The sequence below is a fragment of the Corynebacterium sp. genome, assembly GCF_030152825.1.
GTDB lineage: Bacteria > Actinomycetota > Actinomycetes > Mycobacteriales > Mycobacteriaceae > Corynebacterium.
Map to the genome: position 1 here is coordinate 1 of NZ_JASLIP010000051.1, position 51,344 is coordinate 51,344.

Here is a 51,344-nt window from a genome sequence, read left to right on the forward strand (position 1 = left end):
GGACTGACCGCTTATGTGGGGCTTACCCGCATCGCGGAGATCAAGGAGGGGGACGTGGTCTTCGTGTCCGGGGCTGCCGGTGCCGTGGGTTCGGCGGTGGGCCAGTTCGCCCGCCACCTGGGTGCGTCTCGCGTGATCGGATCGGCAGGCAGCGAGGAAAAGGTTGCTCGGCTCAAGGAGCTGGGCTTCGACGCTGCCATCAACTACCGCGAGGGTGACCTGGTTGGGCAGCTGCGGCAGGCCGCGCCCGAGGGGATCGACGTCTACTTCGATAACGTCGGCGGCGATCACCTGGAGGCAGCCATTGGTCGCATGAATACCTTCGGTCGCGTCGCGCTCTGTGGCGCGATTGCCCAGTACAACGACACACAGCAGCCGGCCGCGCCGCGCAACCTTGCGCTCGCGATCGGCAAGTGCCTGACCCTGCGCGGCTTCGTGCTGGGGCAGTACCTCGACGTAGCGGGCGAGTTCCGGGAGCGGATGGCCCCGCTGATCGCCAGCGGTGAGGTTCAGTATGACGTCACGACCCGTCACGGCATCGAGGCCATGCCTCAGGCTTTTCTCGAGCTCTTCACCGGCGGCAATACCGGGAAGATGGTCGTCGAAATGTAGAAAACCCGCTGCGGGCCGGAGTTTCACCAGGCCACAGCGGGGGTAAAAGTGCCCCCGGTGAGACTCGAACTCACACTGGACGGGTTTTGAATCCGTTGCCTCTGCCAATTGGGCTACGGGGGCGCAATAGGTCAAAGCATACGGTAGCTCCCAGGTGGGCACAAAACAGCGCGTGGGTAGCCGTTCAGTAGGATGGCGGGCATGACAACCGGTGGTAAATCTGAAGAAACCCTGCTCCTGCTCGACGGGCATTCCCTGGCCTTCCGGGCCTTTTACGCCCTCCCGGCGGCCAACTTCTCGACGACTGGCGGGCAGCACACCAACGCCGTCTACGGATTCCTGGGGATGTTCCTGGGGCTGGTGGAACAGGAAAAGCCCACCCATATCGCCGCCGCCTTCGACCTTTCGGGCCCGACCTTCCGCGAGGCGGAGTTCCCCGAGTACAAGGCCCAGCGTCCGTCCACCCCGCCGGAGTTCAAGGGCCAGATCGAGCTGATCCGCGAGACGCTGAAGGCCCTCGGCATCACCACCTTGGATAAGGAGAGCTACGAGGCGGATGACATCATCGCCTCACTGGCCACCCAGGGCCACGACGCGGGCATGAACACCCTCATCTGCACCGGTGACCGCGACTCCCTGCAGCTCGTGGAGGACGACATCACCGTCCTCTACACCCTGCGCGGGGTCTCCGAGCTCCACCGCTTCACCCCGGAAGCCGTGGAAGAGAAGTACGGCGTGACCCCGAAGCAGTACCCGGACCTCGCAGCACTCCGCGGCGATACCTCGGACAACATGCCGGGCGTGCCGGGCGTGGGACCAAAGACCGCCCAGAAGTGGATCCAGAAGTACGGTTCCCTGGACGGCGTCATCGAGAACATGGACGACATCCGCGGCAAGGTAGGCGAGAACCTGCGCGCCTATGTCGCAGACATCCAGCTGGCCCGGAAGATCACCGAGATGGTCCGGGACCTGGACATGGTGGACAGCCTGGATTCGCTGAAGCCGGCGGACATCGACCCGAACGACGCGCTGTCGATCTTCGAGAAGCTGCAGTTCGGCACCACGCTGCGCAACCGCACCTTCCGCACCCTCGGGGTGGAGTTCGAGGACACCGCGAGCATCCCCATCACCGAGGAAGAGCTGGCACCCGGCAAGCTGGCCAACTGGCTGAAGAAAAACGCTGCCTATCAGGAGGGCCGCGACGCGGTCGCCGAGGCGCTCGCCGTGGATATCGAGGGCGAGACGCTCGGCCTGCTCAGTGCGGAAAATAAAGGCTTAAAGCTTGACCTCGCAGCCCTGCACGAGAAGGACGAACAGGTGCTGCGAACCTGGCTCGCTGACCGCGGGGCACCGAAGTGGTTCCACGATTCCAAGCAGAGCTTCCACGCGTTGCGCCAGCAGGGTTTCGCCCTCGACGGGGTGGAACACGACACTTCCGTGGCTGCTTACCTTGTTCGCCCGGACCTGCGCAGCTGGTCGCTGGGGGACGTACTGCAGCGCCATGCGGGCCGCGACCTGCCCGAGAACTCGGGCAGCCTGGAGCGCGCCCAGGCCGTTCGCGAACTCGTGGGGATCATGAACCAGGAGCTCGCGGAGGCCGGCCAGGCCGAGCTCTACTTCTCCATGGAAGTGCCCCTGACCCACATCCTCGCGGAGATGGAGGCCCGTGGCATCGAGGTGGATAAGGCCGCCCTCGAGGAGCTCGCCGCCGATTACGAAGCCCAGATCGCCGACGAGGTCACCGCCGCCCGCGAACTCGCCGAGGACGATCAGCTCAACCTCTCCAGCCCCAAGCAGCTGCAGAAGGTGCTCTTCGAGGACTTCGGCCTGCCGAAAACCAAGAAGACCAAGACCGGGTACTCGACTGCCGCCGCGGAGCTGGAGAAGCTTCAGCAGCAGACCGAGCACCCCTTCCTTAATCACCTCATGGCGCACCGCGAGTACCAGAAGATGAAAAGCACCATCGACGGTCTCATCAATGCCATCGACGGCGACGGCCGCATCCGTACCACCTTCAACCAGAAGGGCGCGGCAACCGGCCGACTGTCGTCCTCGGAACCGAACCTGCAGAACATCCCCGTGCGCACGGAAGCGGGCCGCAAGATCCGCTCCGCCTTCCGCGTTGGCGAGAGCTACGAGACGCTGCTGACCGCCGACTACTCGCAGATCGAGATGCGCGTCATGGCGCACCTTTCCGAGGACGCCGGCCTCATCGAGGCCTACCGGGCGGGCGAGGACCTGCACAACTACGTCGGTTCCCGAGTCTTCGACGTCCCGGTGGACGAGGTGACTCCGGAGCTGCGCCGTCGCGTCAAGGCTCTCAGCTATGGCCTGGTTTACGGCCTCTCCGCCTTTGGTCTCAGCCAGCAGCTGGGCATTAGCCCGGGTGAGGCCAAGGGGATCATGGAGAACTACTTTGACCGCTTCGGTGGCGTGAAGCGCTACCTGGACAAGGTCGTCGAGGCGGCTAAGGAGACCGGCTACACGGAGACGCTTTACGGTCGCCGTCGCTATCTGCCGGAGCTAGCCAGCTCGAACCGTGTCGCCCGGGAGAACGCGGAACGCGCCGCGCTCAATGCGCCGATCCAGGGTACGGCCGCGGACATCATCAAGCTCGCGATGCTGCGGGTTGATCGCGCGCTGCGCAACGCGAATCTGAAGTCCCGGGTTTTGCTGCAGGTCCACGATGAGCTCGTCCTGGAGATCGCACCTGGTGAGCTTGAGCAGATTCAGCAGTTGTTGGAGGAGAACATGGATTCGGCCGCCAGCCTGCGGGTTCCCCTGGATGTCTCCGCCGGGCACGGCGAGAACTGGGATCTCGCCGGGCACTAGCCTTCGCCGCAGCGCTCTCGCTGCATGATCGCAGCGTGCGTGCAAGGTCACGCTCACAGCAATGCGAAACCCCACGCTGTTCGGTCACCGTGGGGATGTTTCGTCTTATTGCAGGAGCCCTTAGGCCTTCGCGGTCGCCTCGGCCTTGTCGCTCCCGAAGCGCCGCTCCGCGACCACCATCGCGGCCACCACCGCGGCGCCCAGCACAAACAGCCCGATCGCGCCACCGACGTTCTCGTCCGGTGCGAGCAGGCCCGCGGAGTCATCCTGCCACGGCCACAGCGCGCGCAGGCTTCCCAACAGCAGACCAGCCATCGCGGCCAGCGTGACGGTGCGGTGCTCGCTGAGCATCTTCTCTAGCAGGCGCACGAAGAGCACGATGCCTGTCAGCGCGCCGAGGGCGAAGATGCCCAGGTAGGTGAAGTTCCGCTCGTCCACAGCACCCAAGGTGGCCTCGTAGAGGCCGACCGCCAGCAGGAAGAAGGAGCCAGACACTCCCGGCAGCACCAGCGCACAGATCGCGACCGCCGCGGCGAGGAAGACGATGAGCAGGTTCGGGTCACGCTGCGTGGTGCTGGTGAACCCCGTGGCCCAGAACGTCAGCACCGCGACGATGCCCATGATCGGCAGCACCTTTGCCCAGCTGGCCGAGGAGCTCTTCCAGTCGATCATCAGCAGCGGCACGGCAATGGAGACCACCACCATGCCGAGGAACAGCGAGCGCGCCGCGATCGGCTGATTGGCCACGAAGTCCTTCATCGGGCCCGCCATGAGCACCACGATCAGTCCCATGCCGATGAGCATCGGGATCAGTAGCCACCAGTCCACGTCGCGGAAACGCTGGCCCGCCTTCGCCCGGTCCTTCGGCAGGGTTTTCACCCCGTCGAGGAAGACATTGGCGTTGTAGAGCACTCGCTCGTACACGCCGGTCACCAGAGCGATCGTGCCGCCGGACACGCCCGGCACGAGCTCGGCGAGGCCGATCAGGCCGCCGCGAATCGCGTTGAGGATGATCGTGAGCGCGGAGGGCTTGGTCTTGTCAAAGCTCACGCCGCTGGAGCTGCCGGCCGTGCTGGCCGGGGCCTGCTCCGATGCTGCGGAGTGCGAAGAGTAATCAGTCACCCGAGGTACTTTACGGCCGTTTCCCTGCAAAAGACACCAGGCACGCTGGGTTTATTTCAGGACGTCAGGTTCGGGCAACGCGCAAGAATAATGCAAAGACCCTGTGCTCGCCTGGTCTGCGAGTCCTAGGGTGGAGGGCATGGCTAATACAGAAAATTGTCGTCTCGGAGTCTGGCAGGGCGAGGGTATCGGCCCTGAGATCGTCGCCCCAACGGTGCGGGCGGTGGAGCTTGCGCTGCAGGCCAGTGGGGAAGCGGTGCCGCAGTTTGTGCCGCTGCTGCTGGGCCGCGAGGCGATCGACGCCACCGGCCGGGTCGTGCCGGAGGAGACGTGGGAGACCATCACCGGCCTGGACGGCTGGGTCTTGGGGCCTCACGATAATGTGTCCTATCCGGCGAGTGCGGCGGGCCAGCTCAACCCCTCGGCTCATCTGCGCACAAAGGGGGACCTGTGGGCGAATATCCGCCCGGTGCGCGGCGTGCCGGGGGCGGTGCATCCGGACCTGGATGTGGTCATCGTCCGGGAGAACACCGAGGGGATGTACGCTGACCGCAACATGCTGGTGGGTAGCGGCGATATCACGGTCAACGGGGAGGTCTCCCTGGCGATCGGCGTTTTCACGCAGACCAAGATTCGCCGCATCGTCCGTCGCGCTGCCGCCATCGCCGCCGCCCGCGACGGGGTGCTGACGGTGGCGCACAAGTCCAACGTCCTACCCGAGACCTCGGGCCGCTACGTCAGCGAGGCGCAGGCCTGCGCGGAAGAGTTCGGGGTCGAGGTCCAGCCGGTGCACATTGACGCCCTGTGCGCGGAGCTGGTGACCCGCCCGCAGCGCTATGCCACGATCGTGGCCGAGAACATGTTCGGCGATATCTTGAGCGACCTGGCCGGCGGGCTGGGCGGTTCGCTGGGCATCGCGGGCAGCATCAATGCCAGCGAGTCACAGGTCATGGCCCAGGCCGCGCACGGTTCCGCCCCGGATATCGCGGGCCAGGGGATCGCCAACCCGGCGGGCATCATGAACTCTGCCGCGCAGATGCTCGACTCGTTGGGATATCCGCAAGCTGCGGAGCTCCTGGAAGGCGCGGTACGCGAGGCCGTGATCAAGGCGCCGACCGCGGATCTGCTCCGCGAAGCGCCTGCCACCGCCCCCGAGCCCGAAACCGCTGGGGCTCATGATTCCGCTGTGGCGAGTGGGGCGGAAGGTGCGTCCCGTCCCGCCACGACCGAGGAGTTTGCAAAACAGGTGTTTGTGCAGCTAAAGCCTCTCGTGTAACCTTCAGTACGTTACGCGTCGAAAGGCGCAGTTTGACCCTGTCCATTCCTATTTGATTTCCGTTTCGGAGAACACTTCCATATGCCAACCAACAACGTCCCTCAGGTAGCCATCAACGACATTGGCTCCGCTGAGGATTTCCTCGCCGCCGTCGATGAGACCATCAAGTACTTCAATGATGGCGATATCGTCGAGGGCACCATCGTCAAGGTCGATCACGACGAGGTCCTGCTGGACATCGGCTACAAGACCGAGGGCGTAATCCCGTCCCGTGAGCTGTCCATCAAGCACGACGTCGACCCGAATGAGGTTGTCGAGGTTGGCGACGAGATCGACGCTCTGGTCCTCACCAAGGAGGACAAGGAGGGTCGCCTGATCCTGTCCAAGAAGCGTGCCCAGTACGAGCGCGCTTGGGGTGCCATCGAGCAGCTCAAGGAGAATGACGAGCCGGTTACCGGTACCGTCATCGAGGTCGTCAAGGGCGGCCTGATCCTGGACATCGGTCTGCGCGGCTTCCTGCCGGCTTCCCTCGTCGAGATGCGTCGCGTCCGCGATCTGCAGCCGTACATCGGCCAGGAGATCGAGGCCAAGATCATCGAGCTGGACAAGCACCGCAACAACGTCGTGCTGTCCCGCCGTGCATACCTGGAGGAGACCCAGTCCGCGGTCCGCTCCGAGTTCCTGCACCAGCTGCAGAAGGGCCAGGTCCGCAAGGGCGTCGTGTCCTCCATCGTCAACTTCGGTGCATTCGTTGACCTCGGCGGCGTTGACGGCCTGGTCCACGTCTCCGAGCTGTCCTGGAAGCACATCGACCACCCGTCTGAGGTTGTCACCGTCGGCGACGAGGTCACCGTCGAGGTTCTGGACGTCGACCTGGACCGCGAGCGCGTCTCCCTGTCCCTGAAGGCAACGCAGGAAGACCCATGGCGCGTCTTCGCCCGCACCCACGCGATCGGCCAGATCGTTCCGGGCAAGGTCACCAAGCTGGTTCCGTTCGGCGCATTCGTCCGCGTCGAGGAGGGCATCGAGGGGCTGGTTCACATCTCCGAGCTGGCCGAGCGCCACGTCGAGGTTCCGGACCAGATCGTCAACGTTGGCGAAGAGGTCATGGTCAAGGTCATCGACATCGACCTCGAGCGTCGTCGTATCTCCCTGTCCCTGAAGCAGGCTGACGAGGACTTCACCGAGGAGTTCGACCCGTCCAAGTACGGCATGGCCGACTCCTACGACGAGCAGGGCAACTACATCTTCCCGGAGGGCTTCGACCCGGAGACCAACGAGTGGCTCGAGGGCTTCGACGAACAGCGTGAGGCTTGGGAGGCTCGCTACGCCGAGTCCGAGCGTCGCCACCGTCTGCACGCAGCTCAGATCGAACGCCACCGCGCCGCAGCTGCAGAGGCTGCTGCTAACGGCGAGGGCGGCTACTCCTCCGAGTCCGGCGCCGAGACCAAGGCTGCCGAGGCCCCGGCTGAGGACGCTGGCACCCTGGCTTCCGACGAGCAGCTGGCTGCTCTGCGCGAGAAGCTGGCCGGCGGCGAGTAAAGCGCACTACCCGGCTCCGGCGGAGTTGAGGCAAGTTCGCTAGAGCGCTGAAAGCAAGGGCCCGCACCGTATGGTGTGGGCCCTTTTTCGTGTCTGGGGGCGGTTGGATAGGATCAACGGCATGTTCGGATCGCTTTCTCACCAGGGCTCTTCCCGTGTGCTGCCGCCGGCGATCATGGCGGTTTCCGGTCTCTCGCTCTACGTGGGCGCAGCGCTGGCCGTGGGGCTATTCGATCACTTCCCACCGGTGGTGGTGGCTTGGTTCCGCATCGCCACGGCAGGTCTTATCCTCTGGGCTTTCTTCCGGCCGCGAGCGAGTTCCTTTATCGGCCGCCCGGCGCTCATCGCTACCTTCTTTGGCGTGGCCGCGATGGCGATGAACATGACCTTCTACATGGCTATCCAGTCCATCCCGCTGGGCTCGGCCGTGGCGATCGAGTTCATCGGGCCGGTGATTGTTGCGGCCTGGGGGTCGAGGCGACTGCGTGACTGGCTGGCCCTCGGTTTCGCCATCGCTGGCGTGCTGGTGATTTCCGGGGCTCAGTGGTCAGCTGAGGCCAGCGGCATCCTGTGGGCGCTGGCAGCGGGCGTGTTCTGGGCAGGCTATATCCTGCTTGGTGCCAAGATTTCCTCCAACGCGGATACCTCCAAGTCCTCGCTGGCGGTGGGCTTCACCTACGCCGGTGTCCTTGGCCTTCCCCTGGCCATCTGGCTGTGGCCAGAAAACCTCGCGATGGCCGCACCGACGATCATCGGGCTCGCCGCGGGCCTGGGGCTGCTGTCTGCTGCGATCCCTTATTCCCTGGACCAGGTGGTGCTGAGGCTCGCGGGCTCGTCGCTGTTCGCGCTTCTGCAGGCCGTACTCCCGCTCGTAGCGACTCTGGTGGGGGCGGTGGCGCTGAAGCAGTGGATCAGCCTCACGGAGATGGCCGGTATTGCCCTAGTGATTCTCGCGATCGTGCTGCGTAAACCCTGAGGGCAGGCCCGCGACCCCGCGCAGCATCTCCGGGTCGATCACGATGCCGGCTTTGTAGACGGTCATCTCGCCGGTGGGCTCCAGAATGATGAGTTGGACGTCGGCCGGGCTTGCCACTCCGGCGCGGCGCATGACCATCCGCAGGTCATCCCGGGAGACGTGGGTGCGGCGCAGCTGCCGGTCCAGGTACTGGCCGTGCGCGAAGACGGCCTGGGGGTCCTCGTCGAAGACGCGGCTCACGGCGTTGGACTTCCGCGCCGCGCCGAAGATCGCCTCCAGCAGCATGAGTGTGAACAGCCCGATCGCCCCCGCGGCAAGGGTCGGCGGGTGCCCGATGACCACGCGGCCCGAGACCGCGCCGAACATGACTAGGACGACTGTGTCGAAGGCATTCATCTTCGTCATGATGCGGACGCCGAACAGCCGCACGAGGATCAGGAAGAAGAGGTAGATCGCCAGCGCCGAGAGGACGACGATGGGGATGCGGGCTGGGTCGATCGTGATTTGCTCGTAGAAGGCCTGCTGTACCTGCTCCATGCTGATCATGTTAGTCCGCACCCCACCGTGGATTGCGCACCCACCCGTGTTTTTGCGCGCCTAGTGAATTCTCGCTGCACGGGCTAGACATATTGTCGCCGCTTCAGCCAGCTGGACGGTGTTTATGGACGGGCCGCCCCGACAAGGCTTTCGGCCAGCCCGCGTAGAAACGCGAACTGGCCGAAAGGGGAGTGCTACAGCGAGCGGCTTAGAGCTGCTCGATTTTCGCCACTGCGTGGACGGTGTCCAGCTTGGACGCCTTGCGCAGCTGGATGTCCCAGTCGCCGTTGGCAGCCTTCTGGGTGAAGACCGCGACGGTGGCCGGCAGGGTCACCGGCTTAGCGAACTGCACCGTGTAGCGCGCTGCGGACGGGATCTCGCCCTCCAGTGTGGCGAGCAGGCGCGCCGCGGACCACATGCCGTGCGCGATGACCGCCGGGAAGCCGAAGGCCTTCGCACCCACGCCGGAGACGTGGATCGGGTTCTTATCGCCCGAAGCCTCCGCGTAGTCCTTGATCTGGGACGGGGTGACCCGCACATTCGCGGTCGGGCGCGGATCCGCCAGCTCGGTGATCGGCAGGATCACGCCGTCGGTCTTCTCGCCACCTGCCAGCGGGGAGGAGCTGGAGAGCTTCGCACCCTTGGCCAGGAAGCCGGAGACCTGGCGCCACACGACCTCGCCGCCCGAGGCGATCTCGGTGACCAGGTCGATGAGCAGACCCTTGTTGTGCTCGCGCAGGTTCTCGGCGTGGACCTTGATGTCCAGCACGTCGTCGACCGTCAGCGCGCGCTTCTGTTCGATGACGTTATTCAGGTGCACCGCACCCACAGCGCCGAACGGGAAGTCCGGAGCCGTCAGGACCTTCATCACGATGGGGAAGGAGAGCACGTACGGGTAGGTCAGCGGCAGCTCGTTGGTCAGCCGCAGATCCGTCGCGCTGCAGTACGCCGCGAGGTGCGGAACGTCGATCTTCACGCCGCGGACCTCGAACGCGGTCTTCGGGTTGTCCTTCGCAGAGCGCGTGGACCCGACGACCGGCAGAATGTCCTTGACTGCGTTCCGGTACTCGTCCATGAGCGCCGGAATTTTGGGCAGTTCCTTGTAGGAAACCTCAGCCACAGGAACCTCCTTTAAGAAGTTGAAAAGATGTCAGCGGGGCAGGGCTTTGTTTACGCACCCAGCAGGGACTGGCCACAGACGCGAACCACGTTGCCGGTCACCGCGTTGGATGCCGGTGCCGCGAAGTAGGCTATGGTCTCTGCGACGTCGATGGTCTGGCCACCCTGCTGCAGGGAGTTCATGCGACGGCCGGCCTCGCGGGTCGCGAACGGGATGGCGGCGGTCATCTGGGTTTCGATGAAGCCCGGTGCCACGGCGTTGACGGTGATGTTCTTGTCCGCCAGCTTCTCGCTGAAGGTGTTGACCAGGCCGATGACGGAGGCCTTGGTGGTGCCGTAGTTGGTCTGGCCACGGTTACCGGCGATGCCCGCGATGGAGGACACGCCGATGACGCGGCCGTTGTCGTTGAGGCCACCGTTGGCGATCAGGCCCTCGGTGATGCGAATCGGGGCGATGAGGTTCACGGCCATGACGGCGTTCCAGCGTGCGTCGTCCATGTTGGCGAGCAGCTTGTCGCGGGTGATACCGGCGTTGTGGACGATGATGTCGATGCCCTGGCCGAAGCGAGCCTCGGCGTGCTCCTTGAGCTTGTCGGCAGCATCCGGGGCGGTGACGTCCAGCGGCAGGGAGGTGCCCTTGACGCGATTGGCGGTCTCAGCCAGGCCGTCGCCGGCCTGCGGGACGTCCACGCAGATGACCTTCGCGCCGTCGCGAGCCAGGACCTCGGCAATCGTGGCGCCGATGCCGCGGGCAGCACCGGTGACGACGGCGACCTTGCCCTCAGAAGGCTGGTCCCAGTTTGCCGGTGCGGTGGCTGCGGTGTCGTCGACGCGGATGACCTGGGCGTCGACGTAGGCGGACTTGCCGGAAAGCAGGAAGCGCAGGGTGGACTCCAGGCCGGTGAAGTCGCCGGAGAGCTTCGGGCTGACGTAGACCAGCTGGGCGGTCGCGCCGCGGCGCAGCTCCTTGGCGACGGAGCGGCTGAAGCCCTCGAGGCCACGCTGGGCGATGGCCTCGTCGGTGGACTCGGCAAGCTCCGGGGTGGTGCCGAGCACGACAATGCGGCCGTTCGGGGCGAGCTTGCGCATCACTGGGTTGAAGAAGTCGAAGAGCTGGTGGAGCTCCTCTGGCTTGGTGATGCCGGTCGCGTCGAAGACGAAGGCGGCGTACTTGCTGTCACCGGAGTCGCGGGTCAGGTCGTAGTCCGCATCCAGCAGGGAGGTGACCGGGTCGATCAGGCGGCCCTGACCACCGACGAGCACGAGGCCCGGCAGTGCTGCCTCGCCGGCCTTGTAGCGGCGCAGCTTTTCGGGCTTCGGCAGGCCGACCTTGTCAGCCAGGAAGCTGCCGAACGGGGACTCAATGAACTCGCCGTAACGGTCGGAGTGCTGGGAGGAAGTCTTAGACACTTATTCTCCTTCGGGTTGTCGCTTTCCGGTCTTCACGTCACGTTAACTTGCTGCGCGCTGGATGCACCCTTCTGACGAGGCGCGGGCTAGCGAGCACAGCGGGCTGACCGGAAAGATTTTTAAGAACGTGACTTCAACTCTACGGTGTCGGGGGTCACACTGAGGGTGAAATCTAGTGAAATTATTTTTATATTTTCGTTTTCTGCCCCAGGCCCCAGCACGTCTCTATAGTCGGTTGGGAGACGCACAACTTTGGTGCACATTCTAGAGACGGAGTGAAAACCATCATGACGAACGGTAACCAGAAGAAGGTCGCCATCCTCGGCGGCAACCGCATTCCTTTCGCCCGCTCCAACAAGGAGTACGCGGACGCATCCAACCAGGACATGCTCACCGCGGCCATCGAGGGCCTCGTCGCCCGCTACGGCCTCCAGGACGAAGAGCTCGGCCTGGTCACCGGTGGTGCGGTTCTGAAGCACTCCCGCGACTTCAACATGGTTCGCGAGGTTGTACTGGGCTCCTCCCTGGCCAACAGCACCCCGGCCATGGACATGCAGATGGCCTGTGGCACCGGCCTGGCCGCCATCGTCGCCGTCGGCGACGCCATCCGCGCGGGCCGCATCGAGTCCGGCATCGGCTCCGGCGTGGACACCACCTCCGATGCCCCGCTGGCGGTAGGCGACCAGCTGCGCAAGACCCTCATCAAGCTGACCCAGGCCAAGACCACCCAGCAGCGTCTGAAGCTGGTCGGCTCCATCCGCCTGGCCCAGCTGGCACCGGATCAGCCGGGCAACGGCGAGCCGCGCACCGGCCTGTCCATGGGTGACCACGCTGCGATCACCGCCCGCGAGATGAACATCACCCGCGAGGAGCAGGACGAGTTCGCCGCGACCTCCCACCAGAACCTGGCCAAGGCTTATGACGAGGGCTTCTTCGAGGACCTCATCACCCCGTACCTCGGCGTGCAGCGCGACACCAACCTGCGCCCGGACTCCACCCCGGAGAAGCTGGCCAAGCTCAAGCCGGTCTTCGGCAAGCGCGACGCGGCACAGCACGGCACCACCGCCACCATGACCGCCGGTAACTCCACCCCGCTGACCGACGGCGCGTCCGCCGTCCTGCTCTCCTCCGAGGAGTGGGCCAAGGAGCGCAACCTCCCGGTCCGCGCCTACCTGGTGGACTCCGAGGTCGCGTCCGTGGACTTCCTGCACGGCCACGACGGCAAGACCCCGGACGGCCTGCTGATGAGCCCGACCTACGCCGTCCCGCGCATGCTGGAGCGCAACGGCCTGACCCTCCAGGACTTCGACTTCTACGAGATTCACGAGGCCTTCGCCTCCCAGACCCTGGCCACCCTGAAGGCTTGGGAGTCCGAGGAGTACTGCCGCGAGCGCCTGGGCCTGGACAAGCCGCTGGGTGCGATCGACCGCTCCAAGCTCAACGTCAAGGGCTCCTCGCTGGCCGCTGGCCACCCATTCGCCGCAACCGGTGGCCGCATCATCGCCACCACCGCGAAGCTGCTCGAGGAGAACGGCGGCGGCCGCGCACTGGTCTCCATCTGTGCAGCAGGTGGCCAGGGCATCGTCGCCATCGTCGAGCGCTAAGCCAGCTGCGCCGATAGCGAAAGAGAAGGCGCCCCGCGGCGGAGGGTTCTCCTCGCCCGCTGGGCGCCTTTGGCGTGCTCAGACTATGAGCGCTAACAGATGCTTCTACTGGAACACGCGACCCAGGTCGGTCTTGTACACGACCGGGTTGTAGTCCTTCCACGTCGTGGCCACCCAGTACAGGTTCTCATCGACCTGGTGGGGGAACATGAACGCGCCGTAGAGGTCGCCGATCTGAGCGCGAGAGACCAGCGTCCTCGGCGCGCTCCACGGCCCCTCCGGAGAGGCGGCCTTCCGAATCACCACGCCCTGCGGCGCCTCGTAGAGTGCGAGCCAGGCATCCTGTTCCGGGTGGTACATCACCGAGAGCTCGGAGACCCTGCCGTCCAGCACGGGAGCGGCGTCCGACATGGTGCGGCTCCAGCCGCTGCCGGTGTAGAACTCTGCGTCGGAGTGAGCCGCAGCACCGGGGAAGAGGGCGAAGCTGTCCTTCGGGAAGCGGGCGAGCCGGGCCTGCCCTGAACGCCCGTTGGGGGTGCCGTAAACGTAGACATACGGGTCGTTGCTCTCTGCTGGAGGTGCGGCGAAGGCCGTCATCTGGAAGTTCTCCGCGCCGCGCACGTGGGCCGGCAGCGTTGGCAATTTATCGCTGCTGGAGGGGCTGGTGTTCGTTCGCTTGGAGCCCTCCATCACGGTCCAGGTCTTAGCTCCGTCGGTGGACTTGGCGGTGGCCGCGTAGTTGGTGGTCCAGTTTCCGGGCGTTCCCCACTTCTTCACGGACATGAAGTCCACATACTGCACGCCGTCGATCGCGATGCCGGAGGTCGGGATGACCGTCATCTCTACGCCGTCGATCTTCAGCGAACGCGGGAGGAACTCGTCCGAACGATCCCCATTGACCGGCCGGGTCAGGTGAATGCCGTTGGAGGGGTCGCGGTCATCCGATTCGAAGATCGCATTCGAATGCCAGCCGTCCCCGCGGGGGCCGCAGCTGAAGGAGTCCCCAAACACAGCGAGCGTGCGTCCGTCACCGGCGTCCCACATGAAGCCCAGGTCCGTGCTGGCCAAGCCGAACTTGGAGAGCTGATCGGGGCCGTTGGGGCCGGTGAGGATGTGCATGGCCGTGGTATGGCCGGTCAAAGCGGGCATGCCACCGGGGATGCCCTTCAACCACGAGGGAGCCGAGGAACCCGAGGAGCTGCCGCTGGAGCCCAGGGCGGCCGCCGTGTCGGAGCTGCTGGGCGACCAGGCCGAGCACGGCCCAGCGGCGTGCGCGGCGCCAGCGGAGCCGACCATCACCGAGAAGGAGGACGTGGCGAGGGTGGCGACCAGCAACGCCGTCCTGGTCCCACTGCGGGCGAAAGAGGAAGGGCTGCGATGTCCGGAGAGAACAGTCATGGTGTTAATTCAATCACAACGGGGATCTTCAAGTGATGTAGCTTTAGGGGCATGAATCTTTTTCGGAAACGCGCCACCATTGCGCTGGCTGCAGCTCTCGCTCTCTCGGCAGGTTTCGGTGGCGGGGTAGCCCCGGCGGGGGCCGAGCAAGCCCAACCACTCCCAGACATCGAGCGTCCCACTGCGAGCTCGGGCGGATCCTTGATGCTCAACCCGAAGAACTGCAAGAAGCTCAAGTCCGAGTCGGACAAGATTTCTGAGCAGTGGCAACAGGCCGTGGCCGAAGGTGATTTTTACACGGCTAATCAGCTGCGCGTGGACTACACCAACGTGACCGTCTCGTGGGCACAGTGCCTGCAGGCAGCTAATCGTCTGCTCCTGAGCTCTTAGGATCGAAGCAATGTTTCTCATCGGACTCACCGGCGGCATCGGCTCCGGGAAATCCACCGTCGCCAGCCGGCTGAAGACCCTCGGCGCCCGGATCGTCGACGCCGATAAGATCGCCCGCGAGATCGTCGAACCCAGCGAGCCAGCCCTCGCGGAGCTGGCCGAGGCCTTCGACGGGGTGCTCAACGCGGACGGCACCCTCAACCGTGCCGAGCTCGCCCGCCAGGCCTTCGCCGCCCCGGAGGCCACCGAGAAGCTGAACTCCATCACCCACCCCCGCATCCGGGAACGCACCCTCGAGCGTTTCGCCCAGGCCCGCACTGAGGACGTGCCGGTGCTGGTCTACGACATGCCGCTGCTCATCGAGAACGGCGAGTACAAGAAGATGGACCACGTGCTCGTCGTCGACGCGGAAGACGAGATCCGTATCGACCGCCTGGTCAACTCCCGTGGCCTGGACGAGGAGGACGCCCGCCGCCGGATCGCGGCCCAGATCAGCCGCGAGGAGCGGCTTGCCGCCGCGGACTCCGTGGTGGATAACTCCGGCACCCGGGATCAGCTCCTGCAACAGGTCGACACCTTCTGGGAGCAGGTCGTCGCCCCGCGGCTCGCAGCGCAGTAGCCCCGCGGCGAGGCCGGCAAAAACCGCGCCTAGACCAGCTCTAGCGCTGCGGCCAGGTCGCCCGGTGGCTGCCGACCACGCGGGCTGCCTAGGATAGACACATGGCTTTTGCAGCAGAGCGTCCCGAGCTGTCCTACTCCGAATTCCGCCCCGTGGGGGAGGTCGAGCGCAGCGATGCCAAATTCGAGGTCATCAGCGAGTACGAACCCGCGGGCGACCAGCCAGCCGCCATCGCGGAACTCGATGAACGGCTGAACCGCGGCGAACGCGACGTCGTCCTCATGGGCGCGACCGGTACGGGTAAGTCGGCGACCGCAGCCTGGCTGATCGAGCAGCAGCAGCGCCCCACCCTGGTCATGGCGCCGAACAAGACCCTCGCCGCGCAGCTGGCCAACGAGCTGCGCTCCCTGCTGCCGAATAACGCGGTGGAGTACTTCGTTTCCTACTACGACTACTACCAACCCGAGGCCTATATCGCGCAGACCGATACTTATATCGAGAAGGACTCCTCGATCAACGACGACGTCGAGCGCCTGCGTCACTCCGCGACCTCCGCGCTGCTGTCCCGCCGCGACGTGGTCGTCGTCAGCTCGGTGTCCTGCATCTACGGCCTGGGTACCCCGCAGTCCTACCTGGACCGCTCCGTCGTCCTTCGGGTGGACGAGGAAGTCGACCGCGACCAGTTCCTCCGCCTGCTCGTGGACATCCAATACGACCGCAACGACGTCTCCTTCACCCGCGGTTCCTTCCGCGTGAAGGGGGACACGGTGGACATCATCCCCGCATACGAGGAGCTCGCCGTCCGCGTCGAGTTCTTCGGGGACGACGTCGACGCGCTCTACTACATCCACCCGCTGACCGGCGACGTGATCCGCGAGGTGGATGAACTGCGCATCTTCCCGGCCACCCACTACGTCGCCGGGCCGGAGCGCATGGAGAAGGCGATGCAGGCCATCCGGGAGGAGCTTGCGGAGCGCCTGGAGGACCTGGAGAACCGCGGCAAGCTGCTGGAGGCGCAGCGACTGCGGATGCGCACGGAGTACGACCTCGAGATGATCCAGCAGGTGGGCTTCGCCAGCGGCATCGAGAACTACTCCCGGCACATCGACGGCCGACCCGCCGGCAGCGCCCCGGCGACGCTGATCGACTACTTTCCAGAGGACTTCCTCACCATCATCGACGAGTCCCACGTGACGGTGCCGCAGATCGGCGGCATGTTCGAGGGCGACATGTCCCGCAAGCGCAACCTGGTCGAGCACGGTTTCCGCCTGCCGAGTGCGCTGGATAACCGGCCGCTGACCTGGGAGGAGTTTGACGACCGCAAGGGCCAGTGCGTGTACATGTCCGCCACCCCGGGTGATTACGAGATCGCCGCGGCGCAGGGCGAGTTCGTGGAGCAGGTGATTCGCCCGACGGGCCTGGTGGACCCGAAGGTGGAGGTGCGCCCGACGGAGGGGCAGATCGACGACCTCATCGGGGAGATCCGCGAGCGCACGGACAAGGACGAGCGCGTGCTCGTCACCACCCTCACCAAGCGCATGGCCGAGGACCTCACCGACTACCTGCTGGAACACGGCGTGCGGGTGCGCTACATGCACTCGGATATCGACACCCTCAAGCGCGTGGAGCTGCTGCGGCAGCTTCGCCTGGGCGAGTTCGACGTGCTGGTGGGAATCAACCTGCTGCGCGAGGGACTCGACCTGCCGGAGGTCTCCCTGGTCGCGATCCTGGATGCGGATAAGGAGGGCTTCTTGCGCTCCACCCGCTCTCTGATCCAGACGATCGGCCGTGCCGCCCGAAACGTCTCCGGTGAGGTCATCATGTACGCCGATAACGTCACCGAGTCGATGAGCAACGCGATCGACGAGACTGAGCGACGCCGGGCGAAGCAGATCGCCTATAACGAGGAACACGGCATTGACCCACAGCCGCTGCGCAAGAAGATCGCGGACATCCTGGACCAGGTCGAGGAATTCTCCGAGGGCTACGGCGAGCCGGGCAGCGAGGTGGCGGGCTCCACGTCGACCGGCGTGGAGGGGGACATGGCCACCTTCGGCCGGGCGGAGGACCGCGGCGACATGGCCCGACCACAGCTGGAGAAGCTCATCGAGGACCTCACCGCGCAGATGAAGGAAGCCGCCCGGGAGCTGAAGTTCGAGCTGGCCGGCCGGCTGCGTGATGAAATTGCGGACCTGAATAAGGAACTTCGGGGCATGAAGGAAGCTGGCCTATAGAATGGGGAGCATGTTCTCAAAGATCGTCGTTGGCACTGATGGCTCGAAATCCTCCCACCTCGCCGTCCGGCGTGCGGCGGGAATCGCAGCGGCTTTTGGATCGGAGCTGGTGCTCGCGTCGGCGTACTTCGCCAAGGAGGCTGATGCCCAGGCCTCGCGCCGGGACGAGTCCTCGCCGGTCGTGGGGGACGAGCACGCCGAGGAGGTGCTGGGTTCCGCGATGGAGGTCGCCCGCGAGGAGGGCGCCGAGAAGGTGCGTGCCGTGCTGCGGGAGGGCGCCCCGGTGGACGCGCTCATGGCCGTGGTGACCGAAGAGGATGCCGATTTGCTCGTGGTGGGGAACCGGGGGATTAACTCCCTGACCGGGCGCTTGCTCGGCTCGGTTCCGGCTGATGTGGCCCGCCAGTCCGACTGCGACGTGATGATCGTCCACACCGTCGGCTAAGTCGGAGCCCTAGGAGCGTTGCGCTGAAGCGCTAGCGTCGGACTCGTCGAAAGCGCGCTGACGTTAGGGCAAGGTAGTGAAGAACCCCGCGGAAGATTTTCCGCGGGGTTCACTTAATTGTGAGGTGTGCCTACCGGAAGGGGTAGCTTTTCTACACTCCCGCCTTAGAGACCGGTTGTGGGGGTCTAGTTTTAGAAGATTCGGCGACCCTCGTTCTTATCCCTGGTCCCAGGGCAGCGGCTGGTCCGCGAACACGCTCAACCCCTGGGTCGCACGGGTGATCGCAACGTAGAGGTCCTGCAGCCCCTGCGGGGAGGCGGCGACGATCGCTGCGGGCTCGATGAGCACGACCTCGTCGAACTCCAGCCCCTTCGCCTCGGCGGTGCTGACTACGAGCACCTCAGCATCGACGCTGGACTGGTCCGCGCCCGGAGCCTCCCCCAAGGTCTCGGCCACCGTCTCGCGCGCCCAGTCCAGGTCCGCATCGCTGGCGATGATCCCCACTAGGCCTTCGCCGGCCCGCCGCGCGATCTCGGGCAGCGCACCCGCCAGCTCCGCCCGCGACGCATAAGCCACGCCCGTGCCGGTGCCGCGCAGTGCGAGTGCGGGTTCCTGGTCCTCGGCGATGTCGGGGAGCAGCTGATTGGCTACATCCGCGATGTCCTGCGGCGTGCGGTAGTTTACGCTGAGTTCCTTGAGCTCCCAGCGATCTGCCACATAAGGGGCCAGGGTCTCGCCCCAGGAAGCCACGCCCGCCGGGTTGCCCGTCTGCGCCGGATCACCCACCACGGTCATCCAGCGGTTGGGGGAGCGGCGGAAGATCATCCGCCAGTCCATCTCCGAGAGCTCCTGGGCTTCGTCCACGATCACGTGCCCGAAGGCCCAGCGCAGATCCTGGGCGGCACGCTGCGCCGTGCTGCGGGCGTCGCGCACCCGCTGGCGACCAGCCAGCTGCTCGGCGTCGATGACGTCATAGGCCATGAGGATCTCCGGGGCGAAGCCATCGTCCAGGTCCTGGGTCGCCGAGCCCGTGAGGATGTCCAGCGCGTCCTGAGCCTCCGCGATCTTCGCCAGCCACTCCTCGCGTTCCGCCTTCTCCGCCGCCTCGTCGTCAACGATGCCCAGCATGTCCGCCAGCTCGTCGAGCAGTGGCGCATCCGCGGCTGTCCACAGGATCTGGCCGCCGTCCAGCTCCACCGGCGGGGTGGCCTGCAGGCCACGGATCGTGTCCTCGTCGTACTCCGCAGCGATCTCTTCGGCGCGGTCGTACAGGCCGGCTAGCACCTCCTCGGGCGTCAGCTCCGGCCAGAACTCGTCCAACGCTGCCATCACCGCGGGCTCCTCGCGCAGGTCATCGCGCAGGCTCGCCCGATCCTCCGCGGTCAGCAGATTCTCCCCGCCGAGCGGGTCCCGACCGATCGTCTCTGCCAGCGCATCCGCCAGCGAAGCGATCGCATGGTCCACGAACAGCGGCCGGGCCTGGTTGTGGGGCTTGTGGCTGCGTCGCGCCCGGGTGCGGGCGGCGCGCACCATCTTCGGGCTCAGCTCCACGGCCACGCCATCCACCATGAAACCGCGCGGCTCCTCCGGCACCTGCTGCCAGGACTGCACCGCCAGCTTCAGGATGTGCAGCATCTCGGCACTGCCCTTGACCTCCCGGGCCAGCAGGCTCGGCTCGGGGCGCGTTTGCACTCCCGGCAGCAGCGTGCCCGGGGTTGCCAGCACCACGCCGGTCTCGCCCAGGGAGGGCAGAACCTGCGAGATGTAATCCAGGAAGCGCGCATTCGGCCCCACGATGAGCACACCCGTCTTCGCGAGCTGCTCACGCCACGTGTACAGCAGGTAGGCCGCGCGGTGCAGCGCGACCGCGGTCTTCCCGGTCCCCGGCGCCCCCTGGACGACGGTGACGGAGCGGTGCTCGCTGCGGATAATGGCGTCCTGTTCCGCGGCGATGGTCTCCACGATGTCGCCCATCCGCGTGCTTCGGGCCGCGTTCACCGCATCCAGCAGCGCGGCCTCCTGAGCCACCCCGCCCGCCGCGGACGTCGTCTTTTCCGTTAAGGACGCCTGGTCCTCGCCGCGGGTGGTGAGTCTTTCATCGGCGACGTGGGTCACTCGCCGTCCGCGGGTCTTGATGTGGCGGCGCAGATGCACCCCATCCGGGTGCAGGGTGGTGGCGAGGTAGAAGGGTCGGGCCATCGGTGCGCGCCAGTCCATCAGCAGGGTGCGCATCTCGTCATCGCGGGTGTGCAGCCCCAGCCGGCCGATATAGCGACGATCCAGATCGGGGGAGCCGGGCACCGGATTCTCCGGCTCCTCATCGGCCACGTCGATGCGGCCGAACATCAGCCCGATCTCCGCGATGGAAAGGTTATCCAGTCGCTGCGAGATGTCCTGGATCTCGCGGTCGCGGCGCATCAGCCCCTGCGGATCATCGATGTCTGCTGTGGCGCGGACTTTGGCCAGTCGCTTCTTCAGCGTGGCGGTCGTGACGTCCACTTCGGCCAGCAGGTCATCGAGGTGGTCCTGCTCGCTCGTGATGGCCTCGGGGAGCGAGCGGTCGGCATCATTCGGGTTGCCGCTAGATGCGGGGCTGGTCAATCTACCTCCGGTGCAACGGGCTTACTTGAGCTTCTTTGCCTTCTTCTTGGCCTTCTTGGACAGGCCCTTCGTGCTGTCCTGCAGCTCCTCAGCAAAGGTCTCAGCATACGCGCTCGCCTGATCGCGCACCTGGTAGGCGGTGTCGCGCCACTCGTCGGAGTGCTCGTCGACGTAGTCGCTCACAGCGCTTGCCGCGGAGGAGATGCTGTCCGAGGCCTCAGAGGCCAGCTCGCGGGCTTTCTCGGAGAAGTCGCTGGCGTAGCCCTGCGCGGTGGCGAGCATCTCCTGCTGCTGGGACTTACCCGGCAGAGCCTGCTGCGCGCGCCAGGCCAGGCCCGGCTTGCCTGCCGTGTCCTCGGCGGCGATCAGCAGACCACCCAGCAGGCCGACGTCCGCCAGGAGCGTAGTCAGCTGGGTCTTCTGGCCACCCCTGCCGGCCACGGTCTTGATGTCGTGGCGGGTCAGGATCGCAGGCAGGTGTGCGGCTGCGAGTGCTGCGGCAGCCAGGCGAGGTGCCTTACCGCGGGCCAGCAGGGCAGCGGCGGCGATCTTGGTGCCACCGGCGATGCGGACGTTGGTCTCAGCGTCGCGTGGCAGCAGTGCAGCGGCCTGCGGTGGCAGAACCTTGCGCAGGGTGCTGGTCACAACCTCGGCGTTCTTCGCGTGATTCTGCGGGCTTTTCACCATCTGGACACCATCGGCGATGAATGCCGAAGCCATCAGGGGACGGGCGATCTTGCGAAGCATGAAGACTCCTTCGGTGTGGGTAGCAAGATAGCTGGAGTTTTATCCAGCGTTAGGGGATCAAGTCTACGCGAGTGGCCGGGCGCCAGCTGCGTGTTTCGCGGGATTACCAGCCGCGCTCGGCCCACTCTTCGACGTGGGGTGCCTCATCGCCGACGGTGGTGCTGTCACCGTGGCCGGGGTGCAGCCGGGTGCCATCAGGCAGGCTGAAAACCCGCTGCGTGACGTCCGAAAGCAGCTGTTGGAACTCCTCCGGCGAGTTCGTCTTGCCAACCCCGCCTGGGAACACGCTATCCCCGACGAACATGCGCGGGGCGTCCTCCGGCAGCTCCGCGTGCACGGCGATGCCGCCCGGGGTGTGACCACGCAGCTCCACTGCCGTCATCTTCAGCTCTGAGCAGTTACCCGCCAGGCGCAGCAGCTCCGGGGTGCCGTCGTCGTTGCCGTAGACCTCATCGGCCGGGGCTGGCAGGTTGGCGGCTTCCTTGCGCGGCGCGTGGTGGCGCGCGCCCGTCGCCGCCAGGACCTCCTCCAGCGCCTGCACGTGGTCGCCATGCTGGTGTGTGGTGAGGACGTCGGTGATGGTCACCCGCAGCTGATCCGCCAGAGCCAGGATGTGCTCGGCGTCCGCTGCCGCGTCGATGAGCAGCGCGTGCCCGCCGCTGGCGACGAGGTAGACGTTGTTATCCATCTCGCCGACTGAGGTCCGCGCCACGATCGTGGCATCGGTGGAAATAATCTCGACATCTCGGGGGTTGGAAAGATGTCCGAACTCACTGACCTGTGACATATGCATGAACTCGAGCATATCTACTTGTCGTACAGTGGGAATGAACTCAAGCTGAGCCCGCGCCAACCAGGCGCGGCCCAGTGTCTCAAGCCAAACAGGAGGACGAGTGGCAGAGAAGCTTTTGGTCCGCGGTGCACGCGAGCACAACCTCAAGGGGGTGGACCTCGAGCTGCCGAGGGACAAAATGATCGTCTTCACGGGGCTGTCCGGCTCCGGGAAGTCCTCGTTGGCCTTCGACACCATCTTCGCCGAGGGGCAGCGGCGCTACGTCGAGTCCCTGAGCTCCTATGCCCGCATGTTCCTCGGTCGCCTCGACAAGCCGGACGTCGACTTCATCGAGGGCCTCTCGCCGGCGGTCTCCATCGACCAGAAGTCGACCAACCACAACCCGCGGTCCACCGTGGGCACCGTGACCGAGATCTTCGACTACCTGCGCCTGCTCTTCGCCCGCACCGGCACCCCGCACTGCCCGAAGTGCGGCGAGGTGATCCAGCGGCAGACCCCGCAGGAAATCGTGGACCAGATCATGGCCATGGAGCCCGGCACCAAGTTCCAGGTGCTCGCGCCGGTCGTGCGCACCCGCAAGGGCGAGTTCGTCGACCTCTTCGAGGAGCTCGCCGCCGAGGGCTACGCCCGCGTTAGGGTCGACGGCGAGGTCTACCGGCTCACCGACCCACCGCAGCTGGAGAAGCAGGTCAAGCACGACATCGACGTCGTCATCGACCGCCTCCAGGTGAAGGAAAACCAGAAGCAGCGACTCACCGACTCCGTCGAGACGGCACTGCGCCGCGCGGACGGCGTCGTCGTTATCGAGTTCGTGGGCCTGGACGAAGATGATCCGAACCGTCAGCGCCGTTTTTCTGAGAAGATGGCCTGCCCTAATGGCCACGCCCTGCAGCTCGACGAGCTCGAGCCACGCGCCTTCTCCTTCAACTCCCCGTTTGGTGCCTGCCCGGCCTGCGACGGCCTGGGCACCAAGCTCGAGGTGGACGAGATGCTCGTCATTCCCGACGAGGACGCGCCGCTGAACAAGGCCATCGCCCCATGGACGTCCAGCCCGAACGCGCGCTACTTCGACAAGCTCATCACCGCGCTGTCCAAGGAGCTGGACATCGACCCGAAGACCCCGTGGTCGGAGCTGAACAAGGCCGAGCAGAAGGCCGTGTTGAAGGGGCACCCCACCCCGATCAGCGTGAGCTACAAGAACCGCTACGGCCGCCAGCGCCGGTACAACGCGCCTTTCGAGGGCGTGATGCCCTTCCTGAAGCGCAAGCTCGACCAGACCGATTCCGACTGGTCCAAGGATCGCTACCGCAGCTACATGCGCGAGGTGGCGTGCCCGACGTGCAAAGGTGCTCGCCTGAAGCCGGAGGTGCTGGCCGTGACCATCGCCTCGGGGGAGAAGGAGCTGTCCATCGCGGGTGTCTCCGATCTCTCCATCGCCGAGGCGAGCGAGTTCCTGGATAACCTCACGCTGAACAAGCGCCAGGAGATGATCGCCGGCGCGGTGCTGCGTGAGACGCAGGCACGCCTGAAGTTCCTGCTGGACGTGGGCCTGGACTACCTGGCCCTGTCCCGCTCGGCAGGCACGCTCTCCGGTGGCGAAGCGCAGCGCATCCGCCTGGCCACCCAGATTGGTGCGGGCCTGGCCGGGGTGCTTTATGTGCTGGACGAGCCGTCGATAGGTCTGCACCAGCGGGATAACGCCCGGCTGATCACGACCCTGGAGAATCTCCGCGACCTGGGTAACACCCTGATCGTCGTTGAGCACGACGAGGACACGATCCGCGCGGCGGACTGGCTGGTTGATATTGGCCCAAATGCTGGCGAATACGGCGGCCACATCGTCTACTCGGGCGAGCCGGAGGGCATCACGGATGCCGAGGGTTCGCTGACCGGCGATTACCTCGCCGGGCGCCGAGTCCTCGCGGTGCCGGAGTCTCGCCGAGAGATCGATAGTGAGCGGATGCTGACTATCCACGGGGCGCAGGAAAATAACCTCAAGAAGGTGGACGTGTCGATCCCGCTCGGCGTGATGACCTGCATCACCGGCGTGTCTGGTTCGGGCAAGTCCTCCCTCGTCAACGGCATTCTGGCGCGGTCGCTGGCTAATCAGCTCAACGGTGCCCGTCTGGTGCCGGGGCGCCACAAGAAGGTCAGCGGCCTGGATCAGCTGGACAAGCTCGTGCAGGTGGATCAGAGCCCGATCGGTCGCACACCGCGCTCCAACCCGGCGACGTACACCGGTGTCTTCGACCGGGTGCGCAAGCTCTTCGCGGAGACCACCGAGGCGAAGGTGCGCGGCTACACGGCCGGGCGCTTCAGCTTCAATGTCAAGGGCGGGCGCTGCGAAGCCTGCCGCGGCGACGGCACGCTGAAGATCGAAATGAACTTCCTTCCGGACGTCTACGTCCCCTGCGAGGTTTGCGACGGCGCCCGCTACAACCGCGAGACACTCGAGGTGAAGTACAAGGGCAAGAACATCGCCGAGGTACTCGACATGCCGATCTCCGAGGCCGCGGAGTTCTTCGAGCCCATCACGGCGATCGCCCGTTACCTCAACACGCTGGTGGATGTTGGCCTGGGCTACGTGCGCTTGGGTCAGGCGGCCACCACGCTGTCCGGCGGTGAGGCGCAGCGCGTGAAGCTCGCAGCCGAGCTGCAGAAGCGCTCCAACGGGCGGACGATTTACATCCTCGACGAGCCGACGACCGGCCTGCACTTCGAGGACATCCGCAAGCTCATGCTGGTCCTGCAGGGGCTGGTGGACAAGGGCAACACGGTGCTGATCATCGAGCACAATCTGGATGTCATCAAGTCCGCGGACTGGATCATCGACATGGGGCCGGAGGGAGGCTCGGGTGGCGGCACCGTCGTGGCCCAGGGAACCCCGGAGGACGTGGCGAAGGTCGACGGTTCCCACACCGCGACATACCTCGCGCCCATGTTGCCCGCCTAAGATCTGCGTGCTATATTCATAAGCACTACCGCTTGTCGTGTGTCGACAAGCTGCAAGTGGAGTTCTTTTTCTCCCACCTTAGACCGCCGTCACTGGCTGGGCTCGGGTCCAAAGCGAGACTTCTTCTCGCAGTCCCTTCCGTGCGATTGAAGGGGCTTTTATTTGGGCGCTTCGGCGCGGGGGATTTTCTAGGGCTTCACAAGCAGTTGCGGTAAAGATCACTTACTACTGCTACTGAGGAGTTCACATCAGCGCTGAAGCTCGCATCAACGACCGAATTCGAGTCCCCGAGGTCCGACTCGTCGGTCCCAACGGAGAACAGGTCGGCATTGTCAAGACGGACGATGCTCGCAAGCTGGCCTATGAAGCAGACCTCGATCTCGTAGAGGTCGCGCCGAACGCCAAGCCGCCCGTGGCCAAGATCATGGACTACGGCAAGTTCAAGTACGAACAGGCTCAGAAGGCCCGCGAGGCTCGACGTAATCAGCAGCAGACTGTGGTCAAGGAGCAGAAGTTCCGCCCGAAGATCGATGACCACGACTACGAGACCAAGAAGGGCAACGTCGTTCGTTTCCTGGAGAAGGGCTCGAAGGTCAAGGTCACGATCATGTTCCGTGGTCGCGAGCAGTCCCGCCCTGAGCTGGGCTTCCGCCTCCTGGAGCGTCTTGCCGCTGACGTTGAGGAATTCGGTCAGGTTGAGTCCCGTCCGAAGCAGGACGGTCGCAACATGACGATGGTTCTCGGCCCCGTCCGCAACAAGGGCAAGAAGTAGTCTCAGTAGTTCACAAACGTTGCTAGAGGATTTTCACCAATGAAGCAGAAGACGCACAAGGGTACCGCTAAGCGCATCAAGGTCACCGGTTCCGGCAAGCTCCGTCGCGAGCGCGCCTACCGCCGCCACCTCCTTGAGGGCAAGCCGTCCACCCGCACCCGCCGCCTGAAGGGCACCACCGACGTGTCCGCAGCCGACAACAAGCGCATGAAGCGCCTGCTGGGCAAGGCTTAATCACCTTAAGCCTCCCCCTTTTCTCGAAATACTAAAGAACAACCTGAAGTAAAGGACGTATCACCGTGGCACGTGTCAAGCGCTCTGTGAACGCAAAGAAGAAGCGTCGCGAAGTACTGAATTCCGCGAAGGGCTACCGGGGCCAGCGCTCCCGCCTGTACCGCAAGGCGAAGGAGCAGATGCTCCACTCCAAGACCTACGCCTTCCGCGACCGTCGCGCCCGCAAGGGTGAGTTCCGCAAGCTGTGGATCCAGCGCATCAACGCCGCTGCTCGTCAGAACGACATGACCTACAACCGCCTGATCCAGGGCCTGAAGCTGGCCGAGATCGATGTCGACCGCAAGGTCCTGGCCGAGCTGGCTGTCTCCGACGCCGCTGCCTTCACCGCACTGTGCGAGGCTGCTAAGGCTGCTCTGCCGGAGGACGTCAACGCACCGGCAGCTTCCTAAAGCTCTTCGAGGCGTGAAGCCTCCCACCGCCTTCGATGCACACCGCATCGGGGGCGGTTTTTGCGTGTCTGCACCCAGTATCCCGCGTGGAGAGAAGGCTGGGTACGTAGCGGTGGAGACCCAAGGCAAGCGGCGAGTGGGGACGCGCGCAGCAAAAAGTAGCGCCGGTAGCGGGGCACCACAATCTTTGCCCCGCTGCGACCCGACTAGGCTGTGAAGCCATGGAGATGTTCACCGAACGCACGCCCCGCATTGTCAACGCCGCCAAGCTGCACCGCGCCGCAACCCGGCGCAAGACCGGCCGCTTCCTCGCCGAGGGGGAGAACGCGGTCACCGCAGCGCTCGCGCGCGGCGAGGTTCTCGACCTGTACGTCACCGAGACTGCGTGGGAGCGCTTTCCTTTCCTCCAGGACGTCACCGGCACCCACGTCCACCTCATCACCGAACGCGCCGCTGACCACCTCTCCGAGACGGTCACGCACACCGGCCTGTTCGCCCTCTGCGCGAACCAAATGGTTAACGACGACGCCCTCATCACCAGCGCCACCAAGAACAGCCCGCTGATCGCCGTTCCCGTCGAGACGAACGAGCCGGGCAACGCGGGAACCATCATCCGAGTGGCCGATGCCTTCGGCGCCGGGGGAGTGCTCTTCGCCGGAAACACCGTGGATCCGCAGGGCGGCAAGGCGGTGCGCGCCTCCGCCGGAAGCCTCTTTAACCTCCCGGTCGCGCGCAACACCTCGGTGGTGGAAGTTGTCGAGAAGCTCCACGAGGCGGAGTACCAGATCCTCGCCACCGCAGCGGACGGGGACGTCACCCTCCACGAGGCAGCCGACCCCGCCAATGGCATGCTCGCCCAGCCCACCGCGTGGCTCTTCGGCAACGAAGCACACGGGCTCGGGGACTGGCTGGACCTCGCCGATATCCGCGTGAGTATCCCAATGCGCGGGCACGCGGAATCCCTGAACCTCGCCACGGCGGCAAGTGTGTGCCTCTACGAATCCTCTAAAGCACAGATTGCTAAGCTGTAGCCTGAAATAGTCGTTTTTACGTGTTGCGAGGAGCCCACGTTGTCGGAATCGCCAGTGTCGCCTGAGGCTGCTGTAGAAATCTCTGAAGAGTCGATGGGGGCGGCGGCCGAAGCCGCCGAGAAGGCCTTTACCTCCGCCACCAACCTCGAGGAACTCGCTGAGGCCCGCCGCGCGCACCTCAGCGACGACGCTCCGATCCCCGCTGCTCGCCGCTCCCTCGGCTCCCTGCCGAAGGATCAGCGCAAGGACGCCGGCCGCATCGTCAACATGGCACGCGGCCGCGTCGAGAAGCTCTTCGGCCAGGTGAAGGCCGAGCTGGAGGAGAAGCGCAACCAGGAAGCACTCCGCGCCGAGCGCATCGACGTCACCCAGCCCACCACCCGTGGCCAGGTCGGTGCCCAGCACCCGATCACGATCCTCAACGAGCAGATCGCGGACATCTTCGTCGGCATGGGCTGGGAGATCGCCGACGGCCCGGAGGTCGAGGCGGAGTACTTCAACTTCGACTCCCTGAACTTCATCCCGGACCACCCGGCTCGCACCCTGCAGGACACCTTCCACATCGCACCGCAGGGCTCCCGTCAGGTGCTGCGCACCCACACCTCCCCGGTGCAGATGCGTACCATGCTCTCCCGCGAGGTGCCGATCTACATCGCCTGCCCGGGCCGTGTGTTCCGCACCGACGAGCTGGACGCCACCCACACCCCGGTCTTCCACCAGGTCGAGGGGCTGGCCGTGGACAAGGGCCTGACCATGGCCCACCTTAAGGGCACCCTGGACCACCTCGCGAAGTCTCTGTTCGGCTCGAACACGAAGACCCGCATCCGCCCGAACTACTTCCCATTCACCGAGCCTTCCGCTGAGGTGGACGTCTGGTTCGAGGACAAGAAGGGCGGCGCCGGCTGGATCGAGTGGGGTGGCTGCGGCATGGTCAACCCCAACGTCCTCATCGCCGCGGGAATCGACCCGGAGGAGTACTCGGGCTTCGCCTTCGGCATGGGCATCGAGCGCACCCTGCAGTTCCGCAACGGGCTGCCTGACATGCGCGACATGGTCGAAGGCGACGTCCGCTTCACCCTGCCATTCGGGGTCCGCGGCTAAGCCCCGCCGCGCCCCGCGCCACAACAAACTCCGCTCCACAACTCTTCTGGCAAAAGGACCTTTTCAAGCACATGTTGATTTCTCAGAACTGGCTCACCCGGATCCTGCAGACCGCGAACCCCAGCTGGTCTGTGGACTCCGAAGAACTCGACGCAGGTTTCGTCCGCGTCGGCTTCGAGACGGAGGGCTACGAACGCCTCCCGAAGACAGAGGGTCCACTCGTCATCGGCAAGGTGAGCAACATCGAGGAGCTGGAGGGCTTCAAGAAGCCGATCCGCTACTGCGAGGTCGCCGTCGGTGAGGCCAACGGCACCGGTGAGCCGCAGAACATCATCTGTGGTGCCCGCAATTTCGCCGAGGGTGACTACGTGATCGTCGCTCTGCCGGGCACCGTGCTGCCTGGCCCATTCGAGATCTCCGCCCGCAAGACCTACGGCAAGATCTCCGAGGGCATGATGTGCTCCGCCTCCGAGCTCGGCCTCTACGATGGCACCAGCCCAGGCATCATCACCGTCTCCGAGGAAGAGATCAAGGCCAACGGGCTCACCATCGGCGACGACGCCCGCGGCCTGCTGGGGCTGGACGACACCGTCTTCGAGGTCAACGTCACCCCGGACCGTGGCTATGCGCTGTCCGCCCGCGGCCTGGCTCGTGAGCTGGCGTCCTCCTTCAAGCTGCAGTACCGCGACCCGGCGCTCGACCCGGCCGCGGCCGCCCTCGACGACGACCTCTTCGCCGGCATCCCGGGCATCAAGGAGGACATCCTCTCCCTGGAGGTAGAGGAGGACGCGAAATGCTCCCTCTTCGGCATCCGCAAGGTGGAGGGCATCGACCCGACCGCCGAGTCCCCGCTGTGGCTGCAGCGCGAGCTGATGCTCTGCGGCCAGCGTCCCGTCAACGCTGCCACGGACGTCACGAACTACGTCATGATGCTGCTCGGCCAGCCGATGCACGCCTTTGACGCCGGCAAAATCACCGGCAACCTGCGGGTGCACCGCGCCTCCGAGGGCGACACCCTGACCACTCTGGACGGCGTGGATCGGACCCTGTCCAGCGAGGACGTCGTCATCTCCGACGACTCCGGCATCCAGTCCCTGGCCGGCGTGATGGGCGGCAGCACCTCCGAGATCTCCGATGAGACCGTCGACGTGCTCTTCGAGGCCGCGCACTGGGACGCGCTCACCGTGGCCCGTACCTGCCGCCGCCACAAGCTCTCCTCTGAGTCCTCCCGCCGCTTCGAGCGTGGCACCGACGCCGCGATCATCGGCAATGCGCTGGACTTCGCGGTTTCGCTGCTGGTCCGCATCGCCGGCGGCAAGGTCGTGCACGGCCGCACGATGGTCGGTGAGGTGCCGAGCATGCCGACGATCCAGATGCACACCAACCGCCCGGGCAAGGTCGCGGGCATGATCTACCCGGACGGCACCACGATCGGTCACCTCCGCGAGGTGGGCTGCACCGTCCGCGAGACCGGCCTGCGCGACGGCCAGGGTGCCCGCCAGATCGAGGTCACCCCGCCGACCTGGCGCCCGGACCTGACCATCCCGGCCGACCTGGTGGAGGAGGTGCTCCGCCTCGAGGGGCTGGAGAACATCCCATCGGTCCTGCCGCACGCACCGGTCGGCCGCGGCCTGACCCCGCGCCAGCGCCTGCGCCGTCGCATCGGCCACGCGATGGCCTGGAATGGCTTTGCGGAGATCCTGCCGACGCCGTTCATCGCCAACGATGTTTTCGACGAGTGGGGCCTGGCGGAGGACGATCCGCGCCGCAACGTGGTGAAGGTCCAGAACCCGCTGGAGTCCGATCACGCATCCCTGGGCACCACGCTGCTGCCGTCCATGATCGATGCCCTGCGCCGCAACTCTGCGCGTGGCCAGAAGGACGTCGCGCTGTTCGGCGTGGAGCAGGTCTCCCTTCCGCGCCTGCCGGAGAGCGAGCGCAAGCCGACCCCGATGCCAGCCGTGACCCAGCGCCCGTCCGAGGCGGAGCTGAATGAGCTGGCCCAGACCCTGCCGGAGCAGCCGCTCTACGTGGCGATGGTCGCCGCCGGCCAGCGTGCTCTGCAGGGCCCGTGGGGTGGCGCGGAGAACTTCGAGGCTCAGGACGCCTTCGAAGCCGCGCGCCTGATTGGGCGTGCGGCTGGCGTGGACGTGGAGTTCCGCAATGCCGAGTTCCTGCCGTGGCACCCGGGCCGCTGCGCCGAGATCCTGGTCGACGGCACCGTGGTGGGGCACGCGGGCGAGCTGCACCCGCAGGTCTGCGAGCGCGCCAACATCCCGGCCCGCAGCATCGCGCTCGAGATCGATCTGGACGCACTCCCGGTCGAGGAGCGATTCCCGCAGCCCAAGGTGTCTGCCTTCCCGCCGGTCTATCAGGACGTGGCCCTCGTGGTCGACAAGGATCTGCCGGTCGCTGAGGTGCAGAAGGTGCTGCAGGAGGGCGCCGGCGAGCTGCTGGAGAGCATCCGCCTGTTCGACATCTACCAGTCGGATTCGCTAGCGGAGGGTAAGCGTTCGCTGACCTTCTCCCTGAGCTTCCGCGCGACGGACCGCACTCTGACCGAGGATGAGGCATCGGAGGGGCGCCGGGCTGCCATTGCGGCCGCCACGGAGAAGCTGGGGGCCGAGCTTCGCTCCTAGGATTCAGCTTCGCTCTTAGGACCGAGCTTCGCTCCTAAGCCGTAGGCCCATGCAGCCCGCGAGGACCGCCCTCGCGGGCTGCATATTTTGCATAAGCGTGTATATATTGCATTTTTCTGTGATCGGGCGCATAATTAAAGAATGAAGAAAATTGCAGTCGCAGGAGCCAGCGGTTACGCAGGCGGGGAGGCCCTCCGCCTGCTGCTCAACCACCCGGGATATGGCGTGGATTTCGAGATCGGAGCTCTCACCGGAGGCTCCAACGCCGGCCAGAACTTTGGGGAACTCGCCCCGGCACTGACCCCCTTGGCGGACCGCACCCTCCAGGAGACCACGCCGGAGGTGCTCGCCGAGCACGACATGGCGATTCTCGCCCTCCCGCACGGCGTTTCTGCCACCCTCGTGGAGCAGGGGCTGCCAGAGGACATGAAGATCGTGGACTGCGGCGCGGATTACCGCCTGCGCAACGAGGACCTGTGGGAGCGCTACTACGGCACCCCGCACGCCGGTAGCTGGACCTATGGCATCCCCGAGATGCCTGGCCACCGCGAGGAGATCGCTGCCACCACCCGCGTCGCCGCCCCTGGCTGCTTCCCGACGGGCGCGACCATCGCCGCCATGCCCGGCATCGCCGCCGGCATGATGGCCCCGCAGGTCTCCGTCGTCTCCGTCACCGGCGTCTCCGGCGCAGGGAAGAAGCCCAGCGTGGCCCTGCTCGGCGCCGAGACCATGCAGAACCTCCGCGCCTACGGTGTCATGACCCACCGTCACGCCCCGGAGATCAAGCAGAACCTCCTCGAGCTCGTTCCCGGCGGTGACCAGGGCGCCGACGTTCACGTCACCTTCACCCCCGTCCTGGCCCCGCTCGTGCGTGGCATTCTCACGACCGTCACCGCACCGGCCCGCGGTAGCGAAGCTGATATCCGACGCGCCTACGAGGACTTCTGTGCCAACGAGCCCTTCCTGCACCTCTTGCCGGAAGGCCAGCAGCCAGAGACCCGCCACGTCACCGGCACGAACATGGTTCACCTGCAGGTCGCCGTGGATGACGGCATGATCGTCGCCACCTCCGCGATCGACAACCTCACCAAGGGCACCGCGGGTGCCGCCGTCCAGTGCCTCAACCTGATGAACGGTTGGGACGAGACCGCAGGCCTGCCGACCATCGCCGCTACCTAACCCAGCGGCGTCGTAACACAGCGCCGAACAACACACCTACCGCAACAACCCCTTTGAAGAAGTAGAAGAAGAGCACGCAGTGAGCACCCAGCCCGAACACCACAACCCAGCAGCCGGACAGCGTATCGGCGTCACCGCCCCTGCTGGCTTCCGCGCCGCCGGCGTCACCGCGGGCATTAAGCCCTCCGGCAACCCGGACATGGCCCTGCTGGTCAACGACGGCCCCGACTACCACGCCGCCGCTCTGTTCACCCGCAACCAGATCAAGGCCGCGCCAGTCCAACTGACCAAGTCGCTGCACAACGGCACTTTCCGCGCAGCCGTCATCAACGCCGGCAACGCGAACGCCTGTACGGGGGAGCAGGGCATGGCGGACGCCAAGCGCACCGGCGAACTCGTCGGCAACGCGCTCGGCATCGACGCCGCAGACGTGGCCGTGTGCTCCACCGGCCTGATCGGCGACCTGCTGCCGATGGACAAGATCGAGGCGGGAGTCGAGGCGCTGGCCTCCGAGCTCTCCACCGATCTCGAGGCCGGCACCAAGGCGGCCGAGGCGATCATGACCACGGACACCGTCATCAAGCAGGCAGTATACGAGGGCGATGGCTGGAGCATCGGCGCGATGGCCAAGGGCGTGGGAATGATGGCCCCATCCCTGGCCACGATGCTGGTCTTCCTCACCACCGACGCCAAGCTGCCCAGCGCAGAGGCCGCCCAGGAGGCGCTGGGGGCAGCCAGCGGGGCCACCTTCGACTGCATCGACGTGGACGGCTCCACCTCCACCAACGACACCCTCATCATGCTCGCCAACGGTGCCTCCGGTGTGGAGCCGGACGCCGCCGAGTTCGCCCGCGCGGTCCACGAGGTCTGCCTGGGCCTCACCCGCCAGCTGCAGGGCGACGCCGAGGGCGTGACCAAGAAGGTTGCGATCACCGTCACCGGCGCCGCTACGGACGAGGAAGCCAAGGCCGCCGCCCGCGTCATCGGTCGCGACAACCTGTTCAAGTGCGCGATGTTCGGCTCCGACCCGAACTGGGGCCGCGTGCTCGCCGCCGTCGGCATGGCCCCGGTAACCATGGACCCGACGAAGATCCGCGTGTCCTTCAACGGCCACGACGTCTGCGTTGACGCCGCCGGGACCCCGAATGCCCGCGAGGTTGACCTCTCGGGTGAGGACATCGACCTCGAGGTCAACCTCGCCAGCGGCGACGGCAAGGCCACCGTCTGGACCACCGACCTGTCCTACTCCTACGTCGAGATCAACTCCGAGTACTCGAGCTAACCGCCAGCGGTCACCCAAGGATTCACCATGCCTAAGATTCACGACTCCTCCTGCACCAGCGGGCTGACCCCCTCGCAGCGCTCCCACGTGCTGGCCGAGGCCCTGCCATGGCTGCTGCACTACCGCGACAAGATCGTGGTGGTGAAGTACGGCGGCAACGCCATGATCGACGACGAGCTCAAGCGAGCCTTCGCCGCGGACATGGTCTTCCTCCGCGCGGTCGGTGCGCGTCCCGTCGTCGTGCATGGCGGCGGGCCGCAGATCAACATGATGCTCGACAAAGTCGGCCTGGAAGGGGAGTTCCGCGGCGGCTTCCGCGTGACCTCGCCGGAGGTCATGGAGTACGTGCGCATGGTGCTCTTCGGAAAGGTCGGCCGCGAGCTGGTCGGCCTCATCAACGAGCACGGCCCATACGCGGTGGGTGCCTCCGGCGAGGATGCCGGCCTGTTCACCGCCGAGAAGTTCCAGCCCGAGATCGAAGGGGAGCTGGTGGACATCGGCCGGGTCGGCAGCATCACCGACGTCGATCCCACCAGCCTGTTCGACCTCATCGATGCCGGCCGCATCCCGGTGGTCTCCACGATCGCCCCGGACGACGACGGCCTGGTCTACAACATCAACGCCGACACCGCCGCTGGTGCGCTCGCGGGAGCCCTGGACGCCGAGCGCCTCGTCATGCTCACCAACGTGCCGGGCCTCTACACCGACTGGCCGAACCAGGACTCGCTGGTCTCCAGCCTGACCCCGGAGGAGCTGGAGGAGCTCCTCCCGACACTGGATAGCGGCATGATCCCGAAGATGGCTGCTTGCCTGGACGCCATCCGCAACGGCGCGAAGGCCGCCCACGTCATCGACGGGCGCGTCCCACACTCGGTGATCCTCGAGCTGATGACCGAGGGCGGTATCGGCACCATGATTTCCGCCGAGTCCTACGAGCACTAAAACCCAGCAGCAAGAAACTTCCGACGCACAACCCGAAGGATCAAGGCGATGAGCAACACTCAAGAGCAAGCCACTCCCGCCACGGAAGCCACCTGGCAGGACCGCTGGCAGCACACGCTGATGGACACCTACGGCACCCCGGCGCTGAACCTCGTCAAGGGGCAGGGCAGCTACGTCTGGGACAGCGAGGGCAAGAAGTACCTCGACCTGCTCTCCGGCATCGCGGTCAACGCCCTGGGGCACGCCCACCCAGCGATCGTCGAGGCCGTGACCACCCAGCTGCAGACCCTGGGGCATATCTCGAATGTCTTCGCCCACCCGCAGGTCATCGAGCTCGCGGGGAAGGTGACCTCGTTGGTTGGCACTGAGGAGGCCGCGGACGCCCGTGTGTTCTTCTGCAATTCCGGCGCCGAGGCCAACGAGGCCGCGTTCAAGATCGCGCGCGCCACCGGACGGCCGAAGATCTTGGCCGCCGAGCGCGGCTTCCACGGACGCACGATGGGTTCCCTGGCGCTGACCGGCCAGCCGGATAAGCGCAAGCCTTTCGAGCCGATGCCCGCGGGCGTGGAGTACTACCCCTACGGCGACCTCGACGCCGTCGACGCCATGGCCGACGAGAACACCGCCGCCATCTTCCTGGAGGCCATCCAGGGCGAGACCGGCGTGATTCCTGCACCGGAAGGCTTCCTCGCTGGGCTGCGCAGGATCTGCGACGAACGGGGGATCCTCCTCGTCGTAGATGAGGTCCAGGCGGGCATGGGACGCACCGGTGCCTGGTTCGGTTTCCAGTCCGATGGTTCCGGCGTTGTTCCGGACGTCATCACCATGGCCAAGGGCCTGGGTGGCGGGCTGCCGATCGGCGCCTGCCTGGCCATGCCCCGTGCCCAACTGCTGGCCAAGGGCATGCACGGCACCACCTTCGGCGGCAACCCGGTGGTCTGCGCCGCGGCCAATGCCGTGATCGATGAGATCAAGCAGCAGAACCTGCTGGAGAACGTGCAGCAGGTCGGGGCGCAGCTGGTCGCCGCCCTGCAGGACCACCCGCGGGTCACCGAGATCCGCGGCCGCGGCCTGATGCTTGGCGTCGTCCTGGACACCCCGTGCGAGCTCGACCCCGCGGACTACGGAATCCTGCTGAACAAGCCCTCGCCGGAGGTGCTGCGCATTGTGCCGCCGCTGAACCTGAGCCCCGCCCAGGCCGATGAGGCCGCGTCGAAGATCACCGCGATGCTCGACGACCTACCAGCCCCAACCGAGACGTCGACCACAGAAAGCTAGAAATGACCCTCGCAGAAAAGAACACCAAGCCCCTGCGCCACATGCTGGCGGACGACGACCTCACCCCGGCCGAGCAGGCGCAGGTCCTGGACCTGGCGGAGAAGGTGAAGGCCGACCGCTACGGCAACCCCTTCCGCAACATCCTGGAGCACCAGTCCGTGGCGGTGCTGTTCGATAAGACCTCGACCCGCACCCGCTTCTCCTTCAGCGCCGGCATCACCGAGCTGGGGGGCAGCGCGATCGTCGTGGACTCCGGCAGCTCCCAGATGGGCAAGGGGGAGACCTTCCAGGATACCGGCGCGGTGCTCTCCCGGTTCGCCAGCATGATCGTGTGGCGGACCGGTGCGCACAGCAACCTCGCGGAGATGGCCGAAACCGCGACGGTGCCGATCATCAACTCCCTCTCCGATGATTTCCACCCCTGCCAGATCCTCGCGGACCTGCAAACCATCCGGGAGAAGAAGGGCGAGCTGGCCGGGCTGAAGGCTATCTACTTCGGCGATGGCGCCAACAACATGGCCAATAGCTACATGCTCGGCTTCGCCACCGCAGGCATCGACATCACGATCTGCGCCCCGGAGGGCTTCCAGCCGGAGGCGGAGTTCGTGGAGCGGGCGAAGAAGCGGGCCGCGGAGACCGGTGCCACCGTCACCGTGACGGATGAGGTCACCGCCGCGGACGCCGACGTCGTCATCACGGACACGTGGGTGTCCATGGGCCAGGACCCGAACGTCGACCGCAGTGCCCTGCGCGCCTACCAGGTCAACGAGGAGCTGATGGCGGAGGCGAAGGAGGACGCGATCTTCCTGCACTGCCTGCCCGCGTACCGGGGCAACGAGGTCACCGCCGAGGTCATCGACGGCGAGCAGTCGGTGGTCTTCGACGAGGCCGAAAACCGCCTGCACGCGCAAAAGGCGCTGATGGTATGGCTGCTCCGTTAGACCGGTCGGCCGCGCCATCGAAGTCTGCCCGACAGGCAGCCATCGCTCGGGTGATCGGCCAGCACCGGGTGGCGAACCAACGTGAGCTGCTCGACATCCTGCACACCATGGATATCGAGATCACGCAGGCCACGCTCTCCCGGGACCTCGTGGACCTGGGAGCCCGCAAGGTACGCACCGACGGCAAGTCCCACTACACCCTGGCGGAAGCCATGGTGGGGGACGGGCCCGCACACCTGCGCCGGGTGCTTTCCGAGCTGCTGGTCGCCCACGACGACTCCGGCAACATCGCGGTGCTGCGCACCCCGCCGGGGGCGGCCCAATACCTGGCCAGCGTCCTCGACCGCTCGGAACTGCCACAGACGGTGGGTACCATCGCGGGTGATGACACGGTCTTCGTGCTCGCCCGCGAGGGACACAGCGGGGCCCAGGTCGCGGAGTATTTCGCGGAGCTGGCCCGCGGCTAGCAGCCGTGCCGGCGATCCGGTGGGAGAGCGGCAGTCCAGAATGGACGCCACTAGCCCGCGCCGGATGCTCAACAAAAAATCTGAACAACTAGAATCTTTAAAAGAAGAACAGAAAACGGGGAAAGGAAACCTCAATGAAGGATCGCGTCGTACTCGCATACTCCGGTGGCCTGGACACCACCGTCGCCATCAGCTGGATCGCCAAGGAGCGCAACGCTGAGGTCATCGCCGTGTCCATCGACCTGGGCCAGGGCGGCGAGGACATGGAGACCGTCCGCCAGCGCGCGCTCGGCGCCGGCGCCGTGGAGTCCATCGTGGTGGACGCCCGCGACGAGTTCGCCAACGACTACTGCCTGCCGACGATCAAGGCCAACGGTCTGTACATGAAGGAGTACCCGCTGGTCTCCGCGATCTCCCGCCCGCTGATCGTCAAGCACATGGCCGAGGCCGCCAAGGTGCACAACGGCACCGCCGTCGCCCACGGCTGCACCGGTAAGGGCAACGACCAGGTCCGCTTCGAGGTCGGCTTCGCTAACACCGCACCGAAGCTGGAGATCATCGCCCCGGCCCGCGATTACGCCTGGACCCGCGACAAGGCCATCGCCTTCGCTGAGGAAAACGACATCCCGATCGAGCAGTCCAAGTCCTCCCCGTTCTCCATCGACCAGAACGTCTGGGGCCGCGCGGTTGAGACCGGCTACCTGGAGGACCTGTGGAACGCCCCGACCAAGGACGTCTACGCCTACACCGAGGACCCGGCCCTGGGCCAGGCCCCGGATGAGGTCATCATCTCCTTCGAGTCCGGCGTGCCGGTGGCCATCGACGGCCGCAAGGTGACCGTCCTGGAGGCCATCGAGGAGCTCAACCGCCGCGCTGGTGCGCAGGGTGTGGGACGCCTGGACATGGTCGAGGACCGCCTGGTGGGCATCAAGTCCCGCGAGATCTACGAGGCTCCCGGCGCGATGACCCTCATCCGCGCTCACGAGGCCATGGAGGCCGTGACCATCGAGCGCGAGCTGGCTCGTTACAAGCGCGGCATCGATGCTGAGTGGTCCGACCTGGTCTACGACGGCCTGTGGTTCTCCCCGCTGAAGCGTTCCCTGGATGCCTTCATCGAGGAGTCCCAGGAGCACGTCACCGGCGACATCCGCCTGGTGCTGCACGCTGGCAACATCATCATCAACGGTCGCCGTTCCGACCACTCCCTCTACGACTTCAACCTGGCCACCTACGACGAGGGCGATAGCTTCGACCAGTCCCTGGCCAAGGGCTTCGTGGAGCTGCACGGCCTGTCCTCCAAGATCGCCGCTAAGCGCGATATGGGCATCCTGTAATAGCCCCTTCCTGGCGGGCGGTCCCGTTCGTGGGGCTGCCCGCCGTTAGTTTCTTTAAGACCGACTTTCTTTCACGACGTCACTCACGGAGAGGAATCCTTCAATGGCAGATCACGGTGCGTCCAACCCCGGTTCGCTGGACAAGCACGGTACGAACGAGGGCGCGCTCTGGGGCGGCCGCTTTTCCGGCGGCCCTTCGGAGGCCATGTTCGCGCTGTCCGTGTCCACCCACTTCGACTGGGTGCTCGCACCCTATGACGTGCTCGCCTCGAAGGCGCACGCCAAGGTGCTGAACCGGGCCGGGCTCCTCTCCGACGCCGACCTGGAGACCATGCTGAACGGGCTGGATCAGCTGGGTCGGGACGTCGCGGACGGTTCCTTCGTCCCCGCACCCTCCGACGAGGACGTCCACGGCGCGATGGAGCGCGGCCTGATCGACCGGGTTGGCCCGGAGGTCGGTGGTCGCCTGCGCGCGGGACGTTCCCGTAACGACCAGGTGGCTGCGATGTTCCGCATGTGGATCCGCGACGCGATCCGCGACATCGCCGTCCAGGTCACCGAGCTGATCGACGCGCTGGCTGCCCAGGCGAAGGCTCACCCGGAGGCGATCATGCCGGGTAAGACGCACTCCCAGGCTGCCCAGCCGATCCTGCTGGCCCACTCGCTGTTGGCTCATGCCCAGCCGCTGCTGCGCGATATTCAGCGCCTGCAGGACCTGGATAAGCGCCTGGCTGTCTCTCCCTATGGCTCGGGTGCGCTGGCTGGTTCCTCGCTGAAGCTGGACCCGGAGGCCATTGCAGAGGAGCTCGGCTTCGACTCCGCGGCGGATAACTCCCTGGACGGCACCTCCTCCCGCGACTTCGCCTCCGAGACGGCCTTCGTGCTGGCGCAGATCGCGGTGGACATGTCCCGCTTGGCTGAGGAGATCATTTACTGGTGCACCCCGGAGTACGGCTATGTCACGCTCTCCGATTCCTGGTCCACCGGCTCCTCGATCATGCCGCAGAAGAAGAACCCGGACGTGCCTGAGCTCGTGCGCGGCAAGACGGGTCGTTTGATCGGTAACCTCTCCGGCCTGATGGCCACCCTGAAGGGCCTGCCGCTGGCGTACAACCGCGACCTGCAGGAGGACAAGGAGCCGATCGTCGACTCGGTCGCGCAGCTCAATCTGCTGCTGCCGGCGATGACGGGCCTGGTGTCCACCCTGACCTTCCACGAGGACCGCATGCGCGAGCTCGCCCCGGCGGGCTTCACGCTCGCGACGGACCTGGCGGAGTGGATGGTGCGCCAGGGGGTGCCGTTCCGCGAGGCCCACGAGGCCTCGGGCTCCTGCGTTCGCATCGCGGAGTCCCGCGGCGTGGACCTCATCGACCTCACCGACGAGGAGCTGGCCTCCGTGGATTCCCGGCTCACCCCGGAGGTCCGCGAGGTGCTCACCATCGACGGCGCGGTGGCGTCCCGCTCGACCCGCGGCGGCACCGCCGGTGTGCGGGTCGCCGAGCAGCGGGAGGGCGTCGAGAAGCTCTCCGGTGAGCTGCGCGGGTGGGCGGAAACGCCGGTCCGCGGCTAAGGAAAGAGTCTCGCGGGGTTTAGCCCCGCACCCCTCCGGGCAGGTTGTGCAGCGTGATTCCATACTCGCTGGCAACCTGCCCGAATTTTTCGACGAAGTGCTGGCTGCGCACCCCGGAGGCACAGTAGACCACCGCGTCTGTGCCCTCGTGGCGGGCGAAGGCCTCGGCGACTGCAGGGGAGGCAACGTCCAGGGTGCCCGCGGGATCCGCGAGCGCGGACATCGCTAGGTGCTCGTCGGCGCCCTGCTCGCCGATGAAGCTCGGCTGGGCGAGGAGCGTTTCGTGGTACTCGCGGACGTCCACCGTAAAAGCCTTGCCGGTGCGGACGAGCTCGTGCAGCGCGGCGTTACCCGGTGCCTTCGCCGGGCGGGAGCCTGGGGCCTGGTCTGGCGTGGTCTCCGAGGACTCCGGGGACTGGACTGCGCAGGCGGTAGTGGAGGCTGCGCCGTCGTCGTTGGGGGACAGGGCCACGACTGGCTGGCGGCTCGGGTCGGGGGCGATGCGGAAGCTCTGGGTGCGCGCGGTTAGCGCGTCGTAGCTTAGGACCGCGCCCAGCAGCGGCTGTCCGACCCCGGTGATCCACTTGATGGCCTCCGTGGCGGCCAGCGCGCCCATCACCGCGGTGGTCGCACCCAACACGCCGGCGCTCGCGCAGTCGGGGATCGAATCCCCGCTTGGCTTCTCTGGAAACAGATCCCGCAGGCCGATGCCGCGCTCACCGCTGGCGGTGGAGTTGAACACCGAGATCTGCCCGGCGAAACGTAGCACCGTGGTCCAGACCAGGGGAGTGCCTGAGATTTCGGCGGCGTCGGCGACTAGAAACTTCGTGTCGAAGTTATCGGAGCCGTCGATGACCAGATCGACCTGCCGGAAGGCCTCGACGATATTGTTCGCGTCCAGGCGGTAGCGGTGTGCCTCGACCCGAATATCCGGCTGGATGCGCTGCAGGGCGTCGGTAGCCGCATCCACTTTTGCCCGGCCGACGTCCTCGGCCGAGAACAGGATCTGGCGGTGCAGGTTGGTCACGTCCACCGTGTCGTCGTCATAGAGCACGATCGTTCCCACCCCGGCCGAAGCCAGGGACTGCATCGCAGGGCAACCCAACCCGCCGGCGCCGACGACAAGCACGCGGGCGTCGTGCAGCCGCTGCTGCTCGGCGGGCCCGAAGCCAGGCAGGTTCAGGTGGCGCGCGGTGCGCCGCTGCTCCCGATAGGGAAGGGAGACAAAGTCCCCCGCCGGGTGGGTTTGACCGCTCGCCGAGCCCACACCGGGGGTTGTCAAGTGTTCCGAAAAATCAGCCATAGTTCTGTTCACCATCTTCCCACACCGCGGGCACGAAAACTTTCAGAGGAACTTAGACCCAGCGGGCGCCCACGTGGGTCTTGGCTCCCAGTGGTTCGATGTGGACTACCGTCTCCGCACCACCCAGCTCCTTGGCGATGCCGATTTCCACCGCGTCAGCCAGTTCGTGGGAGGCCTCGACGGTCCAGCTACCCGGCACCTGCATAACCAACTGCACGAGCCGGTCGCGCCCAAAAGCCACCGTGCGCACCGATGTGAAGGTCACGCCCTGCTCCTTGCCAAAGCGTTCCAGGTAGTCGTCGATCACCTTCAGCTCATCCTCGGGCAGTGCCTGCGAGAGCAGCCCGAGGACAGAGTCCTTGAGCAGCTTGTAGCCGGTGAAAAGGATGTTGACGCCGACGGCGAGCGCGATGATCGGGTCGAGGATCTGCCAGTCGGTGATCCACACGACAGCGATGCCCACCAGGACGCCGACGGTCGTCCACACGTCCGTGATGAGGTGGTGGCCGTCGGCGCTCAGGGTTGCGGAGCGGTAGCGCTTACCCGCGCGGATGAGCATCAGACCCACGGCGAGGTTCAGCACCGAGGCGAGCACAGACAGCAGCAGGCCGAGGCCCACCTGTTCGATCGGTTGGGGGTGGACGATCCGTTCCACCGCGGTGTAAATGATCACCAGGGCCGCCACGAAGATCATCGTGCCCTCGACCTGGGCCGAGAAGTATTCAGCCTTAGCGTGGCCAAAGTTGTGATCTTCGTCCGCCGGCTTGGCGGAAATCTTCAACGCCCACAGGCCGACGGCGGCAGCGATGAGGTTGATGAATGACTCGATCGCGTCGGAATAGAAGCCGACGGAGCCGGTGATTGCGGCGGCGGCGACTTTCAGCGCGATGGTAGCGATCGATACTGCGATCGAAAGCCACATGAAGCGTTCGAGAATCTGCTGTTCTTTGGCGGCGGCTAATGTGGGCAAAAAGCACCTCTTCGTCCGGGGCGCCGGGGCCGCTGGGGAGGAGGCCGTTCGGCGCCGTCATAATACGGGCCGAAGGTCTCGTTCGCTCTCGGTTACGAGAGCTGACGGGCCGGGCGCGAGGGCGCCAGTATGTCGACCGGTCACAACCGCGCGGCTGGCTGCCGCGAGGCGGAGCTACTCCCCTTCATCAGGAGTGCATCCTAGCATGTCGGCATTCCCAGTGGTCACAGCACGGAGTCCGCCCAGTCCTCGTCCCAGGAGGCCAGGCCCTCGAAGCTGGAGCTGGCCAGCGCGCCCTCCGCGTGGGTGCGCTTCGGGATGCGACCTGCCGCAGCGGCCAGGCGCCCGGCCTCGACCGCGTGCCTCATGGCGGTGGCCATGGTGACCGGGTCCTGGCAGCGGTTGACAGCGCTGGCGAGCAGCACACCGCTGCAGCCGAGCTCCATGGCGAGCGCGGCGTCCGATGCGGTGCCCACCCCGGCGTCCAGCAGCACCGGGACGGAGGCGCGGGCGCAGATCAGCTCGATATTGTGCGGGTTGAGGATCCCCAGCCCCGTGCCGATCGGGGAGCCTAGCGGCATCACGGCCGCCGCCCCGGCGTCCTCCAAGCGCTTGGCGACCACGGGGTCGTCGCTGGTGTAAGCCAGCACCTCGAAGCCCTCGGCGACCAGCATTTCGCAGGTGTCCACCAGCTCAACCACGTCGGGCAGCAGCGTTCGGTCGTCGGCGATGAGTTCCAGCTTCACCCAGTTGGTGCCCAGTGCCTCGCGTGCGAGCTGGGCGGTGAGGATCGCATCTTTGGCGGTCCGGCAGCCCGCGGTATTCGGTAGGACGTCGATGCCCAGGCGGTTCAGCAGCCCGAAGACGCTCTCGCCTCCCGCAGCGCCGTTCGGAGCTCCAGCGGCCCCAGGGGTGTTGCCTGCCCGGAAGCGGCGCATTGCCACGGTGGTCAGCTGGGTGCCGCTGGCCACCAGCGCCTTCTCAAGCAGCGTTTGGCTGGTCGCCCCGCCGGTACCCATGATCAGGTGCGAGTCGAACTTCTTCCCTGCGATTTCAAGCATCTATGCCTTCTTCTTCTGCGTCTACTAGTGCCGTCGTTCCGGGTCATCGTGGCTCGTTAAAGCCGATGAAGCCGGAAGCGGTAGCCCTAACCGCCCTGGACCGCGACGAGGATGTCGATCTCGTCGCCGTCGGCCACCTCGCGGTTCTCCCACTGGCTGCGTGGCACGACCGCCTGGTTCAGCGCGATCGCGATGCCCGTGGCATCCTTTTCGCCGGTCTCGTGGGCGACGACCTCAGCGACCGTGAGTCCCGCCTCGCCCTGGCGCTCTTCCTGGTTCACCGTGTAGTTCATTCTCAGCGTCCTCTCGCTCGTTTTTCCACGGGCGTTCTGCTTACCCATTATCTCCGAATCGCGTGCCACTGGCTCAGTTCGTCGCGGTCGCGAAGCGATCCCAGTGACACGCCTCGAGGCTCACCCCGGCCGCCTCAGCGGCCTCGCCCAACGCCACATCACCATCGCCGGCGCTGAGCCCCAGGTGTGCCGTCACCTTAGCGCCCAGTGCAGACAACAGGATTCCGTGCCGGAAGTATCCCGCCGAGATCACCACATTCCGGCTGGTCTTGCCGATCAGGGGTAGGTCGTCGGGAGTTCCTGGGCGTTCCCCGGCGAGCGCCTCGATGAACTCGCAGTCCTCGAGGCCCGGCACCACGCGGATAGCGTCGCGCAGCAGCGTGTAGACCCCGTCGGCAGCGGGGGCTCGCCGTTCGTCCTCCCGCGTCGTCGCGCCCACGGCGATCGTGCCGTCGGTGCGGGGGATGACGTAGATTGGCCGATCCTCGCAGAACCCGCGGATCACGCGCTCCACCGGGGCGGGCCGGCCTTCAGTCACCCCGAGGCGGATCAGGTCCCCGCGCACGGGCCGCACCGGCAGGGCAGGGGCGCCGTCGAGCGTTGCTGCCCCCACGCCGTTGCAGACGTAGACGCTTCCGCTCACGCTCACTGCCGTGCCGTCGGCGAGACGCACCGCGGTGCACCCGCTGTCCGGTCCTGCGTGACGGAGGCCGGCGTCCGAACCCGCCGCATCACTGCCGTACACCAGCCCGGTCGCTTCCTGCTCCACGAGGGTCGCGCCCATCTTTTTCAGGACGTCGACGGCTGCCGCGCAATACAACCGGGGGTTGACTTGGTGGTCGTCGGGGATTTCCACGGCGCCAGCCAGCTGCGGGTGCAGCCCAGGCTCAAGCTTGCGGGCTTGACGGACGGGCAGTCGGGTGGCCGTCATCCCGTGGGCGCGCTGGTGCTCCAGCAACTCGGCGAGGTGGGTGGCGTCGGCGCGGTCAGCAGCGACGACGAGCGTGGATTCCTCCCGATATCCGGTGGGAAGGTCCGTGTCTGACTCCACGGCTTCGCGCAGCGTCGGCCACAGCTCGGCAGCGCGGATCATCAGGGGATAGAGCTCCTCCTGCCCGTACTGCACCTCGGCGACGGGGGCGAGCATGCCACCCGCCACCCACGAGGCACCGCTGATCGGGGCTGGGTCGATGATCGCGATATCGGTCGCGGGTACCCCGGCACGGGTCAGCTCCACAGCGGTGCTGAGACCGATGATCCCGGCGCCGATGATCACATGCTCGTAGGTGCTCAAGTTCTCGTTCTTTCTAGTGGCGCGCTCGCGCCACGAACTGGGTGGGCTGCGGAACTGCACCCCACGGTCTTCGGTGTTGATTCTCGGATAACGGGCAATGTGTGTGACCGCCTTATGTGCGGTTGAGGTAGCCGGTTCGGATCTGCCAGCTGCGCAGTAGTGCGGCAGCCACTGCGATGCCGGTCAGAACGGCGAAGGGGATCGACGGGCCAACTCGCGGCTCCAGCACCTGCATCAGTGGTGGCAGGGCGAAGCCCACGTAGGTCGCGACGTAGTAGGCCCCGAGGACGCGGCCGCGGTGGGAGGCCGGGGAGTAGGCGTTGACGTCCAGCAGCCCATCGCGCAGGCACAGGCCATAGCCGAGCCCGAGCAAAACGGTGGCCAGGAAGAAGAGCGGCAGCGAGGGGGCCTCGCCACCGAGGGCGACGACGAGGAAACCGGCGCCTGCGCACAGGATGCCGACCACCCCCGAGCGCGGACCCCAGGCCCAGCGGCGCCCCGCTGCCTGGATCGCCAGGCCCGCTCCGAACCCGACCGCGGCCGCGACTCCCGGCAGGAACACCCCGGTCTCGAAGTACTCGGCCACCCGTGCGGCGAGCTCCACGAAGGCTGTGGTGATCGCTGCGAAGACCCACATCGCCACCGGCACGGAGGTCGCCAGCGCTTTACGGGGCGAGGCGCTCGGATCGACCTGCGGATCCTCCGCCACAGCCAGGATCCGCCGGGGCATGTCACCCGTGCGCAGCGAGAACACCACGGCCACGAGCGAGGCGATGATGCTCAGCACGAAGGGCAGCCAGAGCGGCGAGAACGCGAACTCGGCGAGCCCGGAGATCACCGGCCCCAGCGCGAAGCCAGAGGTGAGGACGATGCCGGCCAGCGTCGAACCCGCGGCCCCATTCAGCCGCGCTGCCCACGCGGTACCCGCGCTGACCACCAGTCCAACGCCCAGCCCCACGACGAAGCGGCCGGTGAGCAGCCCGGGTGCCCCGTGAAAGAGCATCAGGATAGTGTTGCCAAACACCGCGATGAGCGAGCCCGCCAATGCCACCAGGCGTCCACCGAAGCGGTCGGCCAGCGCACCGCCGACGAGGAGGCTCGGCACCAATCCCAGCGCGTAGATCCCATAAGCGCCGTTGACTAGCAGCGGCGACAGGTTGAGCTGCTCCCGCAGCGCCACGAGTACGGACGCGAAGTGATTCGCCGACCATCCCGCGGTGAGCAGGAGGGCGGCGACGCTGATAAAAACTCTCCGCGCGCTCGTTCCGGGTGTGCTCATAGGCCCTATTTAACGCTCGTTGGCTCCCGAAAACTGGGAAACCACGCTCTCGGCATAGGCCTTCGGGTCCTCGGCTTGCATGATTCCGCGGACGATCGCCAGCCCGGCCACACCGGTCGCAGCCAGTTCCGCGGCGTCCTCGGCTCGGACGTCCCCGATCGCGACGACCGGCACCGCGGAGGCAGCGACGAGCGCGGGGTAGCCCGCCAGCCCGAGTGGCTCGCGGCCCGAGTTCTTCGTCGGGGTGGGGCGGAAGGGACCAGCGCCGACGTAGTCGATGACGTCGGCGTAGTCATTCGCTCCCTCCACGAGTTCCAGGGTGCCGGTGGTCAGCCCGATGATCGCCTCGTCGCCCAGTACAGTGCGCGCCAGTCGCGGGTCGAGGTCATCCTGCCCGATGTGCACGCCGTGGATGTTGTGCTCCGCCATCAGGGCAGCGGCGACGTCCACGCGGTCGTCGATGAGGACCACCGCGTTCGGATTCGCGTCGGCCACGGCCGCTGCGACCTTGATGGAGAGCTCCGTGAGCTGACGGACGGTGATCGGCTTGCTGCGGATCTGGATCACCCCGGCGCCACCGGCTGCTGCCTCGGCAGCGATGCGGGTGATCTCCGCGCATTCCTCTTCCCAGTCGAGGTCCGGGATGCGGCCGGTGACGAAGTAGCAGGTCAGAGCCCGGCGATCCAGTCGCCGGGCGCTGGCCGCCCGACCCTCCGGGTCCCGCTTGGCATCCTGGCCACCGTCGTTGTTGCTAGCTGTGTTGCACACTCGCATCTTCCTCCAAGTAAATCTGCCCGCCGCGTTCCAGGAACTCCGCGGATTTCTCGTCCATTCCCGCCTCGACGGCAGCCAGGACGTCAGGGTCGGCGTGTGCTGCATCCTTGGGCTGGCCAATGCTCGGCAGCCCCAGGTCCGCGGCCATCTTGTCGCCGAACTCGTCGCGAATGTCCTGGCTGATGCGCATGGAGCAGAACTTCGGGCCACACATCGAGCAGAAGTGAGCCGTCTTCGCAGGCTCCGCCGGCAGCGTCTCGTCGTGGTACGCCTGCGCGGTATCGGGGTCCAGCGAAAGAGCGAACTGGTCGTGCCAACGGAACTCGAAGCGGGCCTTACTCATGGCGTCGTCCCACTCGTGGGCGCCCGGGTGGCCCTTGGCCACGTCCGCGGCGTGGGCGGCGAGCTTGTAGGTGATCACGCCGGTCTTCACGTCGTCCTTATTCGGCAGCCCCAGGTGCTCCTTCGGGGTGACGTAGCACAGCATCGCCGTACCACCGGCGGCGATATTCGCCGCGCCGATCGCGGAGGTGATGTGGTCATACCCCGGTGCGATGTCCGTGACCAGGGGGCCTAGCGTGTAGAACGGCGCGCCGCTGCACCATTCCTCTTCCTTCTCGTTGTTGATCTGGATCTTGTTCAGCGGCACGTGGCCCGGGCCTTCGATCATGACCTGGACGTCGTAGTCCCAGGCGCGCTTGCACAGCTCGCCGATGGTCTTCAGCTCAGCGAACTGGGCGGTGTCGTTGGCATCGGCGATGGAGCCCGGCCGTAGACCGTCACCCAGGGAGAACGCGACGTCGTAGGCCGCGAAGATCTCGCACAGCTCGTCGAAGTTCTCGTAGAGGAAGGATTCCTTGTGGTGGGCCAGGCACCAACCCGCCATGATCGACCCGCCACGGGAGACGATGCCGGTGACGCGCTTCGAGGTCAGTGGCACGAAGGGCAGGCGCACACCCGCGTGCACGGTCATGTAGTCCACGCCCTGCTCGGCCTGCTCGATGACCGTGTCGCGGAAGATCTCCCAGGTCAGATCCTCGGCCACACCACCCACCTTCTCCAGCGCCTGGTAGATCGGAACGGTGCCGATAGGCACGGGGGAGTTGCGCAGGATCCATTCGCGGGTGGTGTGGATGTCGTTACCGGTGGACAGGTCCATGACGGTGTCCGCACCCCAACGGGTGGCCCAGCGCAGCTTGTCCACCTCCTCGCGGATGGAGCTGGTGACCGCGGAGTTGCCGATGTTGGCGTTGATCTTGGTGAGGAACTGGTTACCGATGATCATCGGCTCGGATTCCGGGTGGTTGACGTTGTTCGGGATGATCGCCCGGCCGGAGGCCACCGCCGCCCGCACCTTCTCGACGTCGCAGTTCTCGCGCAGTGCGACGAACTCCATCTCACGGGTGACCTCACCGCGGCGGGCATAAGCCATCTGGGTGACGCGCTGGCCCTGCTTCGCGCGCAGTGGTGCTCGCTTCTCGCCGCGCCACTCCTCGCTGGCTTCGCCGCGCTTTGCTGCCCGGGTGCCGTCGTCCAGCAGGTTGCGCTTGCGGCCCTCGTACTCTTCGACATCACCGCGGTCCTGGATCCACTCGCTGCGCAGCGCAGGCAGGCCTACCTCCGGCTCCGCGTAGGGGCCGCGGGTGCGGTAGATCTTGACCGGCTCATTGGGGCCGGTGGGGGAATCGTCCAGGTCGATCGCGGTCTGGGGTACCTCGAGACCGTTGACCCGCAGGGGTGCGTAGCGGTGCTTCGGGTGAATTTCGGACGCGTGAATATCTGCGTTTTGCGCGCTCATGAAGAGCTCCTCCAACTTCCTTCGCTGGTGCTAACCAGACAGGTTCAGACGGTTCCACGCTGGCGTGCGCGATCTCAGCCCCAGCCACATCAGGGGCACCCGGATTTCGGTACGGCACCCACCATAGCGAACGCTTCGGGCACGCAAACAAGTGAGTGAACTCGAAGCAGAGGCCAGGCGAGGCTGGCGTCCTAAAACAACAGGAAAGAACGCAGGGGAGAGGGCGGGCACCGGGTAGGGGTAGCCAAGCGAACGGGCGGAAAAGATGGCGCTACACTAAGGGGCATGATTGATCCGAAGCTTCTGGAGATCCTCGCCTGCCCGCAAGACAAGCAGCCGCTGGAGGATCATGGCGACTATCTGGTGAACCCGCGGCTGGGACGTGCCTATCCGGTCTCCGACGGCATCCCGGTTCTGCTCACTGATGAGGCGGTCGACTGGCCGCTGGCAGAAGCTTAAAAACGATCACACATCTTTGACTGAGGAAAAACATGTCTAACGAGACGACCCAAAACTCCAACCTGGTTGACGAGCTGCAGTGGCGCGGGCTGATCGCCGACTCCACCGACCTTGATGAACTTCGCGAGCAGCTGAAGAACCCGACCGCGGTCTACTGCGGCTTCGACCCGACGGGCGATTCCCTCCACGCCGGCCACCTGGTGCCCCTGCTCCTGTTGCGACGCTTCCAGTTGGCCGGCCACAAGACTTTCGCCCTGGCGGGTGGTGCCACCGGCATGATCGGCGACCCGCGCGACGTGGGCGAGCGCTCCATGCTGACCGAGGAGCAGGTCGCCGAAAACGTGGAGCACATCAAGAAGCAGCTGCGCGCTTTCCTCCTCTTCGAGGGAAGTGCTGAGCTCGAGGAGTCGGGCAAGGACCTGCACCCCGCGACGTTGGTCAATAACGCTGACTGGATTGGCAACATGTCCGTCATCCACTTCCTGCGCGATCTGGGCAAGAACTTCTCGCTGAACACGATGCTTTCCCGCGACACCGTGAAGCGTCGCCTCGCTGCCGACGGCATCTCCTACACCGAGTTTTCCTACATGCTGCTGCAAGCGAATGACTTCGTTCACCTGCACCGCGAGCACGACGTCAGCGTGCAGGTCGGTGGCTCCGATCAGTGGGGCAACATCGTCTCTGGTGTGGACCTGGTCCGCCGCATGGACGGGGATTCTGTCCACGGCTTGACGGTTCCGCTGGTCACGGACTCCGAGGGCAAGAAGTTCGGCAAGTCCACGGGGGGCGGCAACCTGTGGCTCGACCCGGAGCTGACGAGCCCGTACAGCTGGTACCAGTACTTCTTCAACACCGCCGACGCCGACGTGGTGAAGTTCCTCCGGATGTTCACCTTCCTGGACCGCGAGGAGATCGACCGCCTTGCCGTGGAGGTCGCCGAGCGCCCGTTCAAGCGGGAGGCGCAGCGTGTTCTCGCCCAGGAAATGACGGCGCTGGTTCACGGTGAGGACGCTGTCGGCAAGGTCGAGCTGGCTGCCCAGGCGCTGTTCGGTCGCGCTGACCTGAGCGAACTCGACGAGCAGACTCTCGCCGCGGCTCTGCAGGAGACGACGGTCGCGGAGGGTGCAGTTGGTGCAAGCCTCGTCGAGCTACTCGTCGCCGCTGGTCTGGAGAAGTCCAATGGTGCGGCCCGCCGAACCATTAAGGAGGGCGGTGCGTACGTAAATAACGAGCGCATCGACGACGCCGAGTGGACCGTCTCTGCGGAAGACCTTCTGGTTGGCGGTTGGCTGGTGCTGCGTAAGGGGAAGAAGAACTTCGCTGGCGCGAAGATTAGCTCCTAGGCGAGCAGCGCTGCGCCGGCCCTGTCGTGAGCGCCGAAGCTGTTGAACAACCCCGGGCATCGTTGGCCATAACGATGCCCGGGCTTTCTGCTTCCACCTGGGGTTTTGTGTTTGTTGTGGGGTGTGTGTAGATTATTGATCTGCAAGGCCGCCGGCGCTGATGCCGGGTGGTTGGGTTCCCCTTCGGTCTTGTTTCCTTGTCACTGTCTTTGGTGAACGGTGAGTGATCGAGAGTTTTTCTCCGGTTTGCTTCTGGTTCATGTGGGTGATAAGCTCGGAATCCGCCTTAACGTGAAGCGCCACAGTGTTGTGGGTGTGGAGTGTTGTGTGCATATGTTGTT

At 65.9% G+C, this 51,344-nt stretch carries 44 protein-coding genes, 1 tRNA gene and 1 riboswitch; of the genes, 27 read left to right on the forward strand and 18 right to left on the reverse strand.

Annotated elements, in window-relative coordinates; genetic code table 11:
- On the forward strand, window positions 1–612 hold a 612-nt coding region (locus Q1V78_RS06035), incomplete at its 5' end, for an NADP-dependent oxidoreductase (protein WP_300612678.1).
- A 49-nt stretch (window positions 613–661) separates the two neighbouring features.
- Here the strand turns inward: Q1V78_RS06035 and Q1V78_RS06040 are convergent.
- Window positions 662–735: transfer RNA gene (locus tag Q1V78_RS06040), tRNA-Leu, on the reverse strand.
- A 69-nt stretch (window positions 736–804) separates the two neighbouring features.
- On the opposite strand from Q1V78_RS06040, the gene polA reads away from it, so the two are divergent.
- Entirely contained in the window at window positions 805–3,444 is a 2,640-nt protein-coding gene (gene polA / locus Q1V78_RS06045; protein WP_300612680.1) for a DNA polymerase I, read from the forward strand.
- A gap of 120 nt (window positions 3,445–3,564) precedes the next feature.
- Here polA and Q1V78_RS06050 read toward each other — a convergent pair whose 3' ends face one another.
- Window positions 3,565–4,596, reverse strand: a complete 1,032-nt coding sequence (locus Q1V78_RS06050; RefSeq protein ID WP_300612682.1) for a DUF368 domain-containing protein — start codon at window positions 4,594–4,596, stop codon at window positions 3,565–3,567.
- 109 nt (window positions 4,597–4,705) lie between these two features.
- On the opposite strand from Q1V78_RS06050, the gene Q1V78_RS06055 reads away from it, so the two are divergent.
- The 3 genes from Q1V78_RS06055 (at window position 4,706) to Q1V78_RS06065 (ending at window position 8,360) form a co-directional block, all read left to right on the forward strand.
- The gene (locus Q1V78_RS06055) at window positions 4,706–5,842 is read left to right on the forward strand and encodes an isocitrate/isopropylmalate family dehydrogenase (protein ID WP_300612684.1); all 1,137 of its coding nucleotides are present in this window, start codon (window positions 4,706–4,708) and stop codon (window positions 5,840–5,842) included.
- 81 nt (window positions 5,843–5,923) lie between these two features.
- Complete coding sequence (gene rpsA / locus Q1V78_RS06060; RefSeq protein WP_012360388.1) at window positions 5,924–7,384, forward strand: 30S ribosomal protein S1; 1,461 nt, start codon at window positions 5,924–5,926, stop codon at window positions 7,382–7,384.
- Window positions 7,385–7,505: 121 nt separating this feature from the next.
- On the forward strand, window positions 7,506–8,360 hold the full coding sequence (locus Q1V78_RS06065) for an EamA family transporter (protein ID WP_300612687.1): 855 nt from the start codon (window positions 7,506–7,508) through the stop codon (window positions 8,358–8,360).
- Here the strand turns inward: Q1V78_RS06065 and Q1V78_RS06070 are convergent.
- The 3 genes from Q1V78_RS06070 to Q1V78_RS06080 all read right to left on the reverse strand — a co-directional run bounded on the left by Q1V78_RS06070 (window position 8,325) and on the right by Q1V78_RS06080 (window position 11,426).
- A complete protein-coding gene (locus Q1V78_RS06070; protein WP_300612689.1) occupies window positions 8,325–8,906 on the reverse strand; it encodes a DUF421 domain-containing protein in 582 nt (193 codons plus the stop codon). The two genes, Q1V78_RS06065 and Q1V78_RS06070, sit on opposite strands and share 36 nt — an antisense overlap.
- Window positions 8,907–9,105: 199 nt before the next feature.
- Window positions 9,106–10,017, reverse strand: coding sequence for a MaoC/PaaZ C-terminal domain-containing protein (locus tag Q1V78_RS06075; protein ID WP_300612691.1), 912 nt, complete (start codon window positions 10,015–10,017; stop codon window positions 9,106–9,108).
- Between the two features lie 50 nt (window positions 10,018–10,067).
- Window positions 10,068–11,426, reverse strand: coding sequence for a 3-oxoacyl-ACP reductase (locus Q1V78_RS06080; protein WP_300612693.1), 1,359 nt, complete (start codon window positions 11,424–11,426; stop codon window positions 10,068–10,070).
- Between the two features lie 287 nt (window positions 11,427–11,713).
- Between Q1V78_RS06080 and Q1V78_RS06085 the strand changes: the two genes are divergently transcribed.
- Window positions 11,714–13,030, forward strand: coding sequence for an acetyl-CoA C-acetyltransferase (locus Q1V78_RS06085; RefSeq protein WP_300612695.1), 1,317 nt, complete (start codon window positions 11,714–11,716; stop codon window positions 13,028–13,030).
- 105 nt (window positions 13,031–13,135) lie between these two features.
- Here the strand turns inward: Q1V78_RS06085 and Q1V78_RS06090 are convergent, their stop codons facing one another.
- On the reverse strand, window positions 13,136–14,428 hold the full coding sequence (locus Q1V78_RS06090; protein ID WP_300612697.1) for a DUF4185 domain-containing protein: 1,293 nt from the start codon (window positions 14,426–14,428) through the stop codon (window positions 13,136–13,138).
- 51 nt (window positions 14,429–14,479) lie between these two features.
- Here Q1V78_RS06090 and Q1V78_RS06095 point away from each other — a divergent pair, with 51 nt between their 5' ends.
- The 4 genes from Q1V78_RS06095 to Q1V78_RS06110 all read left to right on the forward strand — a co-directional run bounded on the left by Q1V78_RS06095 (window position 14,480) and on the right by Q1V78_RS06110 (window position 18,116).
- A complete protein-coding gene (locus Q1V78_RS06095; protein ID WP_300612699.1) occupies window positions 14,480–14,818 on the forward strand; it encodes a hypothetical protein in 339 nt (112 codons plus the stop codon).
- Window positions 14,819–14,828: 10 nt separating this feature from the next.
- Window positions 14,829–15,437, forward strand: coding sequence for a dephospho-CoA kinase (gene coaE, locus Q1V78_RS06100; protein WP_300612701.1), 609 nt, complete (start codon window positions 14,829–14,831; stop codon window positions 15,435–15,437).
- 101 nt (window positions 15,438–15,538) lie between these two features.
- Window positions 15,539–17,671: an excinuclease ABC subunit UvrB gene (uvrB, locus tag Q1V78_RS06105; RefSeq protein ID WP_300612703.1), complete on the forward strand. Its 2,133-nt coding sequence runs from the start codon at window positions 15,539–15,541 to the stop codon at window positions 17,669–17,671.
- Window position 17,672: 1 nt separating this feature from the next.
- Window positions 17,673–18,116, forward strand: a complete 444-nt coding sequence (locus Q1V78_RS06110) for a universal stress protein (RefSeq protein ID WP_300612705.1) — start codon at window positions 17,673–17,675, stop codon at window positions 18,114–18,116.
- Between the two features lie 216 nt (window positions 18,117–18,332).
- Here the strand turns inward: Q1V78_RS06110 and Q1V78_RS06115 are convergent, their stop codons facing one another.
- The 3 genes from Q1V78_RS06115 to Q1V78_RS06125 form a co-directional block, all read right to left on the reverse strand.
- Complete coding sequence (locus Q1V78_RS06115; protein WP_300612707.1) at window positions 18,333–20,717, reverse strand: AAA family ATPase; 2,385 nt, start codon at window positions 20,715–20,717, stop codon at window positions 18,333–18,335.
- A 21-nt stretch (window positions 20,718–20,738) separates the two neighbouring features.
- Entirely contained in the window at window positions 20,739–21,464 is a 726-nt protein-coding gene (locus Q1V78_RS06120) for a DoxX family membrane protein (RefSeq protein WP_300612709.1), read from the reverse strand.
- 103 nt (window positions 21,465–21,567) lie between these two features.
- A complete protein-coding gene (locus Q1V78_RS06125; protein WP_300612711.1) occupies window positions 21,568–22,251 on the reverse strand; it encodes an MBL fold metallo-hydrolase in 684 nt (227 codons plus the stop codon).
- A gap of 106 nt (window positions 22,252–22,357) precedes the next feature.
- On the opposite strand from Q1V78_RS06125, the gene uvrA reads away from it, so the two are divergent.
- From uvrA to argH, 15 genes are all read left to right on the forward strand, one after another.
- A complete protein-coding gene (gene uvrA, locus Q1V78_RS06130; protein ID WP_300612713.1) occupies window positions 22,358–25,210 on the forward strand; it encodes an excinuclease ABC subunit UvrA in 2,853 nt (950 codons plus the stop codon).
- A 247-nt stretch (window positions 25,211–25,457) separates the two neighbouring features.
- Window positions 25,458–25,982, forward strand: coding sequence for a translation initiation factor IF-3 (gene infC, locus Q1V78_RS06135; RefSeq protein ID WP_148820535.1), 525 nt, complete (start codon window positions 25,458–25,460; stop codon window positions 25,980–25,982).
- A 39-nt stretch (window positions 25,983–26,021) separates the two neighbouring features.
- Window positions 26,022–26,216, forward strand: a complete 195-nt coding sequence (gene rpmI / locus Q1V78_RS06140) for a 50S ribosomal protein L35 (RefSeq protein ID WP_012360370.1) — start codon at window positions 26,022–26,024, stop codon at window positions 26,214–26,216.
- 65 nt (window positions 26,217–26,281) lie between these two features.
- Window positions 26,282–26,665 carry a 50S ribosomal protein L20 gene (gene rplT / locus Q1V78_RS06145; RefSeq protein ID WP_300612716.1) on the forward strand — a complete coding sequence of 128 codons (384 nt, stop codon included), beginning with the start codon at window positions 26,282–26,284 and terminating at the stop codon, window positions 26,663–26,665.
- A 221-nt stretch (window positions 26,666–26,886) separates the two neighbouring features.
- Entirely contained in the window at window positions 26,887–27,696 is an 810-nt protein-coding gene (locus tag Q1V78_RS06150) for an RNA methyltransferase (protein WP_300612717.1), read from the forward strand.
- A 93-nt stretch (window positions 27,697–27,789) separates the two neighbouring features.
- Window positions 27,790–28,797, forward strand: coding sequence for a phenylalanine--tRNA ligase subunit alpha (gene pheS / locus Q1V78_RS06155; protein WP_300612766.1), 1,008 nt, complete (start codon window positions 27,790–27,792; stop codon window positions 28,795–28,797).
- 71 nt (window positions 28,798–28,868) lie between these two features.
- A complete protein-coding gene (gene pheT / locus Q1V78_RS06160) occupies window positions 28,869–31,436 on the forward strand; it encodes a phenylalanine--tRNA ligase subunit beta (RefSeq protein WP_300612719.1) in 2,568 nt (855 codons plus the stop codon).
- Window positions 31,437–31,577: 141 nt separating this feature from the next.
- The gene (gene argC / locus Q1V78_RS06165; protein WP_300612721.1) at window positions 31,578–32,615 is read left to right on the forward strand and encodes an N-acetyl-gamma-glutamyl-phosphate reductase; all 1,038 of its coding nucleotides are present in this window, start codon (window positions 31,578–31,580) and stop codon (window positions 32,613–32,615) included.
- Between the two features lie 79 nt (window positions 32,616–32,694).
- Window positions 32,695–33,897 (forward strand): bifunctional glutamate N-acetyltransferase/amino-acid acetyltransferase ArgJ, encoded by a 1,203-nt coding sequence (argJ, locus tag Q1V78_RS06170; RefSeq protein ID WP_300612723.1) that lies wholly within the window; start codon window positions 32,695–32,697, stop codon window positions 33,895–33,897.
- 27 nt (window positions 33,898–33,924) lie between these two features.
- Complete coding sequence (gene argB / locus Q1V78_RS06175; RefSeq protein WP_300612725.1) at window positions 33,925–34,839, forward strand: acetylglutamate kinase; 915 nt, start codon at window positions 33,925–33,927, stop codon at window positions 34,837–34,839.
- A 48-nt stretch (window positions 34,840–34,887) separates the two neighbouring features.
- Window positions 34,888–36,117, forward strand: coding sequence for an acetylornithine transaminase (locus tag Q1V78_RS06180; protein ID WP_300612738.1), 1,230 nt, complete (start codon window positions 34,888–34,890; stop codon window positions 36,115–36,117).
- A gap of 2 nt (window positions 36,118–36,119) precedes the next feature.
- The gene (gene argF / locus Q1V78_RS06185) at window positions 36,120–37,058 is read left to right on the forward strand and encodes an ornithine carbamoyltransferase (protein WP_300612740.1); all 939 of its coding nucleotides are present in this window, start codon (window positions 36,120–36,122) and stop codon (window positions 37,056–37,058) included.
- Window positions 37,043–37,525 (forward strand): arginine repressor, encoded by a 483-nt coding sequence (argR, locus tag Q1V78_RS06190; protein WP_284780139.1) that lies wholly within the window; start codon window positions 37,043–37,045, stop codon window positions 37,523–37,525. Before argF ends, argR begins: the two co-directional genes overlap by 16 nt.
- A gap of 134 nt (window positions 37,526–37,659) precedes the next feature.
- The gene (locus Q1V78_RS06195) at window positions 37,660–38,859 is read left to right on the forward strand and encodes an argininosuccinate synthase (protein ID WP_300612744.1); all 1,200 of its coding nucleotides are present in this window, start codon (window positions 37,660–37,662) and stop codon (window positions 38,857–38,859) included.
- Window positions 38,860–38,995: 136 nt separating this feature from the next.
- The gene (argH, locus tag Q1V78_RS06200) at window positions 38,996–40,429 is read left to right on the forward strand and encodes an argininosuccinate lyase (protein ID WP_300612768.1); all 1,434 of its coding nucleotides are present in this window, start codon (window positions 38,996–38,998) and stop codon (window positions 40,427–40,429) included.
- A 19-nt stretch (window positions 40,430–40,448) separates the two neighbouring features.
- Here the strand turns inward: argH and Q1V78_RS06205 are convergent, their stop codons facing one another.
- The 8 genes from Q1V78_RS06205 to thiC form a co-directional block, all read right to left on the reverse strand.
- On the reverse strand, window positions 40,449–41,732 hold the full coding sequence (locus tag Q1V78_RS06205) for a ThiF family adenylyltransferase (RefSeq protein ID WP_300612745.1): 1,284 nt from the start codon (window positions 41,730–41,732) through the stop codon (window positions 40,449–40,451).
- Between the two features lie 52 nt (window positions 41,733–41,784).
- On the reverse strand, window positions 41,785–42,654 hold the full coding sequence (locus tag Q1V78_RS06210; RefSeq protein WP_300612747.1) for a cation diffusion facilitator family transporter: 870 nt from the start codon (window positions 42,652–42,654) through the stop codon (window positions 41,785–41,787).
- A gap of 272 nt (window positions 42,655–42,926) precedes the next feature.
- Window positions 42,927–43,763, reverse strand: a complete 837-nt coding sequence (locus tag Q1V78_RS06215) for a thiazole synthase (RefSeq protein ID WP_300612749.1) — start codon at window positions 43,761–43,763, stop codon at window positions 42,927–42,929.
- 86 nt (window positions 43,764–43,849) lie between these two features.
- Complete coding sequence (thiS, locus tag Q1V78_RS06220) at window positions 43,850–44,056, reverse strand: sulfur carrier protein ThiS (protein WP_300612751.1); 207 nt, start codon at window positions 44,054–44,056, stop codon at window positions 43,850–43,852.
- Window positions 44,057–44,129: 73 nt separating this feature from the next.
- Window positions 44,130–45,350 carry an FAD-dependent oxidoreductase gene (locus tag Q1V78_RS06225; protein WP_300612753.1) on the reverse strand — a complete coding sequence of 407 codons (1,221 nt, stop codon included), beginning with the start codon at window positions 45,348–45,350 and terminating at the stop codon, window positions 44,130–44,132.
- A 112-nt stretch (window positions 45,351–45,462) separates the two neighbouring features.
- Window positions 45,463–46,629, reverse strand: a complete 1,167-nt coding sequence (locus Q1V78_RS06230; RefSeq protein ID WP_300612755.1) for an MFS transporter — start codon at window positions 46,627–46,629, stop codon at window positions 45,463–45,465.
- Window positions 46,630–46,638: 9 nt separating this feature from the next.
- Window positions 46,639–47,301, reverse strand: coding sequence for a thiamine phosphate synthase (locus Q1V78_RS06235; protein ID WP_300612770.1), 663 nt, complete (start codon window positions 47,299–47,301; stop codon window positions 46,639–46,641).
- Window positions 47,302–47,380: 79 nt separating this feature from the next.
- Complete coding sequence (thiC, locus tag Q1V78_RS06240; protein WP_300612757.1) at window positions 47,381–49,201, reverse strand: phosphomethylpyrimidine synthase ThiC; 1,821 nt, start codon at window positions 49,199–49,201, stop codon at window positions 47,381–47,383.
- A riboswitch (TPP riboswitch) is annotated at window positions 49,201–49,314 on the reverse strand. It overlaps the preceding gene by 1 nt.
- A gap of 172 nt (window positions 49,315–49,486) precedes the next feature.
- Here thiC and Q1V78_RS06245 point away from each other — a divergent pair.
- On the forward strand, window positions 49,487–49,660 hold the full coding sequence (locus Q1V78_RS06245; protein ID WP_041628482.1) for a Trm112 family protein: 174 nt from the start codon (window positions 49,487–49,489) through the stop codon (window positions 49,658–49,660).
- 32 nt (window positions 49,661–49,692) lie between these two features.
- Complete coding sequence (tyrS, locus tag Q1V78_RS06250) at window positions 49,693–51,003, forward strand: tyrosine--tRNA ligase (RefSeq protein WP_300612760.1); 1,311 nt, start codon at window positions 49,693–49,695, stop codon at window positions 51,001–51,003.
- A gap of 132 nt (window positions 51,004–51,135) precedes the next feature.
- Here the strand turns inward: tyrS and Q1V78_RS06255 are convergent.
- The coding region (locus Q1V78_RS06255) for a hypothetical protein (protein ID WP_300612762.1) at window positions 51,136–51,344 on the reverse strand (209 nt) is incomplete at its 5' end.

Bases quoted from the DNA above. Each gene is read 5' to 3' on its own strand.
- polA (WP_300612680.1), top strand. From the start codon at position 805: ATGGCGGGCATGACAACCGGTGGTAAATCTGAAGAAACCCTGCTCCTG.
- Q1V78_RS06055 (WP_300612684.1), top strand. From the start codon at position 4,706: ATGGCTAATACAGAAAATTGTCGTCTCGGAGTCTGGCAGGGCGAGGGT.
- rpsA (WP_012360388.1), top strand. From the start codon at position 5,924: ATGCCAACCAACAACGTCCCTCAGGTAGCCATCAACGACATTGGCTCC.
- Q1V78_RS06065 (WP_300612687.1), top strand. From the start codon at position 7,506: ATGTTCGGATCGCTTTCTCACCAGGGCTCTTCCCGTGTGCTGCCGCCG.
- Q1V78_RS06070 (WP_300612689.1), bottom strand. From the start codon at position 8,906: ATGATCAGCATGGAGCAGGTACAGCAGGCCTTCTACGAGCAAATCACG.
- Q1V78_RS06085 (WP_300612695.1), top strand. From the start codon at position 11,714: ATGACGAACGGTAACCAGAAGAAGGTCGCCATCCTCGGCGGCAACCGC.
- Q1V78_RS06090 (WP_300612697.1), bottom strand. From the start codon at position 14,428: ATGACTGTTCTCTCCGGACATCGCAGCCCTTCCTCTTTCGCCCGCAGT.
- Q1V78_RS06095 (WP_300612699.1), top strand. From the start codon at position 14,480: ATGAATCTTTTTCGGAAACGCGCCACCATTGCGCTGGCTGCAGCTCTC.
- coaE (WP_300612701.1), top strand. From the start codon at position 14,829: ATGTTTCTCATCGGACTCACCGGCGGCATCGGCTCCGGGAAATCCACC.
- uvrB (WP_300612703.1), top strand. From the start codon at position 15,539: ATGGCTTTTGCAGCAGAGCGTCCCGAGCTGTCCTACTCCGAATTCCGC.
- Q1V78_RS06110 (WP_300612705.1), top strand. From the start codon at position 17,673: ATGGGGAGCATGTTCTCAAAGATCGTCGTTGGCACTGATGGCTCGAAA.
- Q1V78_RS06120 (WP_300612709.1), bottom strand. From the start codon at position 21,464: ATGCTTCGCAAGATCGCCCGTCCCCTGATGGCTTCGGCATTCATCGCC.
- Q1V78_RS06125 (WP_300612711.1), bottom strand. From the start codon at position 22,251: ATGTCACAGGTCAGTGAGTTCGGACATCTTTCCAACCCCCGAGATGTC.
- rpmI (WP_012360370.1), top strand. From the start codon at position 26,022: ATGAAGCAGAAGACGCACAAGGGTACCGCTAAGCGCATCAAGGTCACC.
- Q1V78_RS06150 (WP_300612717.1), top strand. From the start codon at position 26,887: ATGGAGATGTTCACCGAACGCACGCCCCGCATTGTCAACGCCGCCAAG.
- pheS (WP_300612766.1), top strand. From the start codon at position 27,790: ATGGGGGCGGCGGCCGAAGCCGCCGAGAAGGCCTTTACCTCCGCCACC.
- pheT (WP_300612719.1), top strand. From the start codon at position 28,869: ATGTTGATTTCTCAGAACTGGCTCACCCGGATCCTGCAGACCGCGAAC.
- argC (WP_300612721.1), top strand. From the start codon at position 31,578: ATGAAGAAAATTGCAGTCGCAGGAGCCAGCGGTTACGCAGGCGGGGAG.
- argB (WP_300612725.1), top strand. From the start codon at position 33,925: ATGCCTAAGATTCACGACTCCTCCTGCACCAGCGGGCTGACCCCCTCG.
- Q1V78_RS06180 (WP_300612738.1), top strand. From the start codon at position 34,888: ATGAGCAACACTCAAGAGCAAGCCACTCCCGCCACGGAAGCCACCTGG.
- argF (WP_300612740.1), top strand. From the start codon at position 36,120: ATGACCCTCGCAGAAAAGAACACCAAGCCCCTGCGCCACATGCTGGCG.
- argR (WP_284780139.1), top strand. From the start codon at position 37,043: ATGGCTGCTCCGTTAGACCGGTCGGCCGCGCCATCGAAGTCTGCCCGA.
- Q1V78_RS06195 (WP_300612744.1), top strand. From the start codon at position 37,660: ATGAAGGATCGCGTCGTACTCGCATACTCCGGTGGCCTGGACACCACC.
- Q1V78_RS06205 (WP_300612745.1), bottom strand. From the start codon at position 41,732: ATGGCTGATTTTTCGGAACACTTGACAACCCCCGGTGTGGGCTCGGCG.
- Q1V78_RS06210 (WP_300612747.1), bottom strand. From the start codon at position 42,654: ATGTGGCTTTCGATCGCAGTATCGATCGCTACCATCGCGCTGAAAGTC.
- Q1V78_RS06215 (WP_300612749.1), bottom strand. From the start codon at position 43,763: ATGCTTGAAATCGCAGGGAAGAAGTTCGACTCGCACCTGATCATGGGT.
- thiS (WP_300612751.1), bottom strand. From the start codon at position 44,056: ATGAACTACACGGTGAACCAGGAAGAGCGCCAGGGCGAGGCGGGACTC.
- Q1V78_RS06230 (WP_300612755.1), bottom strand. From the start codon at position 46,629: ATGAGCACACCCGGAACGAGCGCGCGGAGAGTTTTTATCAGCGTCGCC.
- thiC (WP_300612757.1), bottom strand. From the start codon at position 49,201: ATGAGCGCGCAAAACGCAGATATTCACGCGTCCGAAATTCACCCGAAG.
- Q1V78_RS06245 (WP_041628482.1), top strand. From the start codon at position 49,487: ATGATTGATCCGAAGCTTCTGGAGATCCTCGCCTGCCCGCAAGACAAG.
- tyrS (WP_300612760.1), top strand. From the start codon at position 49,693: ATGTCTAACGAGACGACCCAAAACTCCAACCTGGTTGACGAGCTGCAG.